Origin of the sequence: Parasediminibacterium schistidii, from assembly GCF_046546515.1 — a bacterium.
Taxonomy (GTDB): domain Bacteria; phylum Bacteroidota; class Bacteroidia; order Chitinophagales; family Chitinophagaceae; genus Parasediminibacterium.
Window position 1 is genome coordinate 115,343 of the sequence record NZ_JBKHKJ010000007.1, and the last position, 57,671, is coordinate 173,013.

The 57,671-nt window shown below is 41.5% G+C and carries 37 protein-coding genes (2 of these 37 running past the window's edge); 21 read left to right on the plus strand and 16 right to left on the minus strand.

Features of this window, described 5'->3' with window-relative positions; all coding sequences use genetic code 11:
- The 6 genes from pth to ACHFIY_RS06100 all read left to right on the plus strand — a co-directional run.
- Positions 1 to 484, plus strand: the 3' portion of a protein-coding gene (pth, locus tag ACHFIY_RS06075) for an aminoacyl-tRNA hydrolase (RefSeq protein WP_410845173.1). The gene continues 95 nt to the left of window position 1, outside the view; only the last 484 of its 579 coding nucleotides appear in the window; its start codon lies off the left edge, out of view; it ends in the stop codon at positions 482 to 484.
- 120 nt (positions 485 to 604) lie between these two features.
- Positions 605 to 1,216, plus strand: coding sequence for a fumarylacetoacetate hydrolase family protein (locus tag ACHFIY_RS06080; protein WP_410845174.1), 612 nt, complete (start codon positions 605 to 607; stop codon positions 1,214 to 1,216).
- A gap of 52 nt (positions 1,217 to 1,268) precedes the next feature.
- Positions 1,269 to 3,335: an alpha-ketoacid dehydrogenase subunit alpha/beta gene (locus tag ACHFIY_RS06085; protein ID WP_410845175.1), complete on the plus strand. Its 2,067-nt coding sequence runs from the start codon at positions 1,269 to 1,271 to the stop codon at positions 3,333 to 3,335.
- A gap of 628 nt (positions 3,336 to 3,963) precedes the next feature.
- Complete coding sequence (locus ACHFIY_RS06090; RefSeq protein WP_410845212.1) at positions 3,964 to 5,301, plus strand: MBOAT family O-acyltransferase; 1,338 nt, start codon at positions 3,964 to 3,966, stop codon at positions 5,299 to 5,301.
- Positions 5,302 to 5,304: 3 nt separating this feature from the next.
- A complete protein-coding gene (locus ACHFIY_RS06095; protein ID WP_410845176.1) occupies positions 5,305 to 6,249 on the plus strand; it encodes a hypothetical protein in 945 nt (314 codons plus the stop codon).
- 72 nt (positions 6,250 to 6,321) lie between these two features.
- Complete coding sequence (locus ACHFIY_RS06100) at positions 6,322 to 7,203, plus strand: alpha-1,2-fucosyltransferase (protein ID WP_410845177.1); 882 nt, start codon at positions 6,322 to 6,324, stop codon at positions 7,201 to 7,203.
- Between the two features lie 543 nt (positions 7,204 to 7,746).
- On the opposite strand, the gene ACHFIY_RS06105 is transcribed toward ACHFIY_RS06100, so the two are convergent.
- The 3 genes from ACHFIY_RS06105 to leuC all read right to left on the minus strand — a co-directional run bounded on the left by ACHFIY_RS06105 (position 7,747) and on the right by leuC (position 11,500).
- Positions 7,747 to 9,270 (minus strand): alpha-isopropylmalate synthase regulatory domain-containing protein, encoded by a 1,524-nt coding sequence (locus tag ACHFIY_RS06105; RefSeq protein WP_410845178.1) that lies wholly within the window; start codon positions 9,268 to 9,270, stop codon positions 7,747 to 7,749.
- Positions 9,271 to 9,393: 123 nt separating this feature from the next.
- Complete coding sequence (gene leuD / locus ACHFIY_RS06110; RefSeq protein WP_410845179.1) at positions 9,394 to 9,990, minus strand: 3-isopropylmalate dehydratase small subunit; 597 nt, start codon at positions 9,988 to 9,990, stop codon at positions 9,394 to 9,396.
- A gap of 103 nt (positions 9,991 to 10,093) precedes the next feature.
- A complete protein-coding gene (gene leuC, locus ACHFIY_RS06115; protein ID WP_410845180.1) occupies positions 10,094 to 11,500 on the minus strand; it encodes a 3-isopropylmalate dehydratase large subunit in 1,407 nt (468 codons plus the stop codon).
- 146 nt (positions 11,501 to 11,646) lie between these two features.
- Here leuC and ACHFIY_RS06120 point away from each other — a divergent pair, with 146 nt between their 5' ends.
- Together ACHFIY_RS06120 and ACHFIY_RS06125 are read left to right on the plus strand one after the other, a co-directional pair.
- The gene (locus tag ACHFIY_RS06120; RefSeq protein WP_410845181.1) at positions 11,647 to 12,522 is read left to right on the plus strand and encodes a LysR family transcriptional regulator; all 876 of its coding nucleotides are present in this window, start codon (positions 11,647 to 11,649) and stop codon (positions 12,520 to 12,522) included.
- A 776-nt stretch (positions 12,523 to 13,298) separates the two neighbouring features.
- Positions 13,299 to 14,903 (plus strand): tetratricopeptide repeat protein, encoded by a 1,605-nt coding sequence (locus ACHFIY_RS06125; protein ID WP_410845182.1) that lies wholly within the window; start codon positions 13,299 to 13,301, stop codon positions 14,901 to 14,903.
- Between the two features lie 436 nt (positions 14,904 to 15,339).
- Here the strand turns inward: ACHFIY_RS06125 and ACHFIY_RS06130 are convergent, their stop codons facing one another.
- Positions 15,340 to 15,495 (minus strand): hypothetical protein, encoded by a 156-nt coding sequence (locus tag ACHFIY_RS06130; RefSeq protein WP_410845183.1) that lies wholly within the window; start codon positions 15,493 to 15,495, stop codon positions 15,340 to 15,342.
- Between the two features lie 310 nt (positions 15,496 to 15,805).
- Here ACHFIY_RS06130 and ACHFIY_RS06135 point away from each other — a divergent pair, with 310 nt between their 5' ends.
- The 6 genes from ACHFIY_RS06135 to ACHFIY_RS06160 all read left to right on the plus strand — a co-directional run bounded on the left by ACHFIY_RS06135 (position 15,806) and on the right by ACHFIY_RS06160 (position 21,750).
- A complete protein-coding gene (locus ACHFIY_RS06135) occupies positions 15,806 to 15,958 on the plus strand; it encodes a hypothetical protein (protein ID WP_410845184.1) in 153 nt (50 codons plus the stop codon).
- Positions 15,955 to 17,466 carry an O-antigen ligase family protein gene (locus tag ACHFIY_RS06140; protein WP_410845185.1) on the plus strand — a complete coding sequence of 504 codons (1,512 nt, stop codon included), beginning with the start codon at positions 15,955 to 15,957 and terminating at the stop codon, positions 17,464 to 17,466. The genes ACHFIY_RS06135 and ACHFIY_RS06140 overlap by 4 nt, the downstream gene beginning before the upstream one ends.
- Positions 17,467 to 17,750: 284 nt before the next feature.
- Complete coding sequence (locus ACHFIY_RS06145; protein ID WP_410845186.1) at positions 17,751 to 18,947, plus strand: glycosyltransferase; 1,197 nt, start codon at positions 17,751 to 17,753, stop codon at positions 18,945 to 18,947.
- A gap of 15 nt (positions 18,948 to 18,962) precedes the next feature.
- Positions 18,963 to 19,853, plus strand: a complete 891-nt coding sequence (locus tag ACHFIY_RS06150) for a glycosyltransferase family 8 protein (RefSeq protein ID WP_410845187.1) — start codon at positions 18,963 to 18,965, stop codon at positions 19,851 to 19,853.
- 34 nt (positions 19,854 to 19,887) lie between these two features.
- Complete coding sequence (locus tag ACHFIY_RS06155; protein WP_410845188.1) at positions 19,888 to 20,760, plus strand: beta-1,6-N-acetylglucosaminyltransferase; 873 nt, start codon at positions 19,888 to 19,890, stop codon at positions 20,758 to 20,760.
- 78 nt (positions 20,761 to 20,838) lie between these two features.
- Entirely contained in the window at positions 20,839 to 21,750 is a 912-nt protein-coding gene (locus ACHFIY_RS06160) for a glycosyltransferase family 2 protein (RefSeq protein WP_410845189.1), read from the plus strand.
- 13 nt (positions 21,751 to 21,763) lie between these two features.
- Here the strand turns inward: ACHFIY_RS06160 and ACHFIY_RS06165 are convergent, their stop codons facing one another.
- Positions 21,764 to 22,462, minus strand: a complete 699-nt coding sequence (locus tag ACHFIY_RS06165; RefSeq protein ID WP_410845190.1) for an SDR family oxidoreductase — start codon at positions 22,460 to 22,462, stop codon at positions 21,764 to 21,766.
- A gap of 163 nt (positions 22,463 to 22,625) precedes the next feature.
- Positions 22,626 to 23,369 carry an NUDIX hydrolase gene (locus ACHFIY_RS06170; RefSeq protein WP_410845191.1) on the minus strand — a complete coding sequence of 248 codons (744 nt, stop codon included), beginning with the start codon at positions 23,367 to 23,369 and terminating at the stop codon, positions 22,626 to 22,628.
- 215 nt (positions 23,370 to 23,584) lie between these two features.
- On the opposite strand from ACHFIY_RS06170, the gene ligA reads away from it, so the two are divergent.
- Positions 23,585 to 25,720, plus strand: a complete 2,136-nt coding sequence (gene ligA, locus ACHFIY_RS06175) for an NAD-dependent DNA ligase LigA (protein ID WP_410845192.1) — start codon at positions 23,585 to 23,587, stop codon at positions 25,718 to 25,720.
- A gap of 173 nt (positions 25,721 to 25,893) precedes the next feature.
- Here ligA and ACHFIY_RS06180 read toward each other — a convergent pair whose 3' ends face one another.
- The 7 genes from ACHFIY_RS06180 to ACHFIY_RS06210 all read right to left on the minus strand — a co-directional run bounded on the left by ACHFIY_RS06180 (position 25,894) and on the right by ACHFIY_RS06210 (position 37,255).
- Positions 25,894 to 26,184: a hypothetical protein gene (locus ACHFIY_RS06180; protein WP_410845193.1), complete on the minus strand. Its 291-nt coding sequence runs from the start codon at positions 26,182 to 26,184 to the stop codon at positions 25,894 to 25,896.
- 191 nt (positions 26,185 to 26,375) lie between these two features.
- Positions 26,376 to 28,484, minus strand: coding sequence for an OmpA family protein (locus tag ACHFIY_RS06185; protein WP_410845194.1), 2,109 nt, complete (start codon positions 28,482 to 28,484; stop codon positions 26,376 to 26,378).
- 93 nt (positions 28,485 to 28,577) lie between these two features.
- Positions 28,578 to 29,579, minus strand: coding sequence for a PorP/SprF family type IX secretion system membrane protein (locus ACHFIY_RS06190; protein WP_410845195.1), 1,002 nt, complete (start codon positions 29,577 to 29,579; stop codon positions 28,578 to 28,580).
- A 211-nt stretch (positions 29,580 to 29,790) separates the two neighbouring features.
- A complete protein-coding gene (locus tag ACHFIY_RS06195) occupies positions 29,791 to 34,227 on the minus strand; it encodes an Ig-like domain-containing protein (protein WP_410845196.1) in 4,437 nt (1,478 codons plus the stop codon).
- Between the two features lie 407 nt (positions 34,228 to 34,634).
- The gene (locus ACHFIY_RS06200) at positions 34,635 to 35,249 is read right to left on the minus strand and encodes an HAD family hydrolase (RefSeq protein WP_410845197.1); all 615 of its coding nucleotides are present in this window, start codon (positions 35,247 to 35,249) and stop codon (positions 34,635 to 34,637) included.
- Between the two features lie 125 nt (positions 35,250 to 35,374).
- Positions 35,375 to 36,109, minus strand: a complete 735-nt coding sequence (locus ACHFIY_RS06205) for a LytR/AlgR family response regulator transcription factor (protein ID WP_410845198.1) — start codon at positions 36,107 to 36,109, stop codon at positions 35,375 to 35,377.
- Between the two features lie 108 nt (positions 36,110 to 36,217).
- Positions 36,218 to 37,255 (minus strand): sensor histidine kinase, encoded by a 1,038-nt coding sequence (locus ACHFIY_RS06210; RefSeq protein WP_410845199.1) that lies wholly within the window; start codon positions 37,253 to 37,255, stop codon positions 36,218 to 36,220.
- A 1,218-nt stretch (positions 37,256 to 38,473) separates the two neighbouring features.
- Between ACHFIY_RS06210 and dxs the strand changes: the two genes are divergently transcribed.
- Complete coding sequence (dxs, locus tag ACHFIY_RS06215; protein WP_410845200.1) at positions 38,474 to 40,405, plus strand: 1-deoxy-D-xylulose-5-phosphate synthase; 1,932 nt, start codon at positions 38,474 to 38,476, stop codon at positions 40,403 to 40,405.
- Between the two features lie 137 nt (positions 40,406 to 40,542).
- A complete protein-coding gene (locus ACHFIY_RS06220) occupies positions 40,543 to 41,178 on the plus strand; it encodes a hypothetical protein (RefSeq protein WP_410845201.1) in 636 nt (211 codons plus the stop codon).
- A gap of 311 nt (positions 41,179 to 41,489) precedes the next feature.
- Here the strand turns inward: ACHFIY_RS06220 and ACHFIY_RS06225 are convergent, their stop codons facing one another.
- Together ACHFIY_RS06225 and ACHFIY_RS06230 are read right to left on the minus strand one after the other, a co-directional pair.
- On the minus strand, positions 41,490 to 46,598 hold the full coding sequence (locus tag ACHFIY_RS06225; protein WP_410845202.1) for an alpha-2-macroglobulin family protein: 5,109 nt from the start codon (positions 46,596 to 46,598) through the stop codon (positions 41,490 to 41,492).
- Positions 46,599 to 46,652: 54 nt separating this feature from the next.
- Positions 46,653 to 47,987, minus strand: a complete 1,335-nt coding sequence (locus tag ACHFIY_RS06230; protein ID WP_410845203.1) for a hypothetical protein — start codon at positions 47,985 to 47,987, stop codon at positions 46,653 to 46,655.
- A 328-nt stretch (positions 47,988 to 48,315) separates the two neighbouring features.
- Here ACHFIY_RS06230 and trxA point away from each other — a divergent pair, with 328 nt between their 5' ends.
- From trxA to ACHFIY_RS06250, 4 genes are all read left to right on the plus strand, one after another.
- Positions 48,316 to 48,630, plus strand: a complete 315-nt coding sequence (gene trxA / locus ACHFIY_RS06235) for a thioredoxin (protein ID WP_410845204.1) — start codon at positions 48,316 to 48,318, stop codon at positions 48,628 to 48,630.
- A 203-nt stretch (positions 48,631 to 48,833) separates the two neighbouring features.
- Positions 48,834 to 49,040, plus strand: a complete 207-nt coding sequence (locus tag ACHFIY_RS06240) for a YgaP family membrane protein (protein WP_410845205.1) — start codon at positions 48,834 to 48,836, stop codon at positions 49,038 to 49,040.
- 195 nt (positions 49,041 to 49,235) lie between these two features.
- Complete coding sequence (locus ACHFIY_RS06245) at positions 49,236 to 54,026, plus strand: translocation/assembly module TamB domain-containing protein (RefSeq protein ID WP_410845206.1); 4,791 nt, start codon at positions 49,236 to 49,238, stop codon at positions 54,024 to 54,026.
- A 356-nt stretch (positions 54,027 to 54,382) separates the two neighbouring features.
- A complete protein-coding gene (locus ACHFIY_RS06250; RefSeq protein WP_410845207.1) occupies positions 54,383 to 56,083 on the plus strand; it encodes an alpha-L-fucosidase in 1,701 nt (566 codons plus the stop codon).
- 60 nt (positions 56,084 to 56,143) lie between these two features.
- On the opposite strand, the gene ACHFIY_RS06255 is transcribed toward ACHFIY_RS06250, so the two are convergent.
- Positions 56,144 to 57,671: the 3' portion of a UbiD family decarboxylase gene (locus tag ACHFIY_RS06255; protein ID WP_410845208.1), read on the minus strand. Its footprint extends 332 nt past the window's final position; the window shows 1,528 of its 1,860 coding nt (coding positions 333-1,860); the start codon falls outside the window, past its right edge — the gene reads right to left on this strand; it ends in the stop codon at positions 56,144 to 56,146.

A 57,671-nucleotide genomic window follows, 5' to 3' on the forward strand; every position in this document is an offset into this window, starting at 1 on the left:
GCTAAAACACAATGGCTTTTTTCAAATGGACAGACTGGCATACAAAGCCGAGGTAAAGTGGAAAGGCAGGGTGTTTATTTGCATCAAGCCTACTACCTACATGAATCTAAGCGGCAAAGCGTTTAAATACTGGCAGCTAAAAGAAAACATAGACATTGAAAATACACTAACCATAGTAGATGACCTTGCCCTGCCCATCAACAAGCTGCGACTGCGTGCCGCTGGCAGCGATGCAGGGCACAATGGGTTACGGGACATACAACTAACACTAGGCACAGACAAGTACCCAAAACTACGCTTTGGCATCGGCAGCCAGTTCCCCAAAGGGATGCAGGTAGAATTTGTTTTGGGCAAATGGTTCCCGGAGGAACGCCCCCTCATTATCCAGAAAATAGACAAGTGTACCGAGGCTATTGAGCAATTTGCCACCATTGGCATAGAAAAAACCATGAATTTCATAAATAATTTAGCCTTTACACAATAAATCATATACAAAAACAGTTTATAAGTAGTGGAATACAATATATGTAGCAGGGTCTAGCAACAGCCACTTCAAAAAGGGGTGCATTTGCAGCTATATAATTACTATTTTAATACTACTACCATGAAGATTTTTTGTGTAGGGCGGAATTATATTGATCATGCAAAGGAGCTTGGGAACGACGTGCCCGAGGAGCCTGTCATTTTCATGAAGCCTAAAAGTGCTTTGTTACAGGCACATACACCATTTTATTACCCTGAGTTTTCAAACGAGCTTCATTACGAGGCCGAGGTAGTGCTGCGTATATGCAAGAATGGCCGCTATGTGCAAGAACGCCAGGCCTCTAAATACTACAATGCTTTTTCATTGGGTATTGATTTCACGGCAAGGGACATACAGAACGAGCTAAAGAAAAAAGGCCTGCCTTGGGAAAAAGCAAAAGCTTGGGACAATTCTGCTGTTGTAGCCAACTGGATAGACATTACGCCCGATAATGCCAAAAAGCCCGTTTCTTTTTCGCTGAAGCAAAATGACCTTGTTGTTCAACGGGGCAATACAAAGGACATGATTTTTTCTTTCAGCCAAGTAATAGCCCACATCTCTAATTATTTCTCTTTAAACATAGGCGACATGGTTTTTACCGGCACCCCAGCGGGTGTGGGCGAATGCATGCCTGGCGACAAGTTGGAAGGATTTATTGAAGAAACAAGCGTTTTTGAACTGGAAATAAAATAGCACCCTTTAACACGATTAAAACAAAAATTTTGAAAACAAAAAGTATTCTGCCATGCTGAACCGAGATACATTATTACAAGCATACCGGCTAATGGTTACGGCAAAAGCCATGGGCGATACATTTGAAGCCAACAGGCAAGCCTGTATTTACGAGCATTCTACCTCTAGGGGTCACGAAGCTATACAGATAGCCACTGGCATACAGTTATTGCCATGCGACTGGGTAAGCCCGTATTACAGGGATGACAGCATGTTACTTTCGCTCGGCTTCACGGAGCATGAGCTGATATTGCAACTGCTGGCTAAAAAAGATGACCCATTTTCCGGTGGGAGGTCTTATTACAGCCACCCAAGCAACAAAGATGGCGTTCGGCCGTCTATCATACACCAAAGCAGTGCCACGGGTATGCAAGCGATACCCACCACCGGGCTTGCGCATGGATTGCAGTTTTTAGAAACCACCCATTCTGCCTTGCTGAAAAAAGGCGAGAACGGCGAATGCCCAATTGTGCTTTGCTCTATGGGTGATGGCAGCGTAACCGAAGGCGAGGTAAGCGAAGCATTGCAATTTGCTGTTTTAAAGCAACTGCCTATTGTATATTTAGTACAGGACAACCAATGGGGTACTAGTGCTACCGCAGAGGAAACACGCACGTCCACTGCTTTTGAATATGCGGCTGGCTTCAAGGGGCTACACAGAATGCAATGCGATGGCAGCGATTTTATGCGCAGCTACGAGACCATGCAGCAAGCCATTGCTTATGCAAGGGTAGAACGTAAGCCAGTGCTTGTACATGCCCGTGTGCCATTGCTAGGCCACCATACCAACAGCATACGCCGCGAATTTTACCGTGACAGGGAAGATTTACTAAGGCATGGCTTGTACGACCCTTTACCCAAAATGAGGGTATTGCTAAACAGTGCAGGTTTTAATGACCATGATATTAATGAAACAGAGGCAGATGCGCAAAGAACGGTAACAGATGCTTTTGACAAAGCAGTTGTAGCAGAGGAACCAGATGCTACAAGCGTGGAAGACAATGTTTTTGCGCCTACACCAGTAACAGAAGAAAAAGGCACAAGAAGCCCTAAGGGAAGCGAGCAGGTAATGATGGTAGATGCAGCCCTACATGCAATAGAGGAAATAATGGAAGACCATGCCGAGGCGGTTTTGTATGGTCAGGACGTGGGCAGGAGGCTAGGTGGCATTTTCAGGGAAACCGCAACCCTTGCTGAAAAATTTGGCGACAAGCGTGTGTTCAACACCGCAATACAAGAGGCATACATAGTAGGCAGTACCGTGGGCATGTCTGCCATGGGCGTGAAGCCCATAGTGGAAGTGCAGTTTGGCGATTATATTTACCCAGGCTTCAACCAGTTGGTAAGCGAGGTTTCAAAATCCAACTACCTTACCAATGGCAAGTTTCCAGTAGGCGTGGTTTTGCGGGTGCCAGTAGGCGCTTATGGCGGCGGTGGCCCATACCATAGTGGTAGTGTAGAAAGTACATTGCTGTCTATCAAAGGCATAAAAGTTGCTTACCCATCTAATGCCGCAGACATGAAAGGGCTGATGAAAGCCGCTTACTATGACCCAAACCCTGTGGTAATGCTAGAGCACAAAGGCATATACTGGAGCAAAATGCCTGGTACGGAAGAAGCAAGAATGCCAGAGCCCTCAAAAGATTATATATTCCCGCTGGGCAAAGCAAGGGTAGTGCAAGCTGCCGAGGCTGCTCATATAAGAACAGGGGACACCGCTTGTATCATTACTTACGGCATGGGGGTATATTGGGCAAAAGCCGCTGCGAAAAAATATCCCGGCCAAGTAGAAATCATAGATTTAAGGACATTGTTCCCGCTTGATGAAGAAATGGTATTTGAGGCGGCCACCCGCCACGGCAAAGTGATAGTGCTAAGCGAGGAACAGCAAAACAATTCTTTTGCAGAATCGCTATCCCTGCGCATATCCAACAGCTGCTACCATTTCCTAGATGCAAGGGTAGAGGTAATTGGGGCTTTGAACCTGCCTGCCGTGCCTACCAACCTTATCCTAGAAGCAGCAATGCTGCCTACGGTAGATAAAGTGATAAAGAGGCTTGACAAGCTATTGAGGTATTAGGGGAAATAAATTAAGGTTTAGAGATAAAAAGTTGCAGTTAAGTGATTAGCTGCAACTTTTTTTGCTAATCAAAGTTGCCAAAAAAACTTACTTACTAGCGCAAGTGTTTAGCTTTAGTTCATCACTTGTACCTATTAAAAAAGGCAGTTTTTAACTTGTAAGCATCGTATAATAAAAAACACTGGTTACAACGCTTTTTTATAACCATACTGTATCTTAAAGACAATATTCAGTATTTTCATTATAGTCGTGCCTCAAACATCAATACTGATGCTAAAAAAAAGGGTAGTGGTTAGTTAAGCATTAATGAAAATTTGAAATGCGTATTATTATTATATAAAGATTATCAAATAAATGGAATGTTATGGGTTGGCAACAAAAAATTGGAGCAACCAATTTAGACTAACTAATTATACACATAAATTTGTTGCTCATCAAAGAACCTCGCGAGAGTAGCCACAACATTATAAAGGAATTGATTAAAATACGAAATGTAACAATCTGATTAATTATGCTTTTTAATTCTATACATTTTTTTGTTTTTTTTATTATTGTAACTACTTTTTATTTCGCTATCCCATATAAAAACAGATGGCTATTGCTATTACTTAGTAGTTGTTATTTTTATATGGCATTTGTGCCTATTTATATATTAATTTTAGGTTTTACAATTCTGATAGACTATTTTGCTGGCATTTATATTGAAAATGCAAAAGGACACAGGCGTAAGCTATATTTAATTTTTAGTTTGATTGCCAATATTGGTGTGCTTGCCGTTTTTAAATACTACAATTTTTTAAACAGCAACCTTACTTATTTTTTTAATGCCTTTGGCAAAACCAATCCTATTCCTTATTTATCAATCCTATTACCCATTGGGCTTTCTTTCCATACATTTCAGGCAATGAGTTATACCATAGAAGTATATAGGGCAAACCAAAAGGCAGAGAGACATTTTGGCATTTACGCTTTATATGTAATGTTTTACCCCCAGCTTGTTGCAGGCCCGATAGAGCGGCCCCAGAATATATTGCACCAGTTTAGGGAGCAATTCGATTTTAACTATGACAGAGTTACCAGCGGGCTAAGGCTAATGGCATGGGGTCTTTTTAAGAAAGTGGTAATTGCAGATAGGTTGGCAACCTTGGTAGATGCTGTTTATAATAACCCACACCATTATAACAGTTTTAGCCTTATTGTTGCTACTGTATTTTTTACCATTCAAATTTTCTGCGACTTTTCTGGCTATTCCGATGTGGCCATTGGCACGGCAAGGATTATGGGTTTTACCCTAATGACTAATTTTAACAACCCATACCAATCAAAAAGTATCAGTGAATTTTGGAAACGGTGGCACATTTCATTATCAACCTGGTTTAGGGATTATTTATACATCAGCATTGGGGGCAATAGGGTTTCAATCCCCCGCTGGTATTTTAATCTGTTTATTGTTTTTTTAGTGAGTGGTCTTTGGCATGGGGCCAATTGGACATTTGTTGTATGGGGTGCCCTGCATGGCTTTTATTTGGTTTTTGCACTAGCTACTAAAAATATAAGGGGAAAAATTAGCACAAAAATGTATATTGACAATGTACCTTTTTTGGATACGATAATCACCTTTTTATTGATTGCCTTTGCATGGATATTTTTTAGGGCAAATGATATAAACTCTGCCATTTATATTTCAACGCATATATTCACTGGCATACCAAGCTTAATACATAAACTTAAAACGCATGTCCCCATTTGGGAATTCATGGAGTTTGGGAAAGGCTATTTTATTTGTTCCCTTTTATTAATCTTGTTTCTAGAAACAATCCATTACCTACAAAGCAAAATAAATATTGGTGCTTTTTTTATTAGAAAACCTACCCAGGTTCGGTGGATTATTTATTTAGGTATAGTAGCTGCTATTGTATTGCTTGGTGTTTTTGAAGAACGCCAATTTATCTATTTTCAATTTTAATGCATGAAGAAGCTATTAATAAAAAGCCTTTTAATAATTACCATTGCCCTTGTAAGTGTAATTATTAAAATATTGATTTCTAATTTCAGTGACTTACGCCAACTGTCATATAAGGTGATACCTTTCAATAATGTATCTAATTCAATATGCTTTAAAGCAAAATTAGATCAGATGCCAATTTCACATAATTTCAAAAGCTGCACTTTTCTCATTGCGGGGTCGTCCATGAGCCTAAATGATATTTCAGGAAAAATTATTGCGAACAGGACCAATGAATGTGTTTATAACATTTCTTCCTGGGGTTTTAAACCAGTGCAAACTATCGAGTTTTTAAACCTAATAAAAAACAATAAGCTTAAATACATTTTTATAGCATTTAATAATATTGATTTTGGGAAGGCAGATGTAAACATTGACTTTAAGGCAACAGATGCATATTTAAATGGCAATAAACTAATAAAGTATTGGGGTGTGATTAATAAATTTAATTTCAACACCTTTTCAAAAGATTTACACTATAGATACAGATTTTCTAGCATCACCAATTCCTACGAATCAATTGCGTTTGATGAATTTGGTTCTGCACAACTAGACCATGAAGGCTTTGAAATTAGCAAAAAAAGATGGGACACTTATCAAGACACTACTGGCTTTGGTTATTTTTATAATAGTGTTAATACCTTAGGCATTGTTTGCAAACAAAGAAAAATAAATTTAATTTTAGTTTATCTGCCTTGCAGGCCCAATTTGCAATCCGCCCAAAATATTATTCAAAATCAAGCGGTTTCTAAAGTTTTAAAAAAGAGATTCGGCAACGCTTTCATTGATATTCAAAATATACATATTCCAATAAGCCAATATTGCGATGCAACACATTTATTTAGGGAGGGGGCAGAAAATATTACTAACTTAATAATTGACTCACTAAATAAATCAGTTTTTCGATAATTTATTTAACCTGTAACATAAGCATTATCATTTTTATTATTCAAAATTGTAGGCTTAAAAATAACCATTTATATGATAGCTGTAAGAATTGAGGGTCGTTTAGGAAACCAAATGTTTCAATATGCATTTATATATTCAGCATCAAAAAAATTACAAGCAAATTTTTATATTGATAAAGGAATAGAAGTGTTCAAGCTGTATAACTATTTTGAAATTGAAAAGGATTTGCATTATCCACTCGACAGATTTGTATTTTCGATAAAGGGCTATAAAAATATTTTTCAGTACCACTTACGGAGAGTGTATTATCAATTAGCCAATTTTATATTACTTAGAAATGAAATGGTATTAGAATATGATAACTTGCCTGCAAAGGCATTCCTAAAAAATTTAATTGATAACAGGCTTTATGTAGGTTTTTATCAGTCTGAAAATTATTTTAGCCATTGTGCTGAAGATATAAAAAAACTGTTTTCCTTAAAAAAAGAAGTAGCTTATTCTTACAAAAGGTATAAAGTTCAGTTTCCTAATGATAAAATAATTGTAACCATACATATAAGAAAAACAGATTATATAGGTATGGAAAATAGGAATTTGGGTGGGGCAGATTTATCGCTTCCATTTTCCTATTACCATAATGCAATTAAAGAATTGAATCGGGTGAACCATTTTTTTATTTTTATTTCTGATGACCAATCGGGGATAGAAGAGGAGTTTGGCTATTTACCGTTTAAATATATTTCGTATGACGATGAAATTATTGATTTCCAGCATATGCTTCATGCAGATATATGTATAATAGCAAATAGTACGTTTAGTTGGTGGGCAGCCTATTTAAATAAGAATCCCCAAAAAAAGGTGATAGCTCCTCAGCATTTCTTGGGTTGGCGAATTGGAACACAGGTTCCGCTAGAGATATATCCTTCCACCTGGGCTTTAATAAAAGTTGGATGAGTATATGAAGAAATACAGATTAAAATGCAATCATCCCGTCGTTATAGGTGTGTCCCATTAACATATCTAGACCGCAAAGTAGCATACCCCTACGAAATTTGTATCTTATTAGTTGTTTAGTTTCATTACATTGTAGAGGGTATCTTTCAGCGCCCAATTACTACCTCTCCAAGCCATAATTTTAAAACAAAAAAATGTATATAAGCTTTACAGGGAATATTTCACCACAACATAGCTTTGGGCATCCACCATTGCTATCTGTGCTAGTTGAATTCACAGGCTACAGGCTAGCATGCAAAGAACCCGAATACAAGGAGTTAAGAGGCTGTTAAGCTCAAACAATTCTTCTTTTGGGAATAATTGTGTTACTAAATATATTTTTTTACCACTGCAATAGCCTTCTGCCACACAATCAAGTCCTTATAACTTTTATTTGTAACATGCTATTTTAATTTATAAATATTCTCTTTGTTTTTTAATTTAACTCTTCTTCTCTCTTATTATTAATACTCGCAACGATAAACTCTTTGCCCCATTGCCTGTTTAGATTATATTCAACATCTTTTCCGTTGCTTTTATAGCCGCAACAGTCTGGTCGCTATCAAGCCCACGGGTTTTGAATTCTTTTCCGTTGTGCAGCCAGGTAATGATGGTTTCGCAAAGCGCATCAGACTGCCCTCCAGGTGGTATACGCACTGCGTAATCAGTCAAAACAGGCAGTTCTATTTTTTTTAGTTTGTAAATTTTCTTTAGTGCATTTACAAAAGCATCGTACTGGCCGTCGCCTTGGGCATGTTCTTCAAACAACTCATTGTTTATGCTTACTTTCAACGTAACCGAAGGGCGCAAGTTTTTGGAATGAGTAAGCACATAATTCTGTATTTGCACTTTCTCTATAATGGTAGAACTGTCCAATACATCGGAAATAATGTATGGCAAATCGGCTGGGGTAACTATCTCTTTCCTATCGCCCAACTCAATAATGCGTTGGGTAACTTTCTTTAAGTCGTCATCGCTTAGTTGTATCCCTAGTTCCCGCAAGTTGTTTTCAATATTTGCCTTGCCACTGGTTTTGCCCAAGGCATATTTGCGTTGGCGTCCAAAGCGTTCGGGCATCAAATCGTTGTGATACAGATTGTTCTTTTTGTCGCCATCGGCGTGTATGCCCGCCGTTTGGGTGAAAACATTTTCCCCAACCACAGGTTTATTGGCTGGTATGCGGAAACCTGAAAAAGTTTCTACCAGTTTGCTAACGGAGTACAATGATTTTTCTTCAACAGAAGTTTTTACATCCTTCACATAATCGTTCAACACCGCTATAGCACTAGCTAATGGGGCATTGCCAGCCCTTTCGCCCATGCCATTAATGGTAAGGTGCAAGCCTTTAGCACCAGCTTTTACAGCTTCCAGTACATTGGCCGTGCCTAAATCATAATCATTATGTGCATGGAAATCAAAATGCAATTGTGGGTATCTTGCTGCAAGTTCCGATATATATTCAAACGTTTCCGAAGGAATTAAAACACCTAGTGTATCGGGCAATAAAACCCTTTTTACAGGTTGATACTGCAAAAAATCTAGGTATTGCAATACATATTCTTTTGAATGGCGCATACCATTGCTCCAGTCTTCTAGGTACACATTGCATTCCAAGCCTTTGCTTTTTGCTAGCGCAATCACTTTGGCTATGTCTGCAAAATGCTCTTCTGGCTTTTTCTTTAGCTGATGGGTTAAATGGTTTAAGGAACCTTTGGTAAGCAAGTTCATCACTTTTGCCCCGGCATCCAGCATCCAGTTTACAGATGTTTCACCATCCACAAAAGTCAATACCTCTACCCTGTCTAGGAAGCCATTGGTAGCAGCCCAGTTGGTAATTTTCTTCACTGCCTGAAATTCACCTTCCGATACCCGGGCAGAGGCAATTTCTATCCTATCAACCTTTACTTCGGTAAGCAAAAGCTGTGCAATGGTTAATTTTTCAGAAGCGGAAAAAGATACCCCATTGGTTTGTTCCCCATCCCGAAGGGTGGTATCCATTACTTCTATATGACGTTGCAAATTTTTCAAATTTCTTTATTAATTAGTTGCCACAAAGGCGCAAAGACAGAAAGTAGCACAAAAAAAGTTACTTAATAAAAATGTATTGAACTCTATAAATTGGCTCAACTCTTTGCCTACTTGCCTATTGCCTTACACTGCTTTCGCTTCTGCAAAAGTCAATATTTCTTCCTTCATGGCTTGCAGGTAATCAATATCGTCAAAGCCATTCAATAAGTTGTGCTTTTTGTAACCATTGATATCAAAAGATTCACTATCACCAGTTGCCAAAAGGGTAATGGTTTGTTCAGGCAGACTGATTTCCAATTCTGTTTTAGGATCGGCTTCTATGGCCTTGAATATTTTTTCTAAAAAATCAGGGGTTACCATTACTGGCAAAATACCAATATTGATGGAGTTGCCTTTGAAAATATCCGCAAAAAAACTGGAAACCACGCAACGGAATCCATAGTCATAAATAGCCCAAGCAGCGTGTTCACGGCTGCTACCGCTACCGAAATTGTGCCCACCAACCAATATTTTACCGGAGTAAATAGGGTTATTTAAAATAAAATCTTGCTTAGGGGTGTTGTCGTTATTGTAACGCCAGTCTCTAAACAGGTTATCACCAAAACCTTCACGTTTTGTTGCTTTCAAAAAACGAGCAGGTATTATTTGGTCGGTATCTATATTTTCTATCGGCAATGGTACAGCCGTACTTTTCAAAACCGTAAATTTATCGTAAGCCATTTTTTCAATTGATAATTAATAATGAATAATTGATTTTTTAACCGCAGAGGGCGCAAAGTTTTTTCGCAAAGGACACAAAGTGTAAAAATCCTCCTTGCCTCACCTAAGCCATTAACTCCCTTGGGTCGGTTACAAAACCAGTAACAGCAGCAGCAGCGGCAACCAATGGACTGGCCAGCAATGTGCGGCTACCTGGCCCTTGCCTTCCTTCAAAGTTTCTGTTGCTGGTGCTTACGGCATATTTACCCGCAGGTATTTTGTCGTCGTTCATAGCCAAACATGCAGAACAACCCGGCTGGCGCAAAGAAAAACCAGCTTCGGTTAAAATATCTAATATGCCTTCATCTTTTATTTGTTGCTCCACAATGTGCGAACCTGGTACTATCCAAGCGGTGATATTGTCTGCTTTTTTCCTTCCTTTTACAATAGATGCAAAAGCCCTGAAATCTTCAATACGGCCATTTGTACAGCTACCAATAAACACGTAATCTACCTTTTTGCCAATCATGGCTTCTTCTTCTTCAAAACCCATGTAGGCCAAAGATTTGTGGTAAGTAGCCACGCCACCTGCTAAATCTAAAGCTTTAGGGATATGCTTGGAGATGCCCATGCCCATGCCTGGGTTGGTGCCGTAGGTAATCATTGGTTCTATATTGGCAGCATCAAACGAATATTCTTTATCAAAGGTTGCACCTTCGTCTGTTTTCAATGTTTTCCAATAAGCCAAAGCCTTGTCCCATGCCTCGCCTTTTGGTGCTTTTTCACGGCCATTGATATAATTGAAGGTAGTTTCATCCGGGGCAATCATACCGCCTCTTGCACCCATTTCTATACTCATGTTGCAAACGGTCATACGGCCTTCCATGCTCATGTTTTCAAAAACATCGCCTGCATATTCCACAAAATAGCCTGTTGCACCTGCCGTGGTCAATTGGGCAATAATATAAAGCGTAACATCTTTTGGCGTAACGGCTTTGCTTAGTTTGCCATTCACGTTGATGCGCATTTTCAATGGCTTCGGCTGCATGATACATTGTGAAGACAAAACCATTTCTACTTCAGAAGTACCGATACCAAAGGCAATAGCACCAAAAGCACCGTGGGTAGAAGTGTGAGAATCGCCACAAACAATGGTCATGCCCGGCAAAGTGATGCCGTTTTCTGGTCCTACCACGTGCACGATACCATTTTTAGGATTACCCAAACCCCAATGCGAAATACCATATTTAGCAGAGTTGCTTTCTAAAGCATGTAACTGGTTGGCAGACAAGGGATCCGCTACTGGCAAATGCTGGTTGATAGTAGGTGTGTTGTGGTCGGCAGTAGCATAAGTGTTCTTGGGGAACATTACACCAATACCCCTGCTTTCTAAACCTAAAAAAGCTACCGGGCTGGTTACTTCGTGGATGAAGTGCCTATCGATGAAAAATACATCTGGGCCATCTTCAATCTTGCGCACCACGTGGGCATCCCACACTTTGTCGAACAAGGTACTTTTATTATTGCTCATTTTTTTCGTTTTTAAATTGGTTTGCAAATATCTGTCTTTTTGCCACATTTATGTAGTAAACAAATCGTTTGTGTTGCAAATGTATAGCATACATATATGACGATATTATACTTACTTTGTCAATTATCAATACTTTATAGGTATTTATGGAATTGAGGCATTTAAGATATTTCCTTGCATTGGCAGAAGAACTGAGCTTTATCAAAGCATCTGAAAAGCTATTCATATCCCAACCACCACTAAGTCGACAAATAAAGGAATTGGAAGACGAGCTAAACGCCCGCCTTTTTGACCGTAACAATAAAAGGGTACAACTGACAGAAGCTGGAAAATACTTTGAAAAAGAAGTAAGGCAACTCCTACAAAACTTGGATAATATAGCCTTGAAAACACAAAAGATTAGTAAAAGTGTTAGCGGTGAGTTTAGGATTGCCTATATCAGTTCTACCTTTTCGGGTGATATAGCAGAGTTGATAAAATTTTTATCCGATAAATATCCCTTTGTCAATTTTAGGTTATACGAAATGCCTACTGCCAGCCAGATAGCTTCTTTGGAGCAAGGCGAAATAGATTTGGGCATTATTAGAGCACCACTATATTCCCCGAAAATTAAAGGCACGCCTTGGTTTAGGGACAGTTTCTCGGTAGTGTTCAATAAACAAAAAATAAACCTGGCCTCCGAAGATGAAATTGGGAAATTAAAAGAAGAAACCTTTGTGTTCTTCAATAAAGAATATGCACCCAACTATTACAATTCGCTATTAGAAATATGTGCTTTTTATGGGTTTATTCCGAAAGTAGTACACGAGGCAAACAATATTTCTTCCATCATCCAATTGGTGAAAAATGGGCTGGGCACTTCCATTGTGCCTACCAATATTTTAAAAAGCCATAATTATCCCGAACTGGGCTTTATTGAATTGAAAAAAGTAAACCTGTTCACGGAAATATTATTGGCTACCCCACAAGGCGATGACTCCGAGATAGCTAATGAAGCCATCGCTTTTTTGTTGCATTGGTAATTAACCACTAATTAAATGAGTTCTGTAATTTTAATGATCAAAGCCCTTGACTCTAAAATTTTTATTAAACAGAATTAGCCCAAATTATGGCTAATTCTGTTTTTAGCGTGCTGGTGAGTACATATCTGTCATGGTAATTCCCCGCTAGTCCACCCCAAAAATAGTGTTGCTGGTGCGCTGCCTATGGCGCGTAACTTTCGGTAAGTTCCGACGTTGATTCCATAACTCATAATTCCCCCATCATGGGGGCATTTTGGGACACTCATGGGGACATATTTCCCCCATATAGGATTGCCCTTTTGTACAGGTCCCAAATCAATCCCAACTTTGTAGTATGTCTTCCCTTGTTTTCGTTGGTTCAATCCCTAAAGTTGCGCTAGCCTTGGTTCACTGCCCCGTGGGACAAATTTTAACAAACAAAAAAAACGTCATTATGAACTAGATCCGTACTCAAAAAGCACTCACAAATCACTCACAAAACACTCAAAAAACACTCACTTTTCACTCACAAAACACTCATCTTTAAAAACATAAAAGCACTGTATTTCAATGAGTTACAATGATAAATGCATGAAAATTAAATTGAGTGCGCCAAAAGCCAGCCAAACCAAGCGGGCAATGCCCCTGAAATGGGTGATAAAGTTTTAGCTTTGCACCATCAAGGTTGAACGAAATACTAGGTAGGCACTCACCAGCACCTCCCAAAAAGAATTAGTCAAAATCATATCCTTGTGGATATATGCCTTTATATTTGTTATCATAAAAAACAACTATTTATGCCTGCAAAACTCGCCAATGCTTTCTATTTTACTATTGCCACATTCCTATTAGCAAGTTGTGCTGATGTTGCCAGCGTAAGGCAAAACAAACAAGCATATACAGCCATTGAAAACAAACAATACGGGGAAGCGATTGAAATATGCAAGCAAAACATAAAAGACAACCCGAAAAACCCTTTTGCTTATAATATAATGGCCTCTGCCCTTTCTGAAATGGGCAACAATACGCTTGCTTTGGAAAAGCTGGATGCCGCCATTAAAATTGCCCCAAAATATAGTTACAGCTATTATCAGTTGGGCTATATTGCCTCAAGCATGAAAGAGGATGCCAAGGCATTGGAGGCATACAATAAATGTATTGCACTTAACAAGAAGTTTGCCTGTGCCTATAACAACAGGGCGATTGTAAAAGAACGGCTTAACCTGCATGACGAGGCCTTGCAAGACTACGATAGCTGCCTAACTTTGGAAGAAGCCCTGCATTGCACAGCTTATGCTAACGAGGCATTTATATATGCCAATAGGTACAATTATACAAAAGCACTGGCACTAATAGATAAATCTATCCAAAAAGACCCAGACCAGCTTTCACAGTATAGGCATCTTAAAAACAACATTTCAGAAAGCAAACTATTAGACCAGGCCAAAGCAGGAAAGTGGGATACATCTATCGTGAATAAATTATTGAGATATGGTGATGCGTACAGTGTAAAAGGCTTTCTCAAAATAGGATTGGGCAGGTACGATGAAGCAGCCAAATGCTTTGAGTACAATCGAAAAATACCAGGCATATATGCGCTCACATGGTGTGGCAAAGGCTATATTGCCGCTTTTGAAAATAAGGAAGATTCCGCATTTGCCTACCTAAGCAAGGCAATTCTGATGAACCCTGAAAATGATTTTGCCTATTATCTCCGGGGCAGGCTGTTTGAAAAAACAGGCAATTGGGAAGCTGCAAAAAATGACATGGACTCTGCTATACATTTCAGCGAAAACGATGCAGCGGCCTATTTGTGCAGGGGCAAATGCTATTTGGCAAGCCACAATACCCAAGAAGCGATTGCTGATTTTACAAATGCCATTCAAAAAACAGAGTACCCTTCTGCAGCATACAACGCAAGGGGGTATGCCTATTTCCTAAGTGGCCAATACCAAGAAGCAGCGAAAGACGATTCCCTTTCAAAAGCAACTGCCCAAAAATGGCAACAGCCTTTTTATGGGTATGGCAATAAACTGAAAAATGAATTAGGAAAAGGGAAGAAAACCAGTAATATAACAATAGCTTGGCAATGCCCTGTTTATGATGTAAACGATTTGGCAGACAGTGGTAGGCTGTATGTTAAAGAATCAAAAGACTTGTATTTGAGCCTTTCGGTTGCTTCCGATAAACCCATCGTTCCTGGCCATTTGTTTTTAATGCAAAACGGGCAATCATTGTACAGCACCCCTGATACCAAAATGGTGGCAGTTAAAGAAAACAAAGCCGTTGGGGAAAACCAATACTCCTATTCACGCTACTTGCATTTAAACAAAGGCATATACACAATTTGGTTGAGTTATGAAGGCGAGGATTCTCAAAAGCTAACAGTAGTTGTGGAATAAAGCAGGATAGGAACAAGGGTATGAAAGCAAAAGGAGGCACAAAGTTTTAAGTGAATAGGCAAGACGAAGTATATAATCTTTTCTTTTTTCTTGCTAGTGCTGCCTTTGCGCTTTCGTGTCTTTGTAGCTATAAATAGGGCGCAGTACAAAATAAAAAAAGCCCCCTGGTTGATACCCGGCGGCTATGTTGTACAATCAAAAAAAACACAAACACAAACTTTATAAATTATTTTGGTTATTCTAAATTTAGTGTGAGAAAAGGATTGATATATAGGTTTTTAAGGATAGAATTCCAAGCATAATGCTAATATTCTATTGATAATCAATAATTTTCATACAAATTATTAAATATAGCCTGAATAATCCTCACACTAAATTTAGAATAACCATTATTTTTTTACATGACTAAATAAAAACAATATTATGCTACCAATTTTTACTTTTTATACACTTCGCTTTGAGGTTGCTTCACAAAACAATATATTGGCTCCAATTCTGGCAGGTGCAAGGCAAGGCCAATTGGTTTCATAACTCCTTCTATGTTTACACGCATTTTTGTAAGCGTAGCAATAAGGGCTGATAAATCTTTCATGTTAAACTATTTTCATTATGGCATCATTGTCATGGTACAAAGGAAAGAAAATAATTATGAGCGGCAAACCCCTTAAATGAGTGGTATAAAAAATGCCAAAATAGCAAGTTTTGATGAAGATTTTCTAACATTAGTACATTTTATTTGAACTGTATTGCCTCGCTAATAATTTCTACTACAATTTAACGTTTTGACATTAAATTTGTTCAAAGCAAATTTGCAGTTATTTTGCTTTTATAAATTTTGAAATAATTTTGAAAAAGAAATTACACGTGTGTATAGTAATTGTTACTAAAATAATGAATGTATTATGCGCATAGACCCAACCCTACAATATAAAAAACAGAAAGATGCGGCTAGCCAACAAAAAATAACTGCAGTTACCCGCAAAGTGGCCATTTATTTTATATTGATGATATTAGTGTTGCTATTCTTAAAAATGATACTCCCTTCCTCTGTATGATGAACAATTTTCAAATACCCGTTAGCCCACATATACCTAGCAAATGGCAAACATTTGCCGCTACGCTAAGGCGGTGGGTGCTATTTGAAAAAATGCTAAACCCATTTGGCTTCATTTGTTTTACGCTTGCATCGCTTTTTTTTGCTTTTCTAATTGCCACAAAGGGCTTTGTAATAGCAGTACTGCTTATTGGGGCATTGATAATCCCCCCTCTTATTTATTCCTTAGTAATGGTTCCCCAGTTTGGCATACTTAGCTATATTACCCTTGCCTACGCCATTATGTTTTTGCTTAGGCTAGGCGTAAATTTCCCACTAGGCACTTTGATGGATGGCATGTTGCTATTGTTTACGCTCAATTTTTTTATACAGCAAAAGAAAAAGAAACAATGGCAGTTGCTTAAAGGCCCTGTAACCAACATCATTACTGTATGGATCGTTTATAATATTTTAGAGGTGGGCAACCCGGCAGCCGCTTCCAGGGCTGCATGGGTATATACAGTGCGCACCATAGCCGTGGTAGCCATCAGTTATTATATTTTTATTTTCAATATCCGCAGCAAAGATTTCATCAAACGCATTATTGCATTTTGGCTATTTTTTTCCATGTTTGCCGCATGGTATGCCTTTAAACAGGAATATTTTGGTTTTTTCCAGTTCGAGGAAGATTATCTGCACTCCAGCGAGCTAATCATGCAATTGCTTTTCATAGCTGGGCATTGGCGCAAGTTTTCTATTTTTTCAGACCCTGTTACGTTTGCTTACAACATGGTGGCGGCAGCCATGCTTTGCGTGGGGATGCTTACAGGGCCTGTATCGCCTAAAAAAAGGTTGCTGCTACTTTTTATTATTTTTTCTTGTTTGTTCAATATGATTTTTTCTGGCACAAGGGGGGCATTCCCATTGGTGCCTGCCGCTTTGGTGTTGTACGCCATTATTAAATACAGCAAGAAAATCCTGATTTTTGTATCAATAGCCGCTCTGTTTATCGTGGGGCTAATTTTTATGCCCACATCCAACCAAAACATACTCCGCTTCCAGTCTGCATTCCGCCCAAATGATGATGCTTCTTATAAAGTAAGGAAAATAAACCAAGCACGGATAAAGCCCTATATCTGGAGCCACCCAATTGGGGGTGGGCTTGGCTCCACTGGCGAATGGGGCAAGAAATTCTCCCCCGGCACTTACTTGTCCGATTTTCCGCCCGATAGTGGTTATGTAAGGACTACGGTGGAAGCAGGTCCCATTGGGCTGCTTATTTTCTGTATTATGATCTTTACCATTTTAAAAACAGGCATTAACAATTATTATAGCATCCAAGACCCGGAATTAAAATCGTATTGCCTAGGTGCAACATTTGTTATATTTATATTTAATATTGGCAATTTTCCGCAGGAGGCATTGGTACAGTTCCCATCTAATGTGTATTTTTACTTGGCTTCTGCCTTAATTGTTACTACCAAGCGTATAGATGACAACTATAATAAATTAGTATTGGATACTAATTAAGCAAATTGTTTTTTAGTTCCTTAGGAGCTGGATATAGAGCAAGAAGCATGGCGGACAATGAATGCCTACATGGCGGAGAAAGACAAGAATATAGAGGAGAAAGAAAAAGGATAGTGGAAAAAGACAAGAAATAAAAAAAGAACTTGATGCCAATAAAAAGGCGCTAAATGAAAAGAACAAAATATTGGCAGAAAGCCTCCACATGATAGAAGAGCTAAAACGCAAACTAGGGGAATAGCAATCAGAATCATCAACACCTTGATAAAATCGATATAAACGACTGCATGAATAAACCTTTGATTACCGGGCGTGACATTGTAATTGTTGGCCAACAGCCTTGGGATGTGGAAATTGGCAGCAACTGCAAAAACATTGCTGTGGAAATGAGCAAGAACAACCGGGTGCTATATGTAAACTCGCCATTGGATAGGATTACGTTATACAAGCACAAGGCGGAAGAACGGATACAAAAAAGGAAACGGGTAATTAAAGGAAAGGAAGATGGTTTAGTGCTCCTTCAAAACAATTTGTGGAACCTGTTTCCCGACAAAATAATAGAATCTATCAACTGGATAAAAAACCAAGGCATTTTTGAATGGCTTAACAAAATAAATAACAAGCGTTTTGCAGCTTCCATAAAAAAAGCAACAGAAAAACTAGGTTTTACGAATATTATTTTGTTTAATGACAATGATATGTTCAGGTGCTTTTACCTTAAAGACTATTTAAAACCTGCCGCAAGCATTTATTACTCAAGGGATTATATGCTGGCGGTAGATTACTGGAAAACGCATGGCGAAAAACTGGAGCCAGAGTTAATTGCCAAAAGTGATGTTTGCGTGGCCAACTCCACTTACCTTACCAATTATTGCAAAAAATACAACCCGAAATCGTTTTATGTAGGTCAGGGCTGCGAGCTGGAAATGTTTACCCGTGCCGGGGGAACCACTACCCCAGCAGATATGCTAGGCATACCCAAGCCTATTATTGGCTATGTGGGCGTGTTGCAAAGCCTACGCTTGAGCATTGATGTAATTGCACACATAGCAGCAGCAAAGCCCGAATGGAGCATTGTGCTAATTGGCCCAGAGGACGGAGATTTTAAAAAGAGCGTCTTGCACAAAGCCTCCAATGTGCATTTTCTAGGTAGCAAAGATCCAAGCAACTTGCCAGCTTATATCAATGCGTTTGACGTATGTATTAACCCGCAGATAGTAAGTCAGGTAACCATTGGCAACTACCCCCGGAAAATAGACGAATACCTTGCCGTAGGCAAGCCAGTAGTAGCCACAAAAACAGAAGCGATGAGCATTTTTAAAGAACATACTTATCTTGCGGCAACAAAAGAAGAATATGTAACGTTGATTGAAAATGCCTTGGCAACCGATACCATTCATTTACAGGAAGAAAGAAAAATATTTGCATCCTCCCATACATGGGAAAACAGCGTAGCTGCCATTTATGGAGCAATCCTTGCCTAACATATAAAATTACTTATGCACTCACCACAGCCCCTTACAGTAGTAGTAGCCTGCGACAACCATTATTTGATATTGCTTGCGGCATTAATTAAATCTATCGAGGCCAATATCCGGCCAAGGCAGCCGCTTAACGTATATATTATTGAAGACAAAGTAACCCCTTCCAATAAAGAAAAACTCCTACGCTCGGTAAACATCGATATTACAACCCTGCACTGGCAAAAAATGGAAGACGTGATACCTATAGGTATGCAATTGCCGCTTGATAGAAGCTCATACCCATTAAATATTTACATGCGGCTATTTATCCCATACTTTATACCGCACGATATTGAAAAAGTGTTGTACCTAGATGTGGACATGATAGTGCAGGCAGATATAACCACCATTTTTGAAACAGATTTAGACAATCATATAGTAGCCGCTGTCCTAGATCCACGCATCATTACATTCGACAATTCTTGGGGAGGGGTTCTGAATTATGAAGCACTAGGCTTGCTTGGTACTACCCGTTATTTTAATACGGGCTTGCTGCTGATGCAGACAAGGAAATGGCGTGAGCAGGACATTACCACGAAAATTATTGAATGCATTGACAATAATAAAAAATTTGCCAATTACCCCGACCAATATGGCTTGAATGTTGTACTGGCAAACCAATGGCTTGAACTAGATTCACGTTGGAACCATTTCTCCACGATAGACACGGAGCAAAAACCTTTTTTGATACATTTTGTTGAAAGAAAACCTATTTATCAATCATATAATTTCAATGAAGATTTCAAGAAAACGTTTTTTTTCTACCTTCAACTAACAGACTGGAAAAACTTTAAACCCATTGGCGAATCTTTTAGGTATTTCAAAAAAGCAAAAAATATTTGGGGAAAATTAAAAAAAATGTTTTAATCCTATTTTCCAATAGGTAAAGCAATTGAAAACAATGAAGATAGCACATTTAATACTGGCACATGGCGAACCTGAACAGTTGAAAAGATTGATTGAACGCCTCTACCACCCAGATGCCGATTTTTTTATACACCTAGACCTTAAAACAGATATTGCCCCCTTTCGTGCATTTAAAGAAATGGGGCAAGTATATTTTGTAGCCCCGCGGATAAAAATATATTGGGGTGGGTACAGTATGGTAGAAGCTACCCTAAACGGCTTTGAATCCATCTTGGCAAAAGGGAAAACCTACGATTATATTAATTTGCTAAGCGGGCAAGACTACCCGTTGAAAGATATACATGACATCCATCAGTTTTTAAAAGAAAACCCAGGCAAAGTTTTTACAGAATTTTTATTGGTAAACACAGAATGGAAAGAAGCTAAACGTAGGGTTCGCAGGTATTTTTTTACCAATGACCCATTTCCTGGTAGCTATTTTTTAGAAAATTTGGTTAGCTTTTTATTGCCTGCACGCAAGATGCCGGAAAAAATGGAGCCCGTAGGCAAGTCGCAGTGGTTTACCATGAGTTCGTTACATGCAAATTATATACTTGAATACCTGTTGGACTATCCGCATGTAATCAACTTTTTTAAATATACTTGGGGCAGCGACGAACTGTTTTTTCAAACCCTTTTGTATAACTCAGATTACCGATCGGATATGGTAAATGACAACCTAAGGTTTATCGACTGGTCAGAGGGCAAAGCAAGCCCAAAAACATTTACGCTTGATGATGCAGAAAGGCTACAAAAAAGCGGCAAGTTGTTTGGAAGAAAATTCAATAGCAAGGTTGACAGTAAAATACTGGATTATTTAGACGAGCAAGCTGCTATTGCCGCCAGCAATAGACCACTAGAAGAATAACGATGAGGTTACAAGTTTCCTGTTGCTGTCACTTGTAAATTCCATAGTGCTATATTTTATCAAAACGAATAACGGCCAATGAAAAAGGTATCTATAATAACAGTAAACTTCAACCACAGCCACGTAACCGATGAGCTGCTAGATTCTATTTTTGAGAAGAACACTTACCCCAACCTAGAAATAATTGTGGTGGACAATGCTAGTACGCTAAACCCCGTGCCTGCATGGATTGCCAAATATCCGGGCATAACCTTTATACGCTGCGAAACAAACCTTGGCTTTGCAGGTGGCAACAACGTGGGTATACGAGCAGCTACAGGCGATTACTACTTTCTTGTAAACAATGACACGGAATTTACCCAAAGGCTTGTAGAAACGCTGGTAGCCACGCTGGATACCCACCCAGAAGTAGGAATGGTTTCGCCCAAGATAAGGTATTTCGACCAGCCCAAAATGTTGCAATATGCGGGCTACACCCCCATGGACTACTTTACTGCACGCAATAGCTGCATTGGCCAATTTGAAAAAGACAATGGGCAATACGACCATGTAACTGGCAAAACAGGATTTTCGCATGGTGCTGCCATGATGGTTAAAAAAGAAGCAATAGAAAAAGCAGGCCTAATGGCTGAAAATTTTTTCCTTTATTATGAGGAAATGGACTGGTGCGACCATATCAAGCGGCAGGGTTATGAAATATGGGTAAATATGCAGGCATTAGTTTACCATAAAGAATCTATATCTGTAGGCAAAAAAAGTGCATTGAAGGAATATTTCATGAATAGGAATAGGATATTGTTCATCCGGCGGAATGCACCTGTGTTCAAAAGGCTAGTATTTTATGTGTATTTCTTAACAATTGTGTCGCCACGAAATATAGTGGCATATATAAAAAATGGCGATAAAAACTTTCCAAAACAATTGCGAAACTCCATTTGGTGGAATATTACCAATAGCCGGGATAGTAGTTACCTCGGGTATAAGCCTTGAAGAGATATGTTATCTATAAATCCCCCAATTGCGGCCTCAATACTATATCTTCCACCACAGCCTGCGCCGATAATTGCGACGCTGCATATATCATTTTGGCTACATCATCAGCTTCCATTATCCTTTCAGCCAATACGCCGCTGCCTATCCAACTATCTGTGTAAGCAGCACCAGGCATTATTGCCGTTACTTTTATGCCCAAAGGTTTCAGTTCTTCCCGCAGGTTTTTGCTAAAGCCTAGTAAGGCAAACTTGCTGATGCTGTAGCTGCCCCCATTGTTATATGCTTGCAAGGATGCAATGGAACAAATATTAAAAATGTGCCCTTTTTTATTTTCAATCATGGCAGGCAGCAATGCCTTTGTAAGGTGGTAGGCACTGTACAGGTTGGTATTTATCATTTTTTCCAGCAAGCCGTCTGCCTCAGTAGCAATGGAACCCGGCAAAAAACAGCCGGCATTGTTCACTACTATGTCGGGCGTGCCGTGATGCAGGCACCAGTTGGCAAAAGCTTTTATTGCTGGTGGCTGCGCCATGTCTGTAGGCATTGTTTCAACAATGGCATCAGGGTAGGTTCTTTTTACGTCTGCGGCCATGGTAAGCAAAGCGTCATTGCCCCTGGCACATGCCAATATTGTATGCCCAGTAGCGGCAAATTGGTAGGCAATAGCCCTGCCAAGCCCTTTGGATGCACCCGTAATTACTACAATCATTTTTGAAAAATATAAATAAGTCAATTTGCCACGAAGACACTAAGACACAAAGAGGCACAACGTTTTAAGGGAAAGAACAAAAAAAGAAAATTTATTTTATCAATACCTTTTAATCTTCATTTTCTTAGTGCTTCTTCGTGCTTTCGTGGATTTGTGGCGAAAATTAGAAATCTATCCCTATCCACTTGCGTTTATTCTTCTCGTATTTCTCAAAGTTGAATTTGTACAACTTGCCTGGGCGGTGCGGCACATCGTCCTCAATTTCGTTTACATCAATCAACAAACCCATTGAGGCAAATTTCTTGCGGAAATTCCGCCTGTCGAGGCGTATGTTCAAAATGGCTTCGTATAGGTTTTGCAGCTCGCGGAGGGAAAATTTATCGGGCAGCAGGTTGAAGCCAAGTGGATGTTCCTGTATGCGTTTTTGCAGCCATTTAAGGCAGGAGGTCAATATCAAATGGTGGTCAAAAGCCATTTCTGTAAGCGAATGCACATTGTGCCAGTGCAGTTCATGGTCTAATATTTTCAACTGGTGGTGCTGGATATTGATAAGCGAACAGTATGCCACGGTAATAACCCGCCCGCCTGGATGCCGCTGGGGATGGCTAAATGAACGCACTTGGTCAAGATATACATCATCCATGCCAGTTCGCTCTTTTAAAATACGGTTTGCCGCATCGTCGAGCTCTTCATTGTCCTGCACGTTATCGCCCAGAATGCTCCACAAGCCCTCATACATTTCCAAATCGCTCCTGATCAGCAACACCTTTAGCTCGTTCTCTTCAAACCCAAACAAGGCACAATCCACCGTTAGTGGAACCTTAGGATAAGTTTCTACCAGCTTGGAGGCGTCGTGTATCATTTGCCCATACTTGCCGTCGTTTATATTTGGAGTGTTTTCAGTCATAGATGTTGTAACGGTTGGCTTTATGAAGGGTTACGCATACCAAGTAATTTATTTTGAAACAGTTGTTTAACGGGTACAAATTACGGTAAAAATCCTAAAATGGGAATAAAAGCAGGTTGTATGAAATTGAGCAGCCTATGTGAGCCCAAATTCAAAATATAAAATTCAAAATTCAAAATAAATCCTCTCCCTATCTTTATACTTTCTTTATCGCTATGTACAATAATACGCAAATACTCGATTTACAGGAGCAAACTACTAATTTCTTGCAACAACAAGCCGATGCTGAAACCAGTGCAAGTGAAATAAATGCTTTGAAAGCGGTACTCCGCTTTCACGAATACCGCTATTATGTGCTGGACGAACCTATTATTGGCGACACGGAATACGATAAGCTGTACCAGCTATTAAAAGAAATGGAAGCGGCCAACCCTTCGTTAATAACCCCTGATTCTCCGACCCAACGGGTAGGCAGCAGCCTGAACAAAAGCTTTGCAACAGTGCAGCACCTGGTGCCGATGCTAAGCCTGGAAAACAGCTACAATGCTGATGACCTGAGGGATTGGGACAGAAAGGCAAAAGAACAAAGCCATTTAGATGGAATAGAATATTGTATTGAACCCAAATTTGATGGTGCCAGTATTTCTTTGATATATGAAAACGACCAATTGGTGCGAGGAACTACCCGAGGCAATGGTATAGAAGGTGATGATATTACTACCAATATCAAGCAAATTCGTTCCATTCCTTTATCTGCCCCTTTTAGCACATATGGCATACAGCAGATTGAGATTCGTGGCGAAATCATGATGACCAAAAAAGCCTTTGCCAAATACAATGAAGATTTAGCTTCGCAAGGTTTACCACCCCTAGCTAACCCACGCAATGCCGCTGCGGGCAGCCTGCGTATGAAAGACCCTAAAGAAGTAGCCAAGCGAAATCTGGAAGTTTTTTTATACCATATTAGTTATTATATACTAAAGGGTGAAAAACAGGAAGACCTAGACACACCGCACCCTACAGCAGATAAAAAAGAACTGTCAAGCCATTCCAACTCCTTACAATTCTTATGGGATTTGGGCTTTCGCTCACCGCAAAAAGAAAAGCAGGTAGTAAAAGGCATTGAAGAAGTAATACAGCACGTACATGATTTTGAACAAATGCGTGATAAGCTGCCTTATGAAATAGACGGTATGGTGATTAAGGTAAACGACTTTGCCTTGCAGGATAAACTGGGCATGACCACCCACCACCCCCGTTGGGCAATAGCCTTTAAATTTAAAGCCAGACAAGCAACCACCAAACTACGTGGCGTAGAGTTTCATGTAGGCAGGACAGGGGCAGTAACACCCGTGGCTAAATTGGATCCTGTACAAGTAGGCGGGGTAACTGTTAGCAGTATATCCATCCACAACGAGGAATACATTAGCGAAAAGGATTTGCAACTAGGCGATACCGTAATTATAGAACGGGCAGGGGATGTAATACCACAAATTGTAAAAAGCCTGCCCGAACTAAGGGACGGCAACCAAACAAAGATTGCGTTCCCTACCACTTGCCCCGTGTGCAAAAGCAATTTGTTTAAAGAAGAAGGCGAAGCCGTATGGCGCTGCATCAATATAGAGTGCGAAGCACAAGTGGTTGAAAGGATTATCCATTTTGTAAGCAAAGATGCCATGGACATCAAAAGCTTTGGCGATGCCAATGTGCGCAAATTTTATGAACTGGGCTTGCTGAAAGATATACCTGGCATATACACCCTAGACATGGAAGCCATCGGCCAATTGGAAGGTTTTGGTAAAAAAAGCAAGGACAACCTAGTGGCAGCCATTGAAGCCAGTAAAACGCAACCTTTGAACCGACTGATTTATGGTTTGGGCATCCGCTTTGTGGGTGAAAATACCTCTAAAGTAATGGCAAATGCCGTACAGCACCTGCTGGACTTTGCCAACAAAACCGAAGAAGACTTGCAACAACTAGATGATATAGGCGTAAAAGTAGCCGACAGCATCCACCATTTCTTTAGCAACGAGCAAAACATAGCAATGCTCCGCCAGTTGGAAGGGCTTGGGCTGCAATTGTTCAACACCAAAAAAGAAACTGTAGCCAGCGGCGGCTTGCAAGGGCAAACCTTCCTGTTTACAGGCACCCTAAACAAATTAAAACGCAACGATGCCGAAGCCCTAGCCGAGGCACAAGGCGGCAAAATAGTAAGCGGTGTAAGCAGCAAACTCAACTACCTGGTAGTAGGCGAAGACGCAGGCAGCAAACTAGAAAAAGCCAAGAAAATAAACACGATTAAGATTATTAGTGAGGATGAGTTTTTGGCGTTGGTGGAGAGGGTTGTCTGAACTTGGATTTAGAGGATTAAAGGGATGAAAAAAAATCCGCTTCGGAGTTCACATCACTTCGATATTAGGAGAAGGCTAATTGAATAGAGAAACTTGCTGAGCTCATATTTAATCTATTGTTATTTTCTATGGCTTATTTTTACGAATAGCTTCAACCAGCAATTATTTAAATTTTAAAAATTCAATACTACATATTCAGGTTCTGTAACATATAAATCGTTACTATCAACATTGATATTTTCAAGAAACCCTGATTCAGCATAAAGAAGATTTTCAAATGTAGATTGCCTACCATATTTCACAAATAAATCTTGCTTTTCTGAAGTTAGCGTGGGAATTATTTCATTATCACTAAAATCTATAGCTGGTTGATATTCAATTGCATCAAAAGAAAGGCTGAAATAGAAACTACAATTTGTTTTTGCCTGTACTGGATATACCCCGTAAAACCGAACGGCTATCAAACCGACAATGAAAAAATTGGAGATAGAAACTTAAAATAACCTACTATTGCCATGGGAATTTTATAAATTCCCCAATTGCGACTCTACATATATGGAGGTGGCCAAGAGTAATAAAATCCTTTGTGCCACCTCCGCTTTTATAGCCTATTCCCTTTGTGCTTCTTTTAGCCTTCGTGGCAAAAACAAAAAATCTAAAACCTTAAAATTTTTACTTCTGTCCTCCTATTTGCCTGATGTTCTTCCTCGGTGCAGGCAACGCCATTGCTGCAACCATTCAGCAACAAGTATTCGCCATAGCCTTTTGCTATCAACCTACGCCTGTCTATGCCTCGGCTAATCATATACGCCACGGCAGATTTTGCCCGCCTGTCGGCTAAGTTTTCATTGTAAGCATCACTGCCGCGGGAATCGGTATGCGACGACAATTCAATAACCATCGTTGGGTACTGGTGCAATATATCTACCAATGTGTCTAGTATTTTAGCGGCATCGGGGCGGATATTGTTTTTATCAAAATTGTAATGGATATTATTAATCCTGAACTTATCGCCTTCGTGCAAGCTGGTAATAGTGTCTGCCAAACGATATACCCTAGGGGCTGGTTTTGTGCCATCGCTGTCTAATGGTATTACCACCCTCATGGTATCGCCCGAGGTATTTTTGGTATTAATGGAAATTATACTGGAATAATAGCCCTGTTTAGCAGCCGTGATGGCATAAGGGGTTGCATCTTCCACATCGTGCCATGCTTTGCCGTTGTTGTTGGTTTGCTGATCCCATTTGGTATCGGTGCTGGTGTTCCAGAAGGCCAAAGCGGCATTGCTTATGGGTAACTTAGTGGTATTGTCTATTACTTTTGTTTCTAGTACCAATACATTATCCGAGCGGATGGGGGCAGCAGGTTCTGTGATAATGTATTGATAAATATCATCATCGCCCTTGCCGCCTTTCCTGTTCGATGAAAAAAAGCCGCTTGTATCATCCTTTGTAAAATAATAAAAATCATCTCCACTGCTGTTCAGCGGATAGCCCATGTTTTTAGGTTTTGTCCACCTGTTTTTCTCCCCTGCCGATACAAACAAATCGTAACCGCCCATGCCTACATGCCCTTTACTGGCAAAATACAAGTAGCTATTTGTGCCAATTACCGGGAAAGCCTCGTCTTCTTTTGTATTAATAGCAGCACCGCAGTTGCGTGGCAGGCCCCAGTTGCCAGTGATTAGCCGCTCACAGTACCAAATATCCAAGCCCCCCATTCCGCCAGGCATATCGCTGGTAAAATAAAGGTAATGCCCATCCAAGCTAAGGGCAGCATGGCCCACAGAATAAGCAGCCGCATTGTTGAACGCAAAAGGCACAGGGCTGCTCCATTGGCCTGTTTTGGTCAAGGTAGAAAGGTATAGCTCTAGCCGTAACGTTTTAAAATCTATCGTGCCATTCGGTCCTATTTTTACCTTTTCATTCGGCTTCCCCGATTTTTCGGTAGTCATGGTAAAAAAGATACTATCGTAGTTACTGTTAAATACAACGGGCCCAGTGTGGTAGTCGGCACGGTTAATCATGGGGTCAAACTCGTGTATCTGGTTGGCGTTTGCATCGTTCCTGTTATCGCTTACAGCGTATATTTTCTGGAAATTATTGTCGGTACGGCCATAGATGGCATCGCTTACGTTTTTCTTGAAAAAGCCTGACTTTACATTGCGCAGACTATCCGATACAAACACCACACTACTTGTGGCGGGGTTAAAAACAGCCCCCCAGTCAGACTTGCCCGTGTTCAGGTAAGCCATATTTTCTATGTTATATCCAGCTGGGTGCTGTATCCAATAGCTGGCACTGTCGCAGCCTGCTATTTTATCGGCTATGCTAACGCCGCTTTTTACTTGGTATTGCTGGTAAATTTGCTTGGCCGCATCGTATTTGCCCGTGCTTTTCAGCATGTCTGCAAAATACAGCCACTCTTCCGGCGCAGTTCCCGGCATGGCAATGAGTTGGGTGTAATATTTTTCTGCTGCTGCGTAGTTATTCATCTCTTTGTAGCAAGATGCAAGCCTAGAAATAACCAATGTATTTTTGCTATTTTTGCCTAATACTTTCTCGTATAGCTTGGCAGCAGTGGCATATTCATATTTTATATAGGCTTCGTTGGCACTTGCCATGATGCCCTTGCCATCCTGTGCTTTCGCAGGCGAATAGGCTAAAAAAACAAAGACAAGAATTGATAATTGATAATTGATAATTGATAATAAAGGCAAAACCCTTTCTTTTAAAAATATCAATATCTTTTTTGTAAACTGCATATAAGTAATTTTTTGCGACCACCCATTTTACCATGAATGGACACTAATATGTTTTATTCGTGCCTATTCGTGCATTCGTGGCAAAATAGACAATTAAAAATACCTCGGGCTTTTAATCCTGCTGGCATCTTTTTTACCGGGGAACAATAAACCCAAAGAAATTTCATGCGAGCCTGATTGGTAATTGGATAGCCCACTGGTAATAAAATCGTAAGAATACCCAACCCGCAAATTTTCCGTTGCAAAAAATTCCATCATCAGGCTCACAGCCCCACTTTTACTCAACCCAGGATTCACGGCTTCTTTTTTCCACAAATCTGCTGCCGTCCTATACGATGCGCCTACCCATAGTTTTTCTGAAAGCAAGGCCAGCAGGTTTAGGTCTATGCTGGTGGGCCCATGAAAATCTTCCTTTACTAGCAAGGATGGTTTTAGTTTTACATTGTCAGACAGTTTTACCAATCCCCCAAAACTAAGGTACATGTGTGCAGCTTTTTTTTCTGTTGCCACCAAAGTACCATTGCTCAGGTATATACTCCTGTCGGCATACAAAGAAAATAAATCCATGAAAGCCAGCCCTGCAAATAACTTAGGCGTGTAATAATAAACCCCCATCCTCGCATCGGGCTTTATGGCGCTTAGCGTGCCAGTGGGTATGCTAGGGTCGCCTTGGTCGGTAGCTACCAAAGCATTGCCATCTAAGCTGTACTGGTTAGCACCAAATGCCAGGCCAATAGAAAGCCTTTTGGTATCGTCATTGTCTAGCTGAATACGGTAGGCATAGGAAGCAAACAAAGAAATGGTTTTTTGCGGCCCCAGCTGGTCCCAAGCTATTTGCCCACCTAAACCAGATTTTTTAGAATCTCCTTTCAGCAGACCGTCCATGGACACAGCACCAGACTGCGGCGCCCCTGGGAAACTTACCCATTGCTTGCGGTAAACCGCATTGAAATATAAATCTTCCTTATAGCCAGCATACGCCGGGTTCACGCTTAGCCCGTTGAACACATACTGGCTAAACTGTATATCCTGCTGTGCCTGCGCCTGCTTTATGCACAGGATGATAAAAAATGTGATTAGTATCTTTTGTTTCATACGATTTATTATTTTCATCTCACCACATAGGCACATAGCCACATAGCAAAAATTACGAAATATATAATAGCCTTATTGAGATAAAGGTCAACATAGACTTTTCTAAATTGCTGTTTCTTTACAAAGATTATCTTATTTTATAACCTATGTTGACCTTTTTCTTCTTTTTCTATGTGCCTATTTTGCCTATGTGGTGAATACCAAATACCCTTTATTTCAACAACATCACCCACCCTTTTCTTACATCGAAGCCACCCGTAGGCAGTTTTACTTTCAGCACATAAAAATAAGTACCCGTTGCCAAGCCCCTTCCATCCCAATCGTTTCTATAATCATGGGAGGTATATACCAGATTGTCCCACCGGTTAAAGATTGACAATTCGCTATTGGGGTATTTGCTTAACCCTGTTATAAAAAAAGCCTCATTCAGTCCATCACCATTTGGGGTAATTACATTTGGGATAGCAATTGAGTAGGCATATACGGTCACCTGTGTTAAAGATGCATGGTTATTCGTCAAGTCAGGGTCTGGCTCGTTGGAAGTAACAGAAGCCGTATTGTTCAGCACGCTGCCACTGTCCACAACAGCCGTAAACGTAAGGGTTACTAACTGACTGGCAGATAAGTTGCCAATGTTCCATGCCAACGCCCTAGTTGCGGCATTATAGGTGGCAGTCCCAGTGTTGACGGTAATGCTCCTTACATTACTTAAATTAGTAGCAAGCGTATCCGTGGCCAAAACGCCTGTTGCATTGTCTGGCCCATAATTAGTAACGGTGATAGAAAAACTAACCGTTTCGCCAATTGATATTATATCTTTTGTAGTTAATTCTTTTGTTATGCCAATATCTGCTTTTATCACTACTAGCGGCGAAACAGTTACTACTACTGTGATGGGTGCAGAAACCAAGCCATCAGGGGTGGTCAAGATATAAGTATAGGTATCCACGCCTGTATAACCCACATTGGGGGTATAAGTAACCGTGCCATTTGAATTTGCCACCACAGTGCCATTGGCTGGTTGGGAAGCTATTTTCACGGTGCTGCCTATGCCGCTACCGCCATCGTTTTTTATAACGGCCGTTGTTACAGGCGTGCCAACTATTGTAGAATCCACATCGTTCACGCCAACAGGTTTTACAAAGAAAACTGCCGTGATAGGTGTAGACACGCCACCGCCTGCATTGGTAAGTGTATAGGTAATGCTGTCTTTCCCCGTAAAGTCAGTAGCTGGCGTATAGGTTACCGTGCCGTTCGTATTTATTGTAACCGTTCCATGCTTTGGTGTTGAAGCTATTTTTACCGTGTCGGTAGCAGCATCTTTGCCATCATTTGCTTTTACGATAGTGGTAAGCGGGAAATTAATAAAAGTACTGTCCAAGTCATTTACCCCGGTAGGCCTTATGGCAATCGTTGGTATAGCTGCATGGTTATTGGTGGTGTCGGGTTCTGGCTCATTGCCCTTTGCCCATGCCATATTGTTCACGGCTGTGCCGCCATTAATATGGGCGGTAAACGTAAGGGTATCTGTTTTATTTACCGATAGGCCGCCAATATTCCAGACAATATTTTTTACAGTTGCGTTATAAGTTGCAGTAGTGCCAGCAGGGGCTATAATATTGGTGGCATCGCCAAGGTTTGCAGACAGCGTGTCAGCAGCCACAACACCAGTGGCATCATCAGGGCCCTTGTTGATAACTATTAGCCTAAAAATAATATCCTGCCCTGTAACCAATGGTGGAGGGGTTACCAATGTTTTGGCAATGACTATATCTACTTTCTTTATGATGTTATTGATAACGGTAACCGTAACCTTGATAGGTGCAGATACCACCCCATCTGGCGTAGTAAGACTATAGTAAAAGCTATCTTTGCCTAAGTAGCCTAGTGCAGGTGTATAAGTAGCAATGCCCGTAGCTGGGTTTATGCTAACAGTGCCATTTAAGGGGCTGGCTACAATGCCTACTGTGCAGTTGCCGCCTTGTGCACTGTCGTTATTTTTTACAGTAATGGGTATTGGGGTGTTTATAGGTGTGGTATCTATATCTGGCACGCCCACTGGTTTTACAGAAACATTCACCGTGATGGGGGAAGATGTGGTACCATCTGGGTTGGTCAACGTATAAGTATAAACATCCTTGCCCGTAAAGCCAGGGGCTGGTATATAGGTTACAGTTCCGCCGGGGTTAACCACCGTTGTTCCATGTGTCGGCCCCACAGCAATTTTCACGGTGTCTTTTACAGCACCTGTGCCGTCATTCGCTTTTATAGGCGTAGTAACAGGCGTATTGATTAAAGTGCTATCTATATCGTTTATGCCAGTAGGTTTTACTGGCACGGTTGCTATTACCACACGGTTATTAGTGGTATCGGGGTCTGGCTCATTCCCATGCACAGATGCAGCATTGTTTACATTATTGCCACTATCAACCGTTGTAGTAAACGTAAGGGTTACATTACGGGAAGCAGCGAGGTTGCCAATATTCCAATTGAGCTTTTTAGTGGAAGGGTCATAGCTGGGCGAGCCTGTTGCCGTAACTATATTAGAAACTGCACCCAAGTTTGCCGCCAATGTATCCAAGGCTATTACCCCTGTTGCATCATTCGGACCAAGATTGAACACAGTAAGCCGGAACATGATGGTTTGCCCAGAGGTTAAAGGCGGCAGCGTTATCAAATCTTTAGTGATAGATAAATCTGCTCGTTTAGTAACCGTTATATATACTGTAACTGGTGCAGAAACAACACCATCGGGTGTACTAAGCGTATAAGTAAATGTGTCTTTGCCAACAAAATCTTTACTGGGTATATAAGTAACCACGCCTGTGGCTGTGTTTACAAAAGCAGTGCCATTGGCTGGATTCACCACAATGCCTACTGTGGTGTTTACGCCTTGTGCGCTATCGTTGTTTTTTACATTGATATTAATAGGCGTATTTAGCGGTGCAATGGTAGTATCATTTACGCCAACAGGCTTCACAGTGATAAACACATTGATAGGCGTAGAAACCAACCCCGATGGCGACGTCAACGTATAGGTATAAGAATCCTTACCCGTAAACCCTGGCAGGGGCGTATAGGTTACCGTGCCATCGGCATTCACGATTACCGTGCCGTTTAATGGCGAGCTGGCAATGCTTACTGTGGCAGTAACTGCATTTACAACATCATTGCTTTTTACAATGGTTGTAACAGGTTTGTTAATAGGTGTGCTGTCAATATCATTCGTGCCTACTGGCCGGGTTGGCGAACCAGTTGTAATGTCTTTTAGCTTATAATCTTCTGCCTCGCCATCTAGGGCTGGGGCAGTGCTGCGCTCATCTAAATTTATTGTTGCAGCATTATCAATTAAAGGGGTAGTAGTAATCCTGAAACGGGCAAAAGTAGGCCCAGCTTTGATAGAAGACCCAAAATTGTTGTAGAAAAATATGAGCGAGTCAGTCAGGTTGCTGGCACCGGCAGGCACAGTGATAGTAGCCGCTTCATTTGCCGTGAAACGGCCATCTCCATTAAAATCTATCCAGCCATACAAAGTGGCAGGAACTGCCTGCCTGTTTGTTACCGTAATGTAGCAAGTTATATTACTCGCATTGTTTACCTGTATAGTAGGCTGCGTGCTTAGCTTAAACCCATCTTCGTCTGCATTTCTTGTAATATCATCTGTATTGGCACTAGGGCTATGTGGGGGCGTGCCATCGGCATCTGTTTTGGTTTTGGCAGTATTACCCCCCATATATACCTTGGCATTAGCCGATATCCCAATTTTAGCAACCGCCACGGCAGTATAAGTGCCATCTGACATCAAAACTTGGTTGGTGTAAGTAATGGAGTCGCCAATGTAATGCCCCGCATCGCCAAAAGAAGCAGGCGCATCGCCAAAATCAAATGGCAGTAATAAGCCTACGCCCACGGCAGTATAGCCCCTCCCTTTTGTTTCTACATTCAGCAGTTGATGCGCACCTTTTGCATACATCACTGCCTGCATGGGCAAGTCGCCCGTTTCGCCCGGGGGCAAATTAAGGGATACCTGAAAATCTTTCCCCCCATTGCCAATAATAAGTTGGTATTCCGTGGAGTCGTGCCTAGGGTAAAAATCGTTCCGCAAATCTAGCAAGTGCCAAGATGCACCATTGTCTGCAAGGGTTGCTTTTATATATTCACTTTCTGCCAGTGATTCGCCATCGGCTACTGCCATGCCAGGGTAAGCAATACTTTTCCATGCACCGTTAATAAACATCTGCATATCAACACTCACGTCAAACGCAATCGTTGACCTGTAGAGAGAATCCCGCAGCCCAGTGCCCACCATGCCAGGGTACAAATATTTGCTGAACCCAAAAGCACTAAAATCGTCTGTTTTCAAGAAACTGCCTGCAGGACTAATATTGCTTAGGTTAGCGATAACCTTTATGCCTGGCGATAACAACCATACATACTGCCCCTCGGTAATGGTAAAGCTATCTGCATCGGCAGGGCGGCTGGAGAGGCCGTTATTCCAATTGAGCCAAAATATTTCTTTTTGCAAAGATCCTGTGCCCGTGCCATCTGCATAGTTCTGGGCATATAGCTGGCTGCCTGCGGCAAACAATACGAGGAAAAGGATTTTTTTTATTTTAATAATTGGAAAATATAATAAGCTATGCTTCATTGAGCCGGATTTATGGTTAATGCAAAGGCGGGGTGCAGGTAAGCTCCCTTACAAATATCAATTTGTGAAATTATAAAGCAGCAAGGTTACTACCAATTAATTTCTCACAAAAAAGTAAAGCGCCTTTTGACAACTAATATACTACCTATTTTCTACCCCGGCAAATATGCCAGCAAACAGGCTGCGAGCCAACCCCTTGAATGAGGGGGATTTTTATACCATTAACCAAATGAAATAGAATAATTACAAACAATGGTGTCAGGTTTATTCCTGTTGAGCTACACCTTCCCTATCATTTCAAATATTCCATTGGGCGTGCCCAAAAAATCGGTTGCTTCATGCTTCGCAAGACGTAAAGGGACTACTTGTAGAGGCGTATGCAATACACCCCTACAAGATTTGAATATTTACAAATCCAAGTCCAAAAGCGTTTGTGGTGCAACCAAGTGGATGGTTTGCAGCCCTATTGCTTTAGCGGCTTCAATGTTTTTAATCGTGTCGTCAATGAACAGTGTGGAAGCTATGTCTAGCTGCTGCTCGTCAATAATGTGCATGAAAGAATTTGCGTAAGGCTTACGCAATCCCATTTGCTGCGAGTAATAGGCTTTTATAAAATGTTGGTTAAAGTCGTTCACGCCCAAGTCCCGCTCATAAATCTCCATGAAAGCATCGTAGTGTATCTGGTTAGTGTTGGAAAACAAATAAACATTGTATTTATTCTTTATCGTTTTTAACCATTCAATCCTTTCTGTTGGAAACGATATGAGCATGGCGTTCCATGCTTTTTGTATTTCGAGATTGCTTATTTGCGAATTGGTGGCTTGGCGAAAGGCATTGTAAAACGCTTCTGGGGTAATCAACCCTTTCTCCAAATCTTCAAAAAGCGCATCGGCATGGTGCTGCGTGAAAAAATCATCGAACCCATCAATGCCATATTCCAAGAACAATTCTTTTGTAAGTTGGAAATTTAGTTGCAGGAAAACGCCCCCCAAATCGAAAATAATATTTTTTATTGCCGCCATGCGGCAAATATAATGAGTTAGCCACTAAGGCACAAAAACACAAAGAAGCACTAAGGTAAGTTACTATTCACCAAAGAAGCAAAGTGGAAACAACTCCTAATTCCTAATTTATAACTCATAATTCCTCACAGGCTCATCATTTCTTTAAACTTCACTGTTTGCCTCCGGCTTATTTCTATGCGGTCGCCGCCTTTCAGGTCCACTAGTAGGCCGCCATTAAAGTAAGGCTCTATTTTTTCTATCCAGCGTAGGTTGATGATATGTTTGCGGTTTGCCCTGAAAAACATGCGTTCGTCCAACCTTTCCTCCAGTGCATTCAATGATTTTAGTATAAGGGGTTTGTTGGTGCCAAAAAATACTTTTGCATAGTTGCCCACGCTTTCAAACAGGCGTATTTCGCCCAACTTTACAAACCAGCACCTTTCGCCGTCTTTTACAAAAACTTGGTCATTTTCTTGCAGCAGCCCACGGTTTACCCCGGCAATCGCTTCCGTTTTTTCCTTGTTCAGCTCCTCTTGAAGTTTTGCTAGCGCGTCAAAAAGCCGCTTAGGCTCTATTGGTTTCAACAAATAATCCAATGCGTTTACCTCAAAAGCCCTTATCGCATACTCGTCATACGCAGTAGTAAAAATAACTTTAGGTGCCTTGTCTATTTCAGACAAAAGGTCAAACCCCGTTTTGCCAGGCATTTGTATATCCAGGAAAATAAGGTCGGGGTTGTGCTGTTCTATTTTTTCCAGCCCCTCGTCCACATTTGCAGCCTCATCTACTATTTCAATATCCGTATGCTCCAGCAATAGTTTTTTTAGCTCGTTGCGTGCCAACCTTTCATCGTCAATAATAATTGCTGTAATTGCCATAGTATTTTTATTTTAGTCATTAGTCATTAGTCATTAGTCATTAGTCATTAGTCGTAAGTCGTCAGCATAAATTGTTTTTACTTACGACTTACCACTTATGACTAACTACTAAAGCGGTATCGACACCTTTGCCTGTACCATATTATCAGTAGTCTCTTTCAGTTTAAAAATAGCTTCTTTGCCATATAAAAGGTTCAGCCTATTCACCGTGCTTGTAATGCCAAAACCCTCTGTGTCGTTATTTTCCTGCAAATGCCCTGTGTTCTGCACAATCATTTCGTGGTGATGGTTGCAAAATTTAGAAATTATTTTGATACTGCCACCATGCTTCAGTTTGCCTATGCCATGTTTCAAGGCATTTTCTACCAAAGTTTGCAGCATCATCGGCGGCACAGGCAGGTCCAGCGTGTTTTCGTCTATGCTATACTCTACGGCCAGCCTGTCTTCAAACCTTATTTTTTCCAAGGCCAAATAGTCTTTTACTATATTCAATTCCCTTTCCATCGGTGCCAGCTCCAGCTTTTCTGCTTGCATACTGCTACGAAGTATATTGCTCAGTTGGGTAATGGCTGTCCTCGCGCTTTCTGGGTTTTCATCTACCAATGCCCGGATGCTGTTAAGTGCATTAAAAATAAAATGAGGGTTTATGTGCGATTTAATGGTTTTTAGTTCCAAGTCTTTTACTAGGCTTTCCAACCGTATTTTATCAAACTCACTATTGTTGTTTATTTCTATGTAATGCCATAAATAATAAAAACTAGTCCATGCAACCGTGGTCGTGCTATCAGATATAAAGTTAAACAAGGTTCGCTGTGGCAAACTCATGACCCTGTCGTGTGGGTAAAAGTCCATGAACACGATAAAAGTAGTGTCTGCAATGCTATATAAAAAAGATGTTACAGCTACAACTGTTAGCAGCACCCACCAGCTCCGCTTGCTAAGCGGTGTGGCAAGATGTAACTTTTTAATAAGCATACGCAATAAAAGCGTGAACAGGAACCCAAAGACCACACAGGAAATCAACATCCCAAACCTGATCCTAATCATGCTTTGGTCTGCCGTGAGGGCAAACAGCATCTTTAAAAAACCATAGGATAACCAACCACCTATCTGGCAGTACCAATAAATACGTGTCTTATTTTTCATACTGAATACAACATGAAATTGTAATTGCTTTGAGTATAATAATTTTTAAGATTAAGCTTGCAGTGTTTAAACAAGACCACTTTGGTTTTGTTTGCAAGCAGGGTTTAATTAATTGGTAAATATAAAATATACTTTAAGGCTGTTGCTAGCCAAAGTTGACTAATGGCAAATAGTGGCAGGTATTTGGCATTATATAGCCGATAATGAAAGAAGCAATCATTTGGCAAAGAAGGATTTAGCCAATTTGGTAAGAATAAAAGTGTCAGTTCCTATTTGTGCATTGGCGGATTGGTTGTTTAGTTAGTTTATCGCAGTTTTTAGAAGCTAGGCGAAAAAAATTATACCGCGTTTGATAATCTTATTTTTCTAGCGGTTGAAGTACCAGTAACTGCTAGGAAAAAAGCCTTAAAGCACTGTCTATTTCACATCAGTTGGTAAAAATTTAATTAAAAAAGCATTAGCAAAGGATTATTGCAGCCGTTTTTTTATAAACGCATTGCTCCTTGCGGTAAGTAGAATGGCAACAATTAATAAGCTATCAGCGTTTTCCTTGTAAAAAACCATGAATGAAAATATGGGTTAAACAAGCATCCTATATGGGGGAAATTTTGGATGCTCATGGGGGGATATTTCCCCCATATAGGATTTTTATTTTGGGCTATATACATATTCATGCCAATTTTACAGTAAAGGAGGTAGGAGCATCTTGGCCTTGCCTCTCGCATCGGATGTTAGTTGGCTTAGGAAAATGATAATCCACCATCAAAATCTTATCAGTTTATTATCAATACATTATCGTTTTCCTATTAATAAACTATCATTCCATTATCAATAAATTATCATAAAATTCACTTAAATTATAATAAAAAATGAGGCTAAAAAAAGCATAAACAACTGAATATCAATTAGTTGCATGAATAAAAGGGCAGTAGCAAAAAAAAATAAACCACCGAAAAACAAGAAATAACCCATTTCAAACCCGGATTTTTTTCTTGCATCCTTTCCCTTGTTCTTGCTCCCCTCTCCCTTTTGATAGGGTTGGGGTGAGGTTGGCCTTGGGTGAGGCTGAAAGGCTTGTGTGGCTATTAACATCAATTATGTATGTTGCTGAAAAATAAAAAAGGGCAATAAAAAGCGAAGATTTGAAATGCACCCAATTTAAGCCACTATACAACAATTGAGCAACAAATTCGTTATTTTTACAAAAATAAGGCTTCAATGGAAATTGTACCGGGCGTATTACTAAAGGATATTAACTCACCTGCCGACCTAAAAAGGATAAGCAAAAAAGAACTGCACAAAGTATGTGACGAGCTTCGCCAATACATTATTGACGTGGTAAGCATACATGGCGGTCACTTTGCGGCAAGCCTTGGCGTGGTGGAGCTTTCGGTAGCCTTGCACTATGTGTACAATACCCCTTACGACCAACTGGTGTGGGACGTGGGCCACCAGGCTTATGGGCATAAAATACTCACCGGCCGCCGGGAAAGCTTTGTTACCAACAGGAAATACGGTGGTCTCAGTGGCTTCCCTAAACGTTCCGAAAGCGAGTACGATACTTTTGGTGTAGGGCATTCTTCTACCTCTATATCGGCTGCATTGGGCATGGCAATGGCGGCCAAATACAAAAAAGAAGACAGAAAAAGCATTGCCGTTATTGGCGATGGCAGCATGACTGCTGGCATGGCTTTCGAGGCCATGAACCATGCGGGCGTGGCAGACAGCGACGTGCTAATTATTTTGAACGACAACTGCATGAGCATAGACCCCAACGTGGGCGCATTGAAAGAATACCTGACAGATATTGTTGTTTCGCCTACATATAACAAGCTGAAAGCAGATGTTTGGAAAATAATGGGTAAACTGCCTGTGGGCAAAAGCGTTAGCCGGGCAATGGCACACAAAGTAGCCGATAGCGTAAAAAGCATGGTAAGCAGCAGCGGCAATTTGTTCGAGGCACTAAAGCTCCGCTATTTTGGCCCTATTGATGGGCACAATATCACCAAACTGGTTGACACCCTGAACGACCTGAAAAAAATACCCGGCCCCAAGATTTTGCATATAGTAACCGTAAAAGGCAAAGGCTACGACTTGGCAGAAAAAGACCAGACCAAATGGCACGCCCCAGGCTTGTTTGATAAAATAACTGGCGAAATTGTAAAAACCACCTACAACAGCCCACAGCCGCCCAAATATCAGGATGTGTTTGGGCTTACGATGATAGAACTGGCTGAAATGAACGACAAGGTAATGGGCGTAACCCCTGCCATGCCAAGCGGCTCTTCTTTGAAATTCATGATGGAAAAAATGCCCCACCGTGCTTTTGATGTGGGCATTTGCGAGCAACATGCAGTAACACTTAGCGCAGGGCTTGCAACGCAAGGGCTAAGGGTTTTCTGTAACATCTATTCTTCTTTCATGCAGCGTTCTTTTGATCAAGCTGTGCATGACGTGGCTATACAAAAACTGCCTGTGGTATTTTGCTTAGACAGGGCTGGCTTGGTAGGAGAGGATGGCCCCACGCACCACGGCTGCTACGACATTGCTTTTTTCCGCTGCATACCAAACATGATATTGGCAGCCCCGATGAATGAGCAGGAGCTACGCAACCTGATGTACACGGCGCAGCTGGAAACAACTAAGCACCCCTTCGTTATCCGCTACCCCCGCGGCACAGGCGTGATGCCAGAATGGAAAACAACATTTGAAGCGATAGAAATAGGCAAGGGCAGGAAGCTAAAAGATGGTAAAGACGTGGCTATTTTAAGCTATGGGCATCCTGGCAATTTTGCAAAAGCTGCCATCAGGACACTTCGTTCCGAAGGCATAGACCCCGCACATTACGATATGCGCTTTGTAAAACCATTAGACGAAGCAATGCTGCATGAAGTATTCACAAAGTTCGACAAAGTAGTAACCGTTGAAGATGGTACTATTGTTGGCGGTTTTGGCAGTGCCATACTAGAATTTATGGCCGCCAACCAATACAAGGCACAGGTAACCATACTAGGCATACCCGACAGGCTAGTAGAGCATGGCTCGCTAAAAGAACTATACAAAGAATGCGGCTACGATGCCCCTGCCATTGCCGAAGCCATAAGGGTGTTGGTGGGTGATAAAGTAAAAGCTTTTAATTATGAATTATAAGTTATGAATTATGAGTTAAAACAACGTTTATGCTAATTTATAACTCATAATTCATAAATCTTTTTTCCTTTTTTTAACAACCAAAGTCCATTACATATCCTTCTTGATTAGGTACTGTTTTATGTAAATAACCCTACATGAAAAAAATACTATCCGTATTCCTAGTTGGCTTTATTGCCCTGTCTTCTTTTGCGCAGCAAAAACAAACCGATTCAATTACTGCCGATGGGCAGAAATTAATACAATTCCTTGATGGCACCAATGTAGAAAGCCTATGGGCTAGGGGGTGGCATGTAAATTGGGAAACGGGCGTATCAACAACCCCCTCTAGAAACAGCCATTCTACGCATTGCAGTGCCTTTGCAGCTTCCGTTGCCAAGCAGATGGGTTTTTACCTGCTTAGGCCACCAGAACACGGGCAAAATTTATTAGCCAATGCACAGTTCGATTGGCTGCAAACGGACGAAGCCGCAAAAAATGGATGGGAAAAAGTTGCAACAGGCTGGGATGCGCAAAGCCTTGCCAACCATGGATACTTGGTGCTAGTCGTTTATAAAAACAACGATGAGGCCAGGCCGGGGCATATAGCCGTTGTTCGCCCGGCTGTAAAAACAGAAATGAAAATAACGGAAGAAGGCACGCAGGTAACGCAAGCAGGCGGGCACAACTATTATTCCATCTCCTTGAAAACGGGTTTTGGTAACCATCCTGATGCATGGCCTAATGGGGTTGTTTTTTATAAGCATAGCGTAGATTGGCAGGCTATTAAATGAGGAGGGTAGGGATTAGGAAATCCCGCCAATCTGTTTAGGCTATATGCTCTGCGGAACATTTAGCCCACCAAGGAATACCAACATAGGAAAAATCTGCTGTTTTCTTCGCTACGGTCTCCGCCGATGTTGGCCTCCTGACCAACATCGAATTGCTTTTGTGTCCAGTTTACAAGTATATAATTACGCTGCCTACATTTCTTTGTTGGTCGGAGACAAAACAACGGCGAAGAATGGAGAGAAGACCCTCGTGACAGAAATGATTGTAAATTTCCTTTTAATCTTTACAATCCTACAAATTCCAGTTCAGACAATTACTTCTCCACCCTCACCCGCATCCCCTCGCTATGGCTGGTAAACTCTAGGGCGTACATGCACTGTATGCTGGCGGTGCCGGTGCTGAAAGTGCCTGTGTGGGTGATATAGACAGGGTATTCAAAAATATAAGTGCCTTTTTGCAGGTTACTGATAAAGAAGTTGGTGCTGGCATCCTTGGTGGCTTCGTAGTAGCCGAGACCGTCTTGCCATTTATAGCTGCTAAGCACGTTTTCGGGTTCCATGGTGGCGGCTCGCAGGTCTTTCAGGTGCAGGTATTCCATGTCTCTGTCGCTACGCAGTTCCAGGCGGATGATTACTTTGTCGCCTATTTTCATTTCGTCGTTGTCGTTCACGGGGGTCAGCACTTTACCTTTGTCGCTATTCCGCTCGATAAATAATTTTTTATGGATACTCAAAGGCGAAGCCGCCGGGGTTATTTTATCCATGTCCTCAAAATACTGCCAATATACGGCTCCGTAACTTATGCTTATTGCGGCTTTTGTACGGCTCTGCCCCTCTCCTTTGGAGAGGGGTTGGGGTGAGGTCGCTTGGGATGAGGTAGCGGTCGTGACCATAATATTCCCCATTTCAGGCACTACCTTGTCCCCATCAATGCGTTGTTTAAAATAGCCTGAACCTGCTTCTGCTCCTTTTTCATAGGTACTCAATTGCAGGTTACCCAGTTTTACGGTCATGGTTTTGTTTTGCGACAGCAAATCATCCCCACCCGATAGCAAGGCATAACAGGCATCGGATGTGGCAACGGTGGTTTTCCAGTTGTTGGTTTGCTTGTTCAGTATCAGCCATGTTTTCATGTCTGCTATATTTTCAGCTAATGCAGGGCTGCTTTTCTGCTGGTTCATTTCATCAAAAAAGCCAATCATGGCAGCTTGGTATTCTATCGGGCTTTGGTACCAATTGCTGGTGTACCCATCTTTCCAGTACATGCCTAGTTGATTGTGGATGGCATTTTCAGAAATAGAAGGCAGGATATTTTTAAGTGTAAAACTGCCTTCCCGATTCCTGCTGAAAACAGAGCCTAATAGTGCTTGGTGATAAAAGTTTTGCTTTACCCAATATTCCTTGCCCTGCTTGTAATAATAGTCGTGGGCGGTTTTGTTGGCCAGCGTCTGCCCATCATAAAAACTGCGCATATACAGGTATTGTATTTGTGTGCTGCTGAGGTGGTTGGCATCCATTGGCCGTTTATTGTCTATCAGCCATTGGTAGTCAGCGGTTATGAGGCCATCCAAGTAAGACAATCCCTTGGTGATTAGCCCACTTAGCTTATCATCCAGTTCGGGCGATAAAGCACCTGCTTTTTTCAGCTTGCCAATGCCTGTAAGGATGTAGTTGGTAATATACCTGTCCTCCCGCCCACCCTTGAACCAAGGGAAGCCACCATGGTCAAACTGCATTTGTTTCAGTTTTTCCAAAGCCGATGCGGTGCTGCTGGCCATCTTCACCATGTCGTACAGCAGGGCAATGTTCTTTTTCTGCTGGGTTTGGTTTTGGGCGGCCAGTACCCAAGGGGTTTCTTCCAGCAATATTTGTTTTAGCTCCTGGTTTTTGTACAGGTTGCTTTGCAGGGCGGTGGTGTCTTTTGCCCATTGTTCAAACACGGCTTTTATACGGGGGTGCTTTGCAATGATGGATGCTGCCAAGGCATTAGCATAAAAGCGGTTGAAGGTTTGCTCGGCACACTCGTAGGGGTATTCCATCAGGTAGGGCAATGCTTGCACAGCATACCATACGGGATTGGGCATACATTCTACCGTGAGCGACTCGTTGGTAAGGGATTGGCTGCCGCCATTGTTGCTTAGCAGTTTATCAAAAGTTAGGTGTACCGTTGTATCGCCTTTTACCAGTATGGGCAGGCTTTCCGTAACCAATTGCCTATTGCTCACCACTGGTATTATTTTCTCCTCGCCATCGCTGTAGTTGCCAGCCCTTGCCACTACTTTCCACAAAAGTGGCTTGTTGAAACTATAAGGGATGCTAATGGGGAACTTCACGGCCGTACTTTGCCCGGGGGCAACGGTAAAATATTGATTGGGGAAAGCATTTTGGAACCATCCATCCACGGGTGTGTTGGTGGTAGCATCTATCAATTCCAAACTGGCTTGGCCAGTCAATTCCTTGTCGCTTAGGTTGCTGATTTTGCTGCTGAACTCCATTTTGTCGCCTTCCCGCACAAAGCGTGGGGCATTGCTTTGCACCATCAGTGTTTTCTGACTGGTGATGGTGGCGTCTGCTATGCCAAACTGCAATTCTTTGGTATGTGCAAAGCTTAGCCATCTCCATTGGGTAAGTGCATCGGGCATGGTGAAGCTAAAGGTGTAATTACCAGCAGTGTCTGCATGTAGCTGGGGGAAAAAGAAGGCGGTTTCGGAAAAGTTGGTGCGGGGAATGATGGGCGTGTTTTTTAACTTCCATGCCTTCGTGGTTATTTTAACCACGCCGTTAGCCCCTTTAGCACCATACGCCATAGCAGCAGTAGCATCCTTCAATACTTCTATCGAAACAATATCTGCGGGGTCAATACTTTCCAATGGATTTTCGCAAGTTGCTACTACGCCGTCTATTACATACAAAGGCTTGTTGGCTGCATCAAGGGAGCTTATTCCACTTATCATAATATTTTCCTTTCTATCACCCGCCCCTACCTTTTTAAAGTTATTGCCTCTCACCGGATTCAAATCATCCATAGAAACACCTGCCACCCGTCCTTGCAAGGCTTGGTCAAAACTGGCTACTTCCCTTGATGCCATCATGGCTTTGGGGTTAATGCTAGAAACAGCACCCGTAATATCTTTCCTTTTTACATTGCCATACCCTACTACCACTACATCATCCAAACCATCCGAAGGGTCGTTGTCAAACATTTTTTTGCCTTGTGGCGCAGCCAATAAGTATCGGTAACGGTTAATATTTTGGGGATTCAATAAATAATCATAGCGTTTGTAATAGCTCCAAGACTTGTAATTAACATAATTGCCTGTTGAACTTACATTAGTAAACCCTTGCCCGCCAGCAAAGCTATTATAATATAAATCCGTTTGCCCCCATATATAGGGTATAGCCAACCCATTTGGAGCAAATTGATCTAAGGATGCATCATACATGGTTGCCAGCAGTTCCCCTGCTACCTTGCCACCTTTAATGTCTTTTACGGTTACTGTCCATTGTTCTTTGCTGCCGGGTTCGGTTTTGTCCCTGTAAGTTGCGTATTGTATGTTTAGGTTTTTATTGCTCCATGGAACATTGATATTATATTGATTGGTATAAACACGGTTGTGCTTTACAAATATTTCCTGAATGCCTAAGCCACCCCTGTCGGCCTCGGTTGCGGTGTAATTGATGGTCGAAAGCCCTTTTTTCCGGTTGATAATGCTTACATCGCTGTACAAGCTATTGTTATTACCATAATTATTGTAACGGGATTTGTCTTTTGCCCTTTGTGTCTGTTGCAACACGGTAATTTGCTCGTGCGACGTGCCAGCAAAAATGGTGGTGGTTTGCTTAGGCTCTACCGTTCCGTTAAGGGTATAAGTGAAATTGTTTTGTGGGAACGACAAGCCCCCCCGGCTAAACAATTGCACATATTTGGTTATGCGTATATCTTCCCCGCTCTTGTCTTTTACCGAGGCGTCTATTTTATAGTACCCGGCTGGCAATTTTTTAGCTAAGTTAAATAGGGAAACCCCCATCAAATTGACTACATTGGTTAAAAAGTCTGTTTCTACAATGGCTTTGCCAACAGCCCAATTATCTCTATTTGAATCGTCCGAATAATCGTCATAAGGAAAATCTGTTTCATATTGTTTCCTGTCCATCACAAATTGGTCTGCCCTTTCCCATAGCCGTGCCCGCATTACCTTGTTGATGGTTTTTAGTGGCGAAATGGTTATATGCACATTGGCCGCTTCGTTATTGCCCGCAAAATTGGTGGTGCTTACAGGTATTCTTCTAAAGCTGTCGGCAATGTCAATCCCATGCAAATAAACTTGTAGTTTTAAAGGCTGATAGCCTACGCTTACATTGCTATTGGCTTGCCTTGTTTCACCGCCTTTCTCTGTTATGGATGCTTCTATGGAATAATTGAATGTAGGCTTGCTGGCTTTCTCAACCGCCACATCTGGCAGTGCCAGAAATTGTATGGTGAAATTCCCCGCAGCATCTGTAGTTACCGTGCCTTGTTTTATCTCCATTGTATTGCCCCCATTGTATCCGCCCCTGTAGCCATAAAAATAACTGGTACGCCTTGTTACAGAATACTTTACTTGTTCACCGTCTATGGCACTGCCCGCAAACGCCTTGGCAAAGCCTGTTACCGTGATGGTATCGTTTAGCCGATAGCTGCCTTTGGGCTTATTCAGCATCACCGAGAAAGTGGGGCGTTTGTATTCCTCTACTTTAAAATTAGCTTGCCCATCTAATTGATTTGTGGTAAGGCTAAAATTGCCTGTAAGGGTATTTTGTGGCAAAACAAATTGCCCAGTTATGGATGCGTATTCGTTCTGCTTGCATTTTACGCTGTCAACCACCTGCCTGTTGGCATCTTCCAGGTAAACCGTGATGCTGTCTTTTGTTAGGTACAAAAAGCTATTGCCCTTCGGGGGCTTTGCTATGGCAATGGCCTTGAAAAACAAGTTTTGCCCCGGGCGGTAAATGCCTCTGTCCGTAAAGAAATAGGCCGTTTCTTTTTGCTTTTTATCTTCGTCTTCCTCTTCATTGCGCATATAAGAGGGGTCCCTTATATACAGCGTGTCTGTTTTGGCAGCGAATAGAAATTGGCAATAATAATAGCTCCTTTCACTTGTTGTTTTGCCCAACCGGAAAAGCCCCTTTTCATTAGTCGTTACATTATCCGTGGTATCGTAGTAAGGCTTGCCCGTTTTTGAGTCGTATTTTTGTGCCAATGCTTTTACCGATACATTTTGCATCGGCTCGCCCGTTTCCCTGTCCAGCACAAAATACCTGTTGCCCCCTGCGCTCACATAGCTGATGTTGGATACATAAAAATAAGTAAAGGCCATATTGTCCCGCTTGTTCTTAAAGTTCTTGCCCGTGCTGGCAACAAGTAAATAGGCTCCAGAGGGCAAGCCATCAATTTTTATCTCTGTTGCGTGTTGCTGGTAATCGTTTGTTGGTGGTAGTCATTGGCTAAATGACTGCAGCACGGGCAGTTTATTGATGTATTGCCATATATCTTTTTGGCTGCCCCCTTCATAAGTACTCAGGCTCGGTATTTCATTGTCATGGCTAATATTGATTATTTTACAATAAGCCGTGTCTGTGTTCTTATATTTTACCAACGCCCTGAATGGCTTGCCAATCACGTTCACCTGTTCAGTTTCTACTCTCAGGCTTTTCTGTTTTATTTCCGTTGCCAAGTTTTTTAAATTGGCATAACCTTCGGCTTCCACGCTTGTGTCTGGCAATGCCTGTTTTATTATTTTCAAGGCTTTTACATTGCCCCAACGGTTGGCGGTATCGCCAAAAGGGCTGTAGCCAGCCGCTTTGTCTTTTTCCAGTTTGGCCAATAAATACCATGCCTGCAAGTTTTGCGGGTGGTGGGGATATTGTGCAATAATGGCTTCTAGTGCTTTTTTATACAAGCTGTCTTTGCCCTCCATCACGCCAAACTGCTTTACCCATTCTATGCGCTCCAAGTCCACGTCTATCTCGGCGGCAGTATCTTTTTGGCTTTGGTGGAAGGCAATCAATTGCTGGAACAGTTGCAGGCTTGCCAGCAACAAGGAAGCACTGTCTTTAGAAGCAAAAACAGCATTGGCATATAAGGGCGCAGGTTGCAAGGCATTGGCATCATTTAACTCAAAGGCGTATGCGGGCTTGGTAATATAGGCTTCGCCCGTTTTAAAGTAATCCAGAGCCTGATGTGCCAGCAAATCATACAAAGTAGGGCGTAGCTCACGGCTATTTCCTTTGAGTATGATGGCTCTGAAAGCAGATAAGTTTGTTTGCTGCAAAAAAGCGGCTGGCTCTATAGACAATAAATAGTGCTGTGCAATGGCTTTGTGAAAATCTTCTGCACTCCAAGTGTCTATGCTGTCTTTTTGGTAATTAATGGTGGTTGACCGCCGATATAATTGCCACCTATTTTGGTTAAAATAAGTTTGATACTGAAAAGCAATTAGTCCATGCAGGATGGCTTTTACCGTGGCATCGTTTTTTTTGTCCAGTTCTTGCTCCAGCAAATGGATGCTTCGGTTGGGGTTGTTTTCCTGCACTTTGTCTGTAAGGCTTATCTTATACACCAATGCTTTTACCTGCTGTGCAGGCATGGCATTTTGGCTGGCCAAAGCATACAAGGAATCAATTTTTTCTAATGCCCGCTTTGTTTGGTTTTGCTTGGTTACCAAGCTGTCTATGCCCGCCCAATGCTTGCTGAAAGCGGTGTCTTTTTGTTGTGCATTTGCGGAAGCAAAAAGGAAAAAAATAAAAAGAGCGGTGGCAATCTTGGACAGCATAAATCATTTAATTTTAGAGGTGAAAGGTAGCTATTTACTTTGATGCAAATTGATGCATAATTACATAACAGGTTTTAGAGTTTAAAAAAATATTTTTAATTATAACCCATCAGTACATTTTTATTGTAAAACCTTAACTGTATAATATTTGAAGTATTTTTTTTGAAGCACTTTAAAGTGCTTCAAAAAAAATGCTTCAAATATTGACAATTGTTATTCATAGAGACTACATCATTTAAACAAAATAAGATAATGTAAAAAATGTCGTTTAAATTACGGCTTGCATTTTGCGGGACATTATTTTTGAATCTCAAAAAACTTGTTCATTATGGAAACAACAACCCCCAATAAATCATTTATAGACACCATCAATAGCAAGGAACCCGTATTGGTAGATTTTTTTGCCACATGGTGCGGGCCTTGCAAAACCATGGCACCCATTTTAAAAGAAGTAAAGCAGTTGGTAGGCGATGCCGCCACCATCATTAAAGTAGATATTGATAAAAACCAAGCCCTTGCCACGCAATACCAAATACAAGGGGTGCCTACTTTTATCATTTTTCAAGAAGGAAAGGTAAAATGGCGGCAAAGCGGGGTGATACCTACGGCACAACTGAAAAGGGCGATTGAACAGTATATGTAAGTAATAACTAGTAAGGGGTAAATAGTAAGTAGTAAATAATTGTGCGTAAGAGGAAAAAGAAGTTCGTGTTTCTTGTTTATGCGTTTTAACTTGCATGTTTATTTAATAACTGAACGCAGGTATAAGGTTTCAAAAAGCCTTATAGGGTTTTGCGTTGACTTACTACTTATCACTTACTACTTTTATCTATTATCTATTTCACCATGAAGCAAAACATAGGCAAGGCTGATACCATTATCCGCATCATATTGGCATTTATTATTTCTGGATTGTTTTTTACCCATACCGTTACTGGCATAACTGGCACGGCATTGCTGGTAGCAGGTGGCATTTTATTGGTTACCGCCGTTTTCAATTTTTGCCCATTGTATGCCTTGCTAGGCATTAATAGCTGCGGGATAAAAAAATAGGCAAGTGGTATTCATGTAGGTGCAAGCCCAGCTCCTACGGGAAGTTTAGACCGCAATCATTGGCATCATTCAAAATCATTGAATCAGTGGTAAATTTCACCAATTACTAAACAAATTCCCTTTTATAATTTTTTTTGGTACTGTTTTGGCTTATTTTAGGCTTTCTTTGTTTTCTACTATCAAAGCAGGCATTTTTTGAAGAAAATAGTTAAGATAATTGGCAAAATACTACTCTGCATCATCGCATTACTGCTGGTGCTGGTGCTTGCTATTCAATTATCCCCCGTGCAAAACTGGCTGGCCGGCTTGGCTACTTCCAAGCTCAGCAGGGCTTTGGGAACAGAAGTGCGGGTAAAAAATGTGAGCGTTTCCCTGTTCGACAAGATAAATTTAGAAGGGATACTGATCCGGGATCAAAAAAAAGACACCTTGCTCTATGCAGGTGCATTGAGGGTAAGGATAAACGATTGGTTTTTCTTGAAAGATAAAACTGAGTTAAAATATATTGGCTTGGAAGATGCCACTATCAAACTAAAACGTACCACAGCCGTTTGGAACTATGAATACATCATAGACCATTTTGCTTCGCCAAGCAACCCTAAAAGCAAGAAAAAAGGCGTAATTTTAGACTTGAAAAAAATAGACCTAAAAAATATATCGTTTGTACAAAACGACCAATGGAGGGGCGAAACCATCTCGGCAAACGTGGGTGGGCTATTGCTGGACGCAAAAAAAATAGACCTCGCCAAAAGCAGTTTTGCCATCAACAGCCTTTTTGTAGAGAAGCCACGTGTACTGCTTGAGGATTTTGATGGGCTTAGGCCAGATTCTATCAAGCAAAAAGACAATGCAAAGCCTAGCAAACCTACCGAGTTTCGGTTCAATCCCGGTATATGGCTTAGCGTGGATAGTTTTAGGATACAGGATGGCAGTTTTGCTACCAACCTCGACAAAGACAAACCATTGCCCCATTTTGACGGCACACATTTAAAAATAACACAGCTTACAGGCTCGTTGAACAATCTTTCGTTCAACAACGATACGTTAAAAGCCAATGTTGACCTTGCCTGCAAAGAACGCTGTGGCTTTGACCTGAAAAAACTAAAAACGCATTTACGCATTACCCCACAAATAATAGAACTGGCAAAGCTGGATTTGCAAACCAATAAAAGCCACCTTGCCGATTATTATGCCATGCGCTTCAAGCATTTCAGCAGCGACTTTAAAGAATACGTTACCGAGGTAACAATGGATGCAAAGTTCAAAGAGTCCAAAGTATTTAGTGACGACATTGCTTATTTTGCCCCGGCACTAAAATCATGGAAAAAGGATGCTACCATTTCTGGCAGTTTCCTTGGCACAGTGGCTAACTTTAATGTTAAAAAACTATTTATTCGTTCTGGCGGCACTACCAGTATTGCTGGCGATTTGTCAATGAAAGGCCTGCCTTATATCAACACCACGGTTATCAATTTTACTAGTGGCACCATCAAAACCAATAGCAAAGACATGGCTGTGGTGATACCCGACCTAAAAGAGGTAAACCAGCCCAACCTCACTGCTCTAGGCACTGTGTTTTTTAGGGGTAATTTCAATGGCACCATTAGGAATTTCGCTACCAAAGGCATCATAAGTTCCAATATTGGCGCAGTAGATGCGGACGTAAAGATGTTTTTCCCTAATAAAGCCGAGCCTACCTATACTGGCACTGTGGTTACCCAGCGGTTCAACCTTGGCAAATTCCTAAACAATACACAATTAGGGCTAATAGATTTTAAAGGCAAAGTTTCGGGCAGCAGCTTCAATATGTCTAAGATAAATACCAACTTAGACGGTTTTTTTAGTAATTTGGAGTATAATGGCTACAACTATACCAACATTACTACCAATGCCAGCATTATCAGCAATTTCTTTAAAGGGGAAGTGAAAATTGACGACCCAAACCTCGACTTTACCAGCACCATTGAAATAAATTTCGACAAAGACTTGCCCCGCTTCAATATGTTTGGCGACTTAGTAAAAAGCAATTTCAAAAACTTGAAACTAACCAACGATAGCGTGCAGCTTACTGGGCTACTGGATTTGAATTTCGTGGGCAAAAACATTGATGATTTCCTAGGCACGGCCAAAATATTGAATGCCAACTTGGTGCATGAAGGGGACAAGCTAAGTTTCGACTCGCTTATTTTAAACACGCAAAATGTAAATGGCGAAAAGCTGCTTACCCTTGCCAGCAACGAGTTTAGCATGGCTATATCGGGCAAAAGCTATAAGTTGTTAGATTTGCCTACTTCTTTCCAAACCTACCTTAGCCATTATTATCCGGCCTATTTCCCTCCGCCAAATGTCGTGCCTGTGAACCAAGATTTTAAAGTGTCGTTGTTTACAAAAGACTTTGACAAATATGCCGCCATTATAGACAAGCGGCTAGGCGGATTAGACTATGCCACCATAGTGGGCAGCATCAATACCAGCCAAAATAAATTTGATATACAAGCCAATATCCCTACACTCCGGTTCGGCAAGTACCATGTTGCCGATGCTACTGTTATTGGCGAAGGCACAATAGATACCTTGAAAATAACAAGCGATATCACCAATATAAGGATAGGCGACAGTTTGAATTTCCCGAATACAAACATCAACATCACTTCTAGCAACGACTATTCTGATATAGCAATCCGGGCAAAAGCCGACAACACTTTGAATGCAGCCAGCCTAAATGCGGGGTTATATACGCTGGAAGATGGGGTACGCATCAGTTTCAATCCTTCATCGTTTATATTGAACGACAAAAAGTGGGATCTGGAAAAGAAAGGGGAGATAGTAATAAGGAAAAACTTTGTAAGCGCAGAGAATGTAAAATTCACACAAGGTTTGCAGGAAATAAAAGTAGAAACAGAACCTGCAAATGACGAGGGCAATGCCAACAACCTTATCTTGAAACTAAAAGACATTGTAGTAGGCGACATGACTTCACTTTTCATGAAAAACCCACAATTTGAAGGCCTTGCCAATGGTGAGATAAGGCTAAATGATTTTTATGGCGCATTCAATGCAACGGCTAATATAAAAGCCGAGCAATTCAGGATGGATGTAGATTCAATAGGCTTGGTAAACCTATCGGCATCTTACAGCAACCAAAGCGGCGTTGTGGGATTCAAGGCAAAATCGCCCAATAAAAATTACAACTTCAATACAGAAGGCACTTATAGTATAAAAGATTCAACCGGGCAAGCTCTATATGTAAACACACAATTGGGCAATACGAAAATCAGCTTGGTGCAACGGTTTCTGGGCGATCTTTTTTCTGACATGAGCGGAGTGGCTACAGGAAACCTAATTGTGAAAGGCAATCCCAACAGCCCAGATTTGCTTGGCTCTGTAAAGCTCAGCAATGGCGGCCTAAAAATAATTTATACGCAGGTTTATTACACTATAGATAGTGCCACCATCAATTTTGAGCCAGATGGCATAAACCTAGGCACCATAATAGTAAAAGACAGGTACAAAAATACTGGCGTAGTAAAAGGTAAGATATACGAAAAAGGATTTAAAAACATGGCTTTTGACCTTGGCCTAACTACCAACAAGCTATTGATGCTAGACACAAAAGCCAAAGACAACAAGCAGTTTTATGGCAAAGCCATTGGCAAGGCAGATTTAACATTCAAAGGACCAGAAAGCAATGCCTATTTGCAGCTAACGGCAGAATCGAATGATAGCTCGCATATTTATATACCCAACTCGCAAAGCAAGGAAAGTGGCGAGGCCGATTTTATAGAGTTTAAGAAATATGGCAAGGAAATGCTGGCCGAAAAAAAGAAAACTAATTTCGACCTTACAGTTGACTTGGACTTAGCTGCCAACAACAACGTGAAAATAGACGTTATTCTAGACGAGCTTACAGGTGATGTAATCAAGGCCGTTGGCAACGGCAGGCTTAGGATAATTGCAGGCACAACAGCCCCATTAAGTATCAAAGGCAGGTACAATATAGACAGGGGCAGCTACGATTTCAATTTCCAATCGTTTATCCGTAAGCCTTTTGAGCTACTAGCTGGTGCAGGCAATTTTATAGAATGGACAGGCGACCCATTAAAAGCAGACCTGCATATAGACGCAAAATATACGGCAGATAGGGTTAGCATCAACGATTTGCTAAGCAACCAGCAGGCATCTGTAAACAGTGCCACCAAATCGTACAGGGGCGAGGTTTATGTAATAGCCTCGCTTAGGGACAAGCTAAGCAAACCCACTATTACCTTTAGCCTCGACTTCCCGCAGGGTAGCCCTGTGAAAACTGATGCTGTTTTTGGTGATTTCATAGCCCGTATAGAAGCTGACCAGAATGAAATGCTTTCTCAAGCCACATCCCTTATTGTGTTTGGTTCTTTTGCCCCTTATGGGCAAGGGGTATTGGCTGGCGGCGGGGCCAATAACCTGAATAATTTTGGCGTGAATACCATCTCGCAATTGGTTACCAAGCAAGTAAACAAAGTAGTATCTAATCTATTATACAAACTTACTGGAGACAAAAGCCTGCGTTTCGACCTTGGCACTTCTGTTTATAGCAGCTCCAGCATCCTGGATCAAAGTAGTGGGCTTACAGCCAGCACCAGCAGCAGCCACTTAGACCGTACCAATGTAACATTTAAGGTAGGCAAAAGCTTTTTTAACGACAATGTGATCGTGACATTTGGCGGCGACCTAGATTTTAACCTTGGCAACACTTCTACCGTTGCCAATGGTAATTTCCAATGGCTGCCCGACCTAAACGTGGAGTTGGTGCTGTCGCAAGACAAGCGTCTGAGGGCAATAGTGTTTAGCAAGAACAGCCTCGACATCAGTGGCTCCACCCTTGGCCGCCGCAACAGGCAGGGCGTAAGCCTTTCTTACAAAAGGGATTTTGACCATTTCTGGCTTTCCAAGCCCAAGGAAATTCACCCGCCATTAAGGGATACTACGGTGGCGAATGTGCCTTAGGAGTCATCAATGGTCAGGCCAAGAGGAAATGAAGTATAGGCCATATTTTATGAAAAGCAATAGGCAAAATATAAACCATAGCCCTGAAAGGGCGGCATACATCAGCGAAGGGTAAAGCCCTTCGTAAAATTTGCCAACCTTCAAAAGGTTGGCAACCCTAATCTTCCCCCCAAATAAAATAGTAAAAAATAGTTGAGGTTACCCAAAACCCTAAAAGGGTTGAACAACAGTAGCCATGGGTGCAACCCGTGGTAGGAATAAATGCCCAAGGTTATATATATGTTTGAAAATTAAACATTACTGCTTGCCATCTGTCTGATCCAAAGGAAAAATAACTGCCGATAAAAAAATAACGCATGAAAAAAACAACTACTTGCTTGCTACTGCTGATTTTGCTTACAAAAACCATGTTTGCCCAGGAGCCGAAAGCCCCCGCCTACAACGATCCTAAAATGGATTGGTGGAAGGAAGCCCGTTTTGGCATGTTTATACACTGGGGCATATATGCTGTTCCTGCTGGCACCTACAACGGCAATAAGGTAAATGGCATTGGCGAATGGATTATGAACAAGGGAAAAATACCCGTGGCAGACTATAAAAAATTTGCTTCCGAGTTCAATCCTGTTAAGTACAATGCCGAGCAATGGGTAAAACTAGCCAAGGAGGCAGGTATGAAATACATGATTATCACCAGCAAGCACCATGATGGTTTTGCGATGTTTAAATCGGAAGACCCGTTTAATATTGTGGATGCCACCCCTTTTAAAAGGGATGCCATTAAAGAACTGGCAGCAGCCTGTAAAAAATACAACATGAAACTGGGCTTGTATTATTCACAGGCACAAGACTGGACATATCCCGGCGGCTCTGCCATTGGCGGGCATTGGGACAGTGCACAAAATGGCGGCATGGGTAAGTACATAGACCAAAAAGTAATCCCACAGCTAAAAGAAATACTATCCAACTATGGCCCTATATCCGTGCTGTGGTTTGACACGCCCACTGGCATGACAAAAGAATATGCCACTAAGGTAATGGACGTGCTGAAACAATACCCCGACTTGATTTATAATAACCGTTTGGGTGGCGGCTACAGCGGTGATTTGGAAACGCCTGAGCAGTACATACCCGCCACTGGCTACCCCGGCAAAAACTGGGAATCTTGCATGACCATGAACAATACCTGGGGCTTTAAAAGCTACGACACTAGCTGGAAAAGCACAGCAGTGCTTATTAACAACCTAATAGACATAGCATCTAAGGGAGGCAACTACTTGCTAAATGTAGGCCCTACCAGCGAGGGGCTGATACCGCAGCCTTCTGTGGAAAGGCTAAAAGCAGTGGGTGCATGGCTGGCTACCAATGGTGAAGCTATTTATGGCACTACCGCCAGCCCATTTTCTTATGTAAGCTTTGGCCGCTGTACACGCAAAAAAGACAAACTGTACCTGCATGTGCTAAAATGGCCAGTAGATGGTATTATAAAAGTACCACTAGACAACAAAATAGTAAAAGCATCGCTATTGGCACAGCCAAAAACCAAGGTTACTTATAAAAAAGCAGGTAAATACCTGGAACTTCAATTACCTAAAAAACCTGTTGACAGCATAGCATCGGTAGTGGTGTTGCAAATAGAAGGCGAGCCTGCCATCACCGTAACAGACCCAATACCTTCTTTTAAAAAGCCAGCAACAGCATCCTCCATAAAAAGCGATGCCAACAAAGCCTCCCTTGCGTTTGACGGCAATGGCAAAAAAGGCTGGATAGCTGCAGATGGAGAAAAAACAGGTTGGTTGGCTACAGACCTAGGCAAGCCCACCAGCATAGGCAGTATAGCTATTACAGAAGCTGGCACGTTTGACAAGTTTGTTCAGCGTTTCAGGCTGGAATACAAGGATGGCCAAGATTGGAAAACGGTGTTTGAGGATAAAAACATTGGCGCAGGCTATTTTAAAACCTTTAAGCCGGTTATTGCGCAGCAATTCAGGATAAACATACTAGAAACAACCAAAGTGCCGCAGATAAAACAAGTACAACTCTATTTTGACGAGGAGTAAAGCCTTGAACAATTGAAAAAAAATGGCTGCCCGGCTGTATCACTACTGGGCAGCCATTTTTCATTTCAACACCCCATACAAACTTCCCCCTTTATCAAACAACCTATCCACGCGCTTTTCTATTGCTGGCACTTTTTCTACTGGTGGGGCATGGTGGGGTTTTATGCGGGCATCAATCACTACCGGGCCCTTGCATCCCCAGTGCTTGTTTTCTATAAATGAACTGATACCATATATATCATGCGATGGGTTGCAGCGGGTATAGCTAACCCATAGGTAATTATTTAGTTTTTCTGCAACAAAACTGCTATTGTCACAAATAATAATTTGGGCAACTTTGTTTAAATCTGCGTTTGCCAATAGTTCATTTAGCACGTACATTTCCTTATGGGCAGAGGCATAATCCGTAAACGGTTTTGTTTGCAAAGCAATTACACCCGGCATAGCCAGTTGTGGGTTTTCAAAGGCTTGCAGGTTTTTAAAAGCAGCTTGCACATCCCTGCACAGTTCCCTTTTTTTATCGCCATAGGCGGCAAACACCACTTTGCTACCACTATTAATGCTGGTGCCGCTATAATCAAGGGTATCAATAGTGGTGTTGGTATGAAAATGAATATCACGACTATAATCAATCCTTTCAAAAAGGTATTCAAAATAGGTCTGTATGGGCGTAGTGCGTAGTTGGTTGGTATCGTCTGCCGTGATAAACAGGAATTTGGCCAAGCTCAACTGCCCTGTGCCTAATATATGATTGGCAATAGTCAGCAATTCTGCTGGCTGCTTGGTGGGCATATATGGGGTGTACCGCTCGCTACCAATGGCCAGCAATAAAGGGTGCACACCTGCCGCATCCACAGCATGAACTTCTTTTACCCCCGGTATTTCCTGCGGTATGGCTGCGCCAGTAAGCTCATGTATCAGTTCGCCAAAACTAGTGTCTTCCTGTGGTGGCCTACCTACAACCGTAAACGGCCAGATGGCGTTTTTCTTCGCAAATACCTTATGCACCCGCATCAACGGAAAAGGGTGTTGCAGGGAATAATAGCCCAAGTGGTCGCCAAAAGGCCCTTCGGGTTTGTTTTCATTGGGGTACACCTCTCCGGTTATTACAAAATCGGCATCGGTACTAATAGCAAAACCATCCTGATACGCATACCTAAAACGCCTCCCGCCCAGCACCCCGGCAAAAGTCATCTCGCTGATGCCTTCGGGCAAGGGCATTACTGCCGCTAAAGAATGCGAAGGTGGCCCACCCACAAAGCAGCTTACTTTTAGCGGCATCCCTTTTTTATTGGCTTTAGATTGATGTATACCAATACCTCTATGCAACTGATAGTGCAAGCCTATTTCCTTGTTCAGTGCATAATCGTTACCCGTTAGTTGTATGCGGTACATGCCCAAGTTGGCCTGCATAATGCCGGGTTTGTCTATATCTTCCGTATATACCTGCGGCAGGGTTACAAATGCCCCGCCATCCATCGGCCAATGGTGTATCAATGGCAAATCCGCAATGTTTATTTCTTGATACAAAACAGGTTTGCTTGCCGGATTTTTTAAGGGCAGTGCCTTTAGGGCAGCCAAACCTGCC

Excerpts from the sequence above, each read along its gene's own strand:
- ACHFIY_RS06080 (WP_410845174.1), top strand. The coding sequence starts at position 605 with ATGAAGATTTTTTGTGTAGGGCGGAATTATATTGATCATGCAAAGGAG.
- ACHFIY_RS06085 (WP_410845175.1), top strand. The coding sequence starts at position 1,269 with ATGCTGAACCGAGATACATTATTACAAGCATACCGGCTAATGGTTACG.
- ACHFIY_RS06090 (WP_410845212.1), top strand. The coding sequence starts at position 3,964 with ATGGCATTTGTGCCTATTTATATATTAATTTTAGGTTTTACAATTCTG.
- ACHFIY_RS06095 (WP_410845176.1), top strand. The coding sequence starts at position 5,305 with ATGAAGAAGCTATTAATAAAAAGCCTTTTAATAATTACCATTGCCCTT.
- ACHFIY_RS06100 (WP_410845177.1), top strand. The coding sequence starts at position 6,322 with ATGATAGCTGTAAGAATTGAGGGTCGTTTAGGAAACCAAATGTTTCAA.
- leuD (WP_410845179.1), bottom strand. The coding sequence starts at position 9,990 with ATGGCTTACGATAAATTTACGGTTTTGAAAAGTACGGCTGTACCATTG.
- leuC (WP_410845180.1), bottom strand. The coding sequence starts at position 11,500 with ATGAGCAATAATAAAAGTACCTTGTTCGACAAAGTGTGGGATGCCCAC.
- ACHFIY_RS06120 (WP_410845181.1), top strand. The coding sequence starts at position 11,647 with ATGGAATTGAGGCATTTAAGATATTTCCTTGCATTGGCAGAAGAACTG.
- ACHFIY_RS06125 (WP_410845182.1), top strand. The coding sequence starts at position 13,299 with ATGCCTGCAAAACTCGCCAATGCTTTCTATTTTACTATTGCCACATTC.
- ACHFIY_RS06130 (WP_410845183.1), bottom strand. The coding sequence starts at position 15,495 with ATGAAAGATTTATCAGCCCTTATTGCTACGCTTACAAAAATGCGTGTA.
- ACHFIY_RS06135 (WP_410845184.1), top strand. The coding sequence starts at position 15,806 with ATGCGCATAGACCCAACCCTACAATATAAAAAACAGAAAGATGCGGCT.
- ACHFIY_RS06140 (WP_410845185.1), top strand. The coding sequence starts at position 15,955 with ATGATGAACAATTTTCAAATACCCGTTAGCCCACATATACCTAGCAAA.
- ACHFIY_RS06145 (WP_410845186.1), top strand. The coding sequence starts at position 17,751 with ATGAATAAACCTTTGATTACCGGGCGTGACATTGTAATTGTTGGCCAA.
- ACHFIY_RS06150 (WP_410845187.1), top strand. The coding sequence starts at position 18,963 with ATGCACTCACCACAGCCCCTTACAGTAGTAGTAGCCTGCGACAACCAT.
- ACHFIY_RS06155 (WP_410845188.1), top strand. The coding sequence starts at position 19,888 with ATGAAGATAGCACATTTAATACTGGCACATGGCGAACCTGAACAGTTG.
- ACHFIY_RS06160 (WP_410845189.1), top strand. The coding sequence starts at position 20,839 with ATGAAAAAGGTATCTATAATAACAGTAAACTTCAACCACAGCCACGTA.
- ACHFIY_RS06165 (WP_410845190.1), bottom strand. The coding sequence starts at position 22,462 with ATGATTGTAGTAATTACGGGTGCATCCAAAGGGCTTGGCAGGGCTATT.
- ACHFIY_RS06170 (WP_410845191.1), bottom strand. The coding sequence starts at position 23,369 with ATGACTGAAAACACTCCAAATATAAACGACGGCAAGTATGGGCAAATG.
- ligA (WP_410845192.1), top strand. The coding sequence starts at position 23,585 with ATGTACAATAATACGCAAATACTCGATTTACAGGAGCAAACTACTAAT.
- ACHFIY_RS06185 (WP_410845194.1), bottom strand. The coding sequence starts at position 28,484 with ATGCAGTTTACAAAAAAGATATTGATATTTTTAAAAGAAAGGGTTTTG.
- ACHFIY_RS06190 (WP_410845195.1), bottom strand. The coding sequence starts at position 29,579 with ATGAAACAAAAGATACTAATCACATTTTTTATCATCCTGTGCATAAAG.
- ACHFIY_RS06195 (WP_410845196.1), bottom strand. The coding sequence starts at position 34,227 with ATGAAGCATAGCTTATTATATTTTCCAATTATTAAAATAAAAAAAATC.
- ACHFIY_RS06200 (WP_410845197.1), bottom strand. The coding sequence starts at position 35,249 with ATGGCGGCAATAAAAAATATTATTTTCGATTTGGGGGGCGTTTTCCTG.
- ACHFIY_RS06205 (WP_410845198.1), bottom strand. The coding sequence starts at position 36,109 with ATGGCAATTACAGCAATTATTATTGACGATGAAAGGTTGGCACGCAAC.
- ACHFIY_RS06210 (WP_410845199.1), bottom strand. The coding sequence starts at position 37,255 with ATGAAAAATAAGACACGTATTTATTGGTACTGCCAGATAGGTGGTTGG.
- dxs (WP_410845200.1), top strand. The coding sequence starts at position 38,474 with ATGGAAATTGTACCGGGCGTATTACTAAAGGATATTAACTCACCTGCC.
- ACHFIY_RS06220 (WP_410845201.1), top strand. The coding sequence starts at position 40,543 with ATGAAAAAAATACTATCCGTATTCCTAGTTGGCTTTATTGCCCTGTCT.
- ACHFIY_RS06230 (WP_410845203.1), bottom strand. The coding sequence starts at position 47,987 with ATGCTGTCCAAGATTGCCACCGCTCTTTTTATTTTTTTCCTTTTTGCT.
- trxA (WP_410845204.1), top strand. The coding sequence starts at position 48,316 with ATGGAAACAACAACCCCCAATAAATCATTTATAGACACCATCAATAGC.
- ACHFIY_RS06240 (WP_410845205.1), top strand. The coding sequence starts at position 48,834 with ATGAAGCAAAACATAGGCAAGGCTGATACCATTATCCGCATCATATTG.
- ACHFIY_RS06250 (WP_410845207.1), top strand. The coding sequence starts at position 54,383 with ATGAAAAAAACAACTACTTGCTTGCTACTGCTGATTTTGCTTACAAAA.